A 57,671-nucleotide genomic window follows, 5' to 3' on the forward strand; every position below is an offset into this window, starting at 1 on the left:
ACTTATTTTTTTACTTGTCAATAGTTTTTTTATTTAAAACTTATATTTTCAAGTGATTAACTGTCGACTTATCTCAGCGACGTTTTATATAATATCATGATAAATTTTTATGTGCATATAAAAATTTTTTATTTATAACAAATATCTTTAAATTTCTCTTTATTTCTTTTTTTATCTCTTAATATCATTTATAGACACACCAGGAATAGTATTAATACCATATATTTATTATATCAAATTTTAAAGCAATTTTTGCAAAGATTTTAAATCTTTTATTATAATTTTTTTATTTCCAATAAGTTCTAGTATTCCTTCATCTTCCATTGCTGATAATTTTCTACTCATAGTTTCACGAGTTACTCCTATATAATTTGCCATTTCCTCTCTACTTAAAGGCATATCTATAATTATACCTTCTTCTTCTTCATGTCCAAATTCTCGTGCAAAAACTTTTAACAAATCTGCAATTCTAGCTTCTATATCTTTTGTACTTAAAATTTTAACTAAATTTTCTAATGATACAACTCTATCATGAAGATTTTCTAAAATTTTAAGACTTATTTCAGGATTTTTTTTAACTATATCATCAAATGCATCTTTAGTTAAAATACACATATTCACATCATCTAAAGCTTCTGCATTAAAATCAAATTTTCCTTTTTTTAAAAGACTTAAATAACCTATGAAATCTCCTTCTGAAAGTATATAAAGTATTTGTTCTTTCCCCTCTTTAGTATATTTAAATATTTTTACTTTACCTTTGTTTATAATATAAAATTTATCAGAAACATCTCCTTCAAAAAATAATATCTGACCTTTTTTATATTTTTTTCTTGTAATTTTCCCTATAACTTTTTTTAATTGTGTATCATCAAGTATAGATAAAATAGGTGCTTTCCTAGAGCAATAATTCCCAGTACATTTTTCACAAGCAAATGCTTCTAATTGATTCATCTCATTCTCCTTTTACGATATAATTGATAAATATTTTTTGCACATTTCAATATCATTCCGTTTTAAATATAATAAAGCTAAATTGCTATAAATTTTTATTATGTCATTTTTATACTCTTCTTTATTTTTTATTAAATTTGAAAGATTAATATAAGTATTTCTCACATTAATAAAATCATTAAGTAGACTATATATATCTATAAGCATATAATAACCTTTAATTACCAAAGGCATATAATTAATCTCTAATGATAATTTTATTCCTTCTTTAATAAAATATAAAGCATCTTCATATAACATTTGTTTAATATAAATCACAGATTTTTCTATAAAAGTTTCAGCTAATTTTTTAATATTTTTCCCCTTAACAATGTTTTCAGCTTTATTAAAAAATTCTTTACCTTTGTCAAAGTTATTTTCTTGTGTATAAATTATTCCAAGATTATTATATATAACCCATAAAATTTCCTCATCATTTGTTAAATTTTTTATTAATTCTTCATATAAAGATATAGCTTTTTCTTTATTCCCTTTTTTGCTATAACAACTTGCTTTTAAAATAGCAGCATCAATACATCCCTTTTTATCATTATTTTTAGAGCATAAAATAGAATACTTTTCAATAAACTCTAATGCTTTCTCCCATTCATTTAATATTTTGTATATTTTAGCTATATTATATAATGAGTATTTTTCAGATTCTAAATCATTTAAATTTTCAGCATAATAATTAGCTCTCTTAAATGAGAAAATAGCCTCTCTATATAATAAATCATTCATTGTATTTTCTAATAAATTAAGTTTACAAACACCAATTTTATTATACAAGTAAGGAAGTAAACTATAATCTCCTATATCTTTATATAAATCAATTGAAATCATATATTTAATAAGGGCTTTTTTATAATCATTTATTTCAAAAGCATAATCACCTAAAATTTTATAACTTTCTGCTTTAATTTTAATTAAATTATAATCATTAGCTATTTTTAATATTACATCGATTTCATCAATGGTAGGATTATTGTTTAATTTTTCACTACAGTAAAATTCTGCATCTTCTTTTGGAGTTCTTAAAAGATATTCTTCATTTATATTTAAATTAAAGCCTAATTTAGATGCTTTATTATTTAATTTTTCTGCTATGGATCTTGCATTTTCTTTTCCTAATCCTCTTTTCCCATTTTCGACCATACTTATAAAAGCTCTACTCATATTTTTATCTTCTAATTCTTGTTGTCTCATACCTAATTTTTTTCTTAAATTTTTAACTTTCTCTCCTGTAGTTAAAAAAAACATAGTAAATTGCCCCCTTAAAATTAAAAAGATATAATACTTTTTAAAATATTATATCTTTTTATGTTATTATATTTATATATTAATTTTCATATATTTAACATTTAATTGCAAGTATTATGGTATATTTTATTTATTAATTGTTAATAACTGTTTATAAAATATAATAAAGAGGAGTAAAATTTATGATACTTCATTTTATAAGTCTACCAGTATGGTTATTTATTTTAAATGCTGTGATTTCAGTTTTAATAATAATATTAGAAAGAAAGCGTCCAGAAAAAACTATTGCTTGGCTTTTAGTTTTTGTGCTTTTACCTCCTTTTGGTCTTATTTTTTACATTTTTCTGGGAAGAAATTGGAAAAGACATAAGCTTACAGAAGATTTTTCACCTTATGTCAAAGATCTTATATATAGAGTAATTAATAAAGTAGAAAATCCTGAATACATCCCTCTTATAGAGCTTTTAGGTAAAAATAGCTATTCACCACTTTTTATAGATAATGATATAACAATTTTTAAAGATGGAGAGGAAAAATTTAATGCATTAAAAAATGAAATTAAAAAAGCTAAACACCACATTCATCTTGAATATTATATTGTAAAAAGTGATAAAATAGGAACTGAAATAAAAAATCTATTAATTGAAAAAGCACATGAAGGCGTAAATATTAAATTTATTATAGATAGAGTTGGATCTATAAAAATGAAAAAGAATGATATAAAAGAACTTAGAGATGCTGGAGTAGACGTAATACAATACTCATATTTTCTTGCTCCTCTTTTAAGAGCTATAAATACTCAAATTAATTATAGAAATCATAGAAAAATTGTTGTAATAGATGGTCAGATTGGTTTTATAGGAGGCATAAACATTGGAGATGAATATTTAGGTAAAGGGAAACTTGGTTACTGGAGAGATACTCATATAATGGTAAAAGGAGATTTTGTTCTTGGTCTTCAAGGAGTTTTTCTTGATGATTATTTTACTATAAAACGTATATATGGCAATTATTTTGCAAGCAAAGAAGAGCTTTCGAAATATTTTCCTGAACCTTTAAAAGCTAAAAATCAAATAATGCAGCTTGTTAAAAGCGGACCAGATTCTGAATATCCTGCAATTTTACAAGGAATATTGAAAATGGTATCTATAGCTAAAAAAAATATATATATAATAACACCTTATTTTGTTCCTCCAGAAAGCCTTATGGAAGCATTAAAAATAGCAGCACTTGGAGGTATAGATATAAAAATACTGTTCCCTGGAAGATATGATCATATTTTAGTATATTATGCTTCAAGAACTTATCTTGCAGAACTTATTAAATGCGGAGCTAAAATATACTTTTATAGTAGTGATTCTTTTATACATTCAAAAGTAATGACTATCGACGGAAAAATATCAACTATTGGAACTGCAAATATGGATATTAGAAGTTATGAATTGAATTACGAAATAAACGCTGTCATATATGATGATTATAAAACATTAGAACTTGAAGAACAATTTTTTAAAGATCTTGAAAAAAGCAGAGAAGTAACTATAGAAGATTTTGATGGCACATCTAAATTAAATAAAATTTTTGAAGCCATTGCAAGAGTTTTCTCTTCTCTACTGTAAATAAATATATCAATAAATTTTATTAAACAATTTCAAAAAAATCTAATTTATCTATAAATTCATCATAACAATTATCTATAAAACATATGAATATTTAATAAAAAAATAAAGTACACTTAAATCCCCTTTAAACACTAATTTAGCAACATATGAATATTTAATAAAAAGGAACAAAGCTTTATATTTATTAATTAAATAATTAGCTTTATTCCTTTTATTATTTTATCTCTTTTCTCCAATAAAAAATACTGCTATAGTCCCTGGACCTGCATGACTTCCTATAATAGGTCCTATATTGTTAATTATTACATCTTTAACTTTATGTTTTTCTAATATAAGTTTTTCTAAAAATTTAGCATCTTCTATGCAGTCTCCATGACTTATAAATATAATTTGTTCTTCTGGATTTATTATTCTTTTGTTTAATTCTTCAGCTAAAGTTTTTATTGATTTTTTCCTTCCTTTTACTTTTGTAACAGGAATAAGTTTTCCTTCATCATCTACATGCATAATTGGCTTAATATCTAAAATAGTACCTATAGCAGCTGCAGTTCCTGAAACTCTCCCTCCTCTTTTAAGATGATTTAAATCATCTACCGTAAACCAGTGATTTACTTTAAGTTTATTTTCTTCAACCCAATTAACTATTTCTTCTTTAGAAGCACCATTTTTAAGCATTTCTATAGCATAATAATCTAATAATCCTTCTCCAAGGGAAGCACATCTACTGTCTATAATTGTTATATCTGCATCTTTATATTCTTCTAAAATATTTTCTTTTGCTATACAAGCACTATTATATGTACCACTTAAGGCTGATGAAAATGCAATATATATTATAGCTTTCCCTAAAGATACATGTTTTCTAAACTCTTTTTCAAAATCAAAAACATTAATTTGAGATGTAGAAGGCATAGCTCCATTTCTAACTGCTAAGTAGAAATCTTTATAAGAAAGGCTTTTCCCTAAATTATCTTTATATTCCTTTCCATTAATATTTACAGTCAGACTAAGAAGCTCTACATTATTTTTTTCAACATATTCTATAGGAAGATCGCAGCAGCAATCTATAATTAATACTGTTTCCATTTTTTATTCCCCTTTTTTAATTTTATTTTTAACATAATTATACTATATATTAGAAAAAATATTATAATATATGATAAAATAATAAAAAACTCTTTTATGGATGTGAATGAAATGGAAGATTTAAAAAGTATAGAAAATAAAATAAAAGAAATTTCTGAAAATTATAAAGAAGAACCTACAGGAGGATATATAACTGGTGATGGTCCTGTACCTTGTGATATTTTATTTGTTGGTGAAGCACCAGGTAAAACAGAAGTTGAACAAGGTAAACCTTTTGTAGGTTTAGCGGGAAAAACTTTCGAAAAATATTTAAATATTATAGGTTTAACAAGAAATAAAGTAAGAATAACAAATACATGCTTTTTCAGACCCATAACAATTAAAGAAGGTAAAAATGGTAAAGTAACTATAAGCAATAGAACTCCAAAGATTAAGGAAATATCTCTTTTTAAAGAAATTTTAGATGCTGAAATTTCTTTAGTAAATCCAAAAATTATAATAACTCTTGGAAATGTACCTTTAAAAAGGCTCACTTCTTTTAAAAGTATTGGAGAATGTCATGGAAATCTTTATTTTAATGAAGACTTAAAAAGATATATATTTCCTATGTATCATCCTTCTGCTTTAACATATAACAAAACAGAAGAATTTAATAAAGCCTACTATGAAGATTGGGTGAAATTAAAAAAAGTATTAGAAACACAAAAAAATAAAATATTTTAATATTTATTTTTTTAAATTATATGAACTATTTTTAATATGCTAGCATATAATACTATTGACAAAGGCGTCACATAAACGGTGATGCCTTTATTTTTTTGAAAACGGAGGTTTATTTATGTGCGGAATAGCAGGATGGATAGATTTTAATAAAAATTTAAAAGAAAGAAAAAATATAATAAACAATATGAGTAATACCTTAGTTAACCGAGGACCAGATGCAGGAGGTATTTATTTAAAAGAAAATATATGTCTTATTCATAGAAGACTAATTGTTATTGATCCTGAAAATGGAATTCAACCTATGATTATAAAAAATGGTAATATAGAATATACTCTTGTATACAATGGTGAACTTTACAATACTGAAGAGCTTAGGAAAGATCTATTAAATTGTGGATATAGTTTTAAAGGCCATTCCGATACAGAAGTTTTACTTACAGCATTTATAGAGTGGGGAGAACTATGCCTTGAAAGATTAAACGGTATTTATGCTTTTGCAATATGGAATAATAAAGAACAAAAACTTTTTATTGCTCGAGATAGAATGGGAGTTAAACCTTTATTTTTTTATCATTATAATGAAGGATTTATATTCGCATCTGAAATTAAAACATTACTTACAAATCCATTAATTAAACCAATAATTGATAAAGAAGGATTAAGTGAAATTTTTCTTTTAGGTCCTGGAAGAACATCAGGCAATGGAGTTATAAAAAACATTTATGAATTAAAACCGGCTGAATATGGATTTTTTGATAAAAATGGTCTTAAAATTCAAAAATATTGGTATATAAAAGCCAAAGAACATACTGATAATGTGAAAAATACTATAGAAAAAGTAAGGTTTTTAATAATAGATTCTGTAAAAAACCAATTAATTTCAGATGTTCCATTATGTTGCTTTTTATCAGGAGGCCTTGATTCCAGCATTATATCAAAATTAGCAGCAGATGAATATGCCAAAAATAACAAAGGACCCCTTAATACTTACTCAGTTGATTATAAAGATAATCAAAAATATTTTTCCAAAAATATTTTTCAGCCTAATTCAGATAAAGATTATATTAAAATAATGGTAGATGAAATTAAATCAAATCATCATGAAGTTTTACTTGAAAATGCAGAACTTGCAGAACATTTAGATGAAGCTTTAATAGCTAGAGACTTACCTGGAATGGCAGATATAGATTCTTCTTTGTTATTATTTTGCAGAGAAATAAAAAAAGATTTTACTGTAGCCGTTTCTGGTGAATGTGCAGACGAAATATTTGGTGGTTATCCATGGTATCACAATAAGGATATATTATTTGAAGATACTTTTCCATGGTCAAGATCTTTAGATATTAGACAAGGAATTTTAAAAAATGGTTTTTTACAAAATGGAGAATATTATGTTAAACAAAAATATATAGACACTATAAATGAAACTGATGTATTACCAAATGATAGTAATTTAAATAAAAGAATGCGACAAATGTTTATGCTTAATATTAACTGGTTTATGCAGACATTATTAGACAGAAAAGATCGTATGAGTATGTATAATGGACTTGAAGTGAGAGTACCATTTTGTGATCATCGCATTGTAGAATATGCATACAATATTCCTTGGGAAATAAAATCTTTTAAAGGAAGAGAAAAAGGTATTGTTAGAGAGGCAATGAGAGGATTACTTCCAGATGAAATTCTATGGCGAAAAAAAAGTCCTTATCCTAAAACTCATAATCCAGTTTATTTTAAGTTGGTTAGTGAAAGTGTAATAAATATACGTAATAATAAAAATTCAATAGTATCACAAATTTTAAATTGGGATACTATTGAAAATATTATAAACAATCCTGCAAAAATTACATCACCATGGTATGGACAGCTTATGACAGCTCCTCAAATTCTTGCTTATATTATACAAGTTGATAAATGGTTTAGTGAATTTCATATTGAAATTCTATAAAAATATTTAATTTTATAAATAAAGGACTGTTGCAGATAAATTTTAATTAGCTTTTGATAAACTAATTAAAATTTTGCTACAGCCCTTTTATAAATGTATTTAATATAAATAATTATTAAATCATATCAAAAAAACTTAATTGATTACTTTCTGGAAGATGTTTTAAACAGCCAAATTTTTTAAGTAGATCTATTGCAGAATTTCCTATTTTGGCACGTTTTTTCAAATCTTCTATTGAACTTATAGGTTTTTCTTCTTTAATTGATTGCTCAATTGTATTATATATACTTTCTGCTGCAACATTTCCCATACCAGATATACTATTTATAGGAGGTCTTAATCCCTCATCTTCAACTAAAAATTTTGTAGCATGGGATTTATATAAATCAATTGGCAAAAATTTAATACCTCTTTCATACATTTCTAAAACTAATTCTAAATCATCATACATATCTTTATCTTTAGGTGATGCTTGATTGCCCATCATTTCTATTTCTTTCATTTTTTCTTTAACTTTTTCTTTACCAAATATCATAAATTCTGCATCAAAAGCCTTTGCTCTTATAGAAAAATAAGCTGCATAATAAGCTTTTGGTATGTGCACCTTAAACCAAGCTATTCTAAACGCCATCATTACATAAGCTGCTGCATGAGCTTTAGGAAACATATATTTTATCTTTCTGCAAGAATCTATATACCATTGAGGTACATCATGTTCCTTCATTAAAGCTTCATATTCTGGCCATTTAGGATCCTTTAAAGCTTTACCCTTACGCACTGTTTCCATTATTTTAAAAGCAGTGTTTGGAGGCAATCCCTTTTTAATAAGATAAATCATAATATCATCTCTAGTACATACCGCTTCACTTAAAGTTACTGTTCCTGAATCTATTAAATCTTTAGCATTACCAAGCCATACATCAGTACCATGAGAAAGTCCTGATATACATATTAAATCCGAAAAAGTTTTTGGCATTGTATCTAAAAGCATTCCTCTTACAAATTTAGTACCAAATTCAGGAATACCAAAAGTACCTACTTTAGAATTTATTTGCTCAGGTGTTACTCCTAAAGCTTCTGTAGATGAAAATATAGACATTGTCTCTTTATCATCCATAGGTATATCTTTAGGATCAACTCCTGTTATATCTTGAAGCATTTTTATAACTGTAGGATCATCATGGCCTAATATATCAAGCTTTAATAAATTTTGGTCAATTGAGTGATAATCAAAATGCGTTGTTATAATATCAGAATTAGGATCATCAGCAGGATGCTGTACTGGACAAAACTCAAATATTTCACGTCCTTTAGGAACTACTATAATTCCACCTGGATGCTGTCCTGTGGTCCTTTTTATACCTGTGCATCCCTTTGCAATTCTTGTAATTTCTGCTTTATTAACATGTATATTCCTTTCTTCAAAATACTTTTTTACATATCCAAAAGCTGTTTTTTCTGCTATAGTTCCTATAGTTCCTGCTTTAAATGTTGTACCTTTCCCAAATATAACTTCTGTATACTTATGTGCTTTAGCTTGATATTCTCCAGAAAAATTTAAGTCTATATCTGGTTCCTTATCTCCATTAAAACCTAAAAATGTTTCAAAAGGAATATCTATACCGTCTTTAGTAAGCACCTCTCCACAAACAGGACAAGTCTTATCTGGTAGGTCAAATCCAATCTTAAAACCATAATCAGTAAAATCCGAATATTTACACTTAGGACACCTATAATGCGGCGGCAGAGCATTAACCTCAGTTATACCTGTCATATATGCTACAACAGAAGAACCGACAGAACCTCTAGAACCTACTAAATAGCCATCTTCATTTGATTTCCACACTAATTTTTGGGCTATTATATACATTACTGAAAAACCATTTTTTATAATAGAGTCAAGCTCTTTATCAAGTCTTTGCTGAACAATATCAGGCAGAGGATCTCCATAAAGTTCATGAGCTTTTTTATAAGCAATATCTTTAATTGTTTGTTCACAACCTTCAATATGAGGAGGGCATTTCTCTGGAGAAATAGGACTTATCTTCTCACACATATCAGCTATCTTATTTGTGTTTGTAACAACAACTTCATATGCCTTTTCTTCCCCTAAATAAGAAAACTCCTCAAGCATTTCCTCTGTAGTTCTTAAATATAAAGGAGCTTGATTATCTGCATCTTTAAATCCCTGTCCTGCTTCTAGTATACGCCTATATATCTCATCTTCAGGATCCATAAAATGAACATCACAAGTTGCAACTACAGGTTTATTTAATTTTTCTCCAAGTGCCACAATTTTTTTATTAATTTCTTTTAAATATTCTCTATCAGGTACCTGCTCTGTCCTTACTAAATAATCATTATTACCTATAGGTTGAATTTCTAAGTAATCATAATCATGTGCAATAGTTTCAATTTCTTCATCAGATTTCCCAAGAAGTATTGCCTGATACAATTCCCCTTCACTGCAGGCACTTCCAAGAATTAATCCTTCTGAATATTTTTTATACAAACTTTTTAATATACGAGGTTTTTTGTAAAAATAATCTAAATGAGAATAAGACACAAGCTTATATAAATTTTTTAAACCCACATAATTTTTTGCTAATATTATAGCATGATATGTTTTTAATTTTTTATATTCTTCTTTTTTAGCTTCATCGTCATAACCATATGTATCTATATCATCAAGAGTTTTTACTCCTTTTTCTTTGAGCTTTTTAATCATTATATCGAATACTTTAACTGTAGTATCTACATCATCTAATGCTCTGTGAGCAACTTCAACTTTTATACCAAGATTTTTAGCAATTTTACCTAATTTATAAGTTTTAAAGTCAGGAAAAATTTCCTTTGCTAAAGATAATGTATCTATATATGTAAAATCAAAATCATATCCTAACTCTTTTGCATTATGTTTTAAAAATCCAATATCAAATTCAGCATTATGAGCTACTAAAACACTTCCATTAATAAAATCCAATATTTTTGGAAATACCTTATCTATAGTTTCTGCATCTTTTACCATATCATAAGTTATATTGGTAACTTCTACAACCCTTTGAGGAATAGGTTTCTCAGGGTTTACAAAGCAGCTGAATTTATCTATTACTTTTCCATCTTTTAACTTCATAATTCCTATTTCAGTAATTTTTTCAGTTACAGGTGAAAATCCAGTAGTCTCTAAATCCAATACACAGTAAGTTGTGTCAATACTTTGACCTTTTGAGTTTGTTACAGATGGCTTTTTATCTGGCGCTAAATATGCTTCCACTCCATATATAACCTTCATATCAGGATTATCTCTTCCTAATAATTTATGTGCTTCTGGAAAAGCCTGCACAACTCCATGATCTGTTATAGCAATAGACTTCATACCCCAACTCATAGCTCTTTTAATTAAATCAGTTGCACTAGTCATAGCATCCATTTGGCTCATTTGGGTATGCATATGAAGCTCTACTCTCTTAACTTCTGCATTATCCATTCTTTTAATTCTTTTAATTCCTTCTGTTTCTACTATAGTATTAGCAATAAGTTCTATTTCTCCTGAAAACTTACTATACCCTGAATTCCCGCAAAGCCTAACACCTTTAGCTTTTTTAAGTCTTGATAGTACATCATCTTCTTCACCAGGCTTTAAAAAAGCCTTACATGTCATAGAACTTGAACCATCATATAAATCAAAAGAAACCAATGTCTTCCCGCTTTTTAATTCTTTTGTTTCTATATTTGATATTTCACCTTCTATAGCTATCCTTCCTTCATCTGGTGTAATATCTGTAATTTTTATTATAGGTTCTTTAATATTTGCACTTCTTCCTAATATTAAAGATGAATCTCCTTTTTTTATATTCTCTTCCATTTTTGATTCATTCTTTATCTCTGCAGTTTTTTCAGATAATTTAATAACATTATTGTTTGATGATTTAATTTCTTTTTGAATAATCATCATCTCATTTGCTCTTTTTATTTCTTCCATTTTTAATAATTCTTCGTTGCTTATTTTATCAATAAAATTTATTTTATACTCTGCTCCATACAAATTCTTTATAATTTCTTTAATTTTTTTATCATACTTCATAGATTTTAAAAAATTAGACACCGCAATTTTAAAGTTAAAATTTATAGTATTATTATTTATCTCATACTCACTATTAGTTAATACTGCTTTTAATGCAGGATATTTATTTGAAATAAATGATAAAATATTTTTAAGTTCTTCCTCTAGAGGTTTTTTATCAGTTCCATCGGTATATTTTACAGATATTTTAGAATCTTCTAGTGCAAATCTTTCTTTTATAAATTTATTAAAATATTCAAATTCTCTTACTCCAATATATTTATCTGAACTTATTTTTAGCTCTAAACATTTAGTTTTTTTCTTTAATACTACTGCTTCTACAAGAGCAGCAGATATATTTCCGCTCATATTATAATCACTAAAAATTTCATTTATTCTTTTCATTGTTATTCTTTAACCTTCTCCCAAAAATTTTTAGCATGTTATTATTATATAAGATAGGTTATACTTTGTCATGTAAAAAAATAAATATAATTTTATAAAATAAATACTTTAAATAATTATATTTTTAACATTAAAAAAGAGATTGAGTACTCAATCTCTTAATTTTTCACTGGAGCTTCCGATGGGACTTGAACCCACGACCTACTGATTACGAATCAGTTGCTCTACCATCTGAGCTACAGAAGCATATTAAATTTGCACATTACAATTTTACTACCTATTGTAAAAATAATCAACAATATTTAAATTGTTAAAAATAGCTTTAAATTAAAATTTATTAAATTTTAAATATATAGAAAGCATTTTAATATAAAGAGCTGCTTTTAAAAATAATATTTATAATTATTTAGATTCCTTTAATATATTTAAAGCAGCCCTTTATTAAAATTAATTTATATCTCATGAACTACATCAAGATTTCCAAATTTACTGTATTGACCAAGCCAAGCAAGCTTAACAGTTCCAGTTGGACCATTTCTCTGCTTTGCTATTATACATTCTGCTACATTTTTTTCCTCTGTTTCTTTATTATAATATTCATCTCTATAAAGAAACATAACAAGGTCAGCATCCTGCTCTATAGAACCTGATTCTCTAAGATCTGAAAGCATTGGTCTGTGATCTGCTCTTTGCTCTGGAGCACGAGAAAGCTGTGAAAGTGCTATTACTGGGCACTGCATTTCCTTTGCTAAAGCTTTTATAGATCTTGAAATTTCTGAAACTTCCTGCTGCCTGCTTTCTGAATTACTACCACTCATAAGCTGAAGATAATCTATAAGTATCATATCTATACCATGTTCAAGTTTTAATCTTCTGCATTTTGAACGCATTTCCATAACAGAAATGCCAGCAGTATCATCTATAAATATCTTAGCTGCTGCTAAAGGTCCTGAAGCTTTAGCTATATTTTCCCAATCTCTATCATCTAGATTACCTGTTCTAAGTTTTAGCATATCTACATTTGCTTCTGCACAAAGAAGCTTATATGCAAGCTGTTCTTTTGACATTTCAAGAGAAAATATTGCCACACTTTTTCCTGCTCTTAAAGCAGCATACTGAGCTAAATTAAGAGCAAAAGTTGTTTTACCCATAGAAGGTCTTGCAGCAATAAGAACCATATCACCCTTTTGAAATCCTGATGTTTTTGCATCAAGATCTTTAAATCCAGAAGGAATTCCTGTTATCTCTCCCTTATTATTATAAAGTCTCTCTATCTCTAAAAAGCCTCTTTCCAAAACAACATGCATAGGCTCAAAATCTGCTATATTTCTTTTATCTGCTATATTAAATATTTTCTGCTCTGCAGAATCTAAAACTCCTTCTACATTGTCCTGCTTGTTATAACTATTTTCAATTATTTCATTTGACGCTCTTATAAGCTTTCTAAGTATAGATTTATCATAAACTATTTTTATATATGAGGCTACATTAGCTGTTGATATAGCTGTAGAATAAACCTCCGTTATGTAGGTAATTCCTCCAACTGCCTCAAGCTTTTGTTTTGCAGTGAGCTCATTTGCTAAAGTTACCATATCTACTGGAATATCCTTTTGAAAAAGCTCAACCATTGTGTCAAACAATATCTTATGTGCGTCTCTATAAAAATCCTCACTTTTTAAAACTTCCACAGCTTGTGCTATGGAAGTTTTTTCTTTTAGCATAGAACCTAAAACCCACTGTTCAGCTTCAATATTGTGAGGAAGACTTCTAAGAGGTGTCTCCATATATTTACCTCCTTAGTTCCTATATATTTAAAACATTAAATCCATTAATTCTTCTATTGAATCTACAGCCTTTACTTCTATATCTGTAAGTCCAGATGGAACTTCTTTTAAATTATCCTTTGGTACAATAACAAGCTTAATTCCTTTTCTTCTTGCACCATAAATTTTCTCAAAAATTCCTCCAACAGGCTTAATTTTACCCCTTAAAGATATTTCTCCAGTAATTGCAACATCTTGTCTTAAAGGCTTATTTAAAAGAGCACTTATAATACAAATGGTTATAGCAGCTCCTGCAGAAGGGCCATCTATATTCCCTCCGCCTACTACATTTACATGTATATCATAATCTTTAATATCTTTATCTGTTAACTTTCTTATAACAGATGCAGCATTAAATACAGAATCTTTCGCCATGCTTCCTGCAGTATCATTAAAGCGAACCTGACCATTACCAATGTCTTTTGCTTTAAAAACAGCTGCTTCTATCTCTATGGTAGATCCTATATAACCACTTACCCCTAATCCGTATACATGACCTACTTCTTTTCCATCTAAAGAAGTTAATTCTTCATAAGGTGTAAGTCTAGATATAGATATAATTTCTTCTAAATCTTTTATACCTATTTTTATATTTTCATTTCCTTTATTGTATAAAACATAACCGTATGCATCAGCTAATATATTTACAGCTTTTCTCCCTTCTATAGTGTACATACTTATCATTTTAGATACACCATCTTCAAGCTCTATTGAAAGCTTTTTAGCTGCATTTTCTACTATTTTTTCAATATCTTTTGAAGATAAAGGTTCAAAATAAACTTCAGTACATCTTGAACGTAAAGCTGGATTAATCTCACTTGGATCTCTTGTGGTTGCCCCAATAAGTACAAAATCTGCTGGAGCACCATTTTCAAATAAGTATTTTACATATCTAGGAGTATTTTCATCATCTGGGTCATAGTAAGAAGATGAAAACTCAACCCTCTTATCTTCTAATACCTTTAAAAGCTTATTTTGAAGTATTTCATCAAGCTCTCCTATTTCATCTATAAATAAAACTCCTCCATGGGCTTCTGTAACAAGTCCTAATTTAGGCTCTGGTACACCTATTTCTGCTAAATCTCTTTTTGAACCTTGATAAATAGGATCATGCACAGAACCTAAAAGAGGATTTGTTATTTCTCTAGGATCCCACCTTAAAGTTGTTCCATCTACTTCTATAAATTTAGCATCTTCTTTAAAAGGAGTATGTTTAAGCTTTTTTACCTCTTCAAGAGCAAGTCTTGCTGCAGTAGTCTTTCCAACTCCTGGAGGTCCATATAAAATAATATGCTGTGGATAAGGGGAAGATATTTTTGATAAAAGAGATTTAATAGCCCTTTCTTGTCCTATAATTTCATCAAAAGAATCTGGTCTTAAAAGAGATTGAATATTCTTTGTAAGTTTTTTGCTATCTAAAACTTCAAGGTCTGCATATTTTTTTAATGTCTTTGCATTTTCAGGACCTTTTTGTTTTTTAATTATACTTAACCTAACCTCATCTATATACTTATCCTGCTTTTCTAATAAAGCTTTTTCTACTTCTTTTTCTATTTCGCTTTGGACATGTCTTTTTGCAACAGCCTCACCAATCCATTTATTTGTATCTTTAAGTGCTTCGTGTAAATTATTTTCATTTGGAACAGTGTCTATACCTTTTCCATCACTAATTATTTTATTTAAAGCATAAATTCTTTTGTATACATCTCCACTATGAATATATTTTTGAAGCTTATACTTAGTAATTCTAGCTTGTATTACTCCTTCATTTAGTATATTTTTTATAATTTGAAACAAAACATCAACTTGAGATTCAATAGTTATATTTTGTGTATTTTCATCATTGAAACTAGTATCAATTGTAAATTGTGATTTCACTGGATTTCCCCCTTAAAAATTAAGACATAAATAAAACTAGTTTCTTATACAATTTAGTTTTATTTTTGCTCAGATACAACAACCTTAATTTTAGTAGATATCTCCGGATAAAGCTTTATTTCAGCTTCATATACTCCAAGACTTCTTATAGTTTCTACAACTATCTTCTTTTTATCTATATCTAACTTATATTGAGAATTTAAAGCTTCTGCAATATCTTTACTTGTTATAGAACCAAATAATCTTCCATTTTCTCCTGATTTAGCTGTTATTTTAACTTCTTTTCCTTTAAGAGTATCAGCAAGTTTTTGTGCTGCCTCTGTTTCAGCAAGTTTTTTTCTTCTTTCTGCTTCCTTCTTTTGATTTAAAATATTCATATTAGCAGCTGTAGCTTCTTGTGCAAGTTTTCTAGGAAAAAGATAATTTCTTGCATACCCATCAGCAGCGTTTATAACATCACCTTTCTTTCCTACTCCTTTAACATCACTTAATAATATAACTTTCATTAAACATCACCTTCCCTTAAGTATTTATCAATTTCATCTTTAAGCTTTAAAATTGCATCATCTAAAGATACACCTTTAAGCTTAGCACCAGCTATATTCATATGTCCTCCTCCACCTAAAGCTTCTAGAATTACCTGTACATTGATATCACTTAAGGATCTGCCGCTTATAAATACTTCATCATCTATTTTAACAAAAACAAATGAGGCTTGAATACCTGTAATATTTAGCAATTCATCAGCTGCTTGTGCAGCAAGTACAGTATCTTCTATATCTGGAGGACATTTGGCTATAGCTATGCCATTTTTTACCTCTGCAGACTTAATAATTTCAGATTTTTTGATATAAGTATCCAAATTTTCCATAAACATTTTTTTAATATCTATAGTATCTGCTCCTAATTTTCTTAAAAATCCTGCAGCTTCAAAAGTTCTTACTCCCGTTTTAAAATAAAAATTCTTTGTATCTACACATATTCCTGCAAGTAAGGCTTCTGCTTCAATTGGTTTTATTTTAGAATTAGGAATCATATAAGGAAGCATTTCTGTAATAAGCTCAGAAGTTGAAGAAGCATAAGTTTCTATATAGGTAAGAATAGCCCCCTCAATAATATCTGCAAGTCTTCTATGATGATCTATAATAACTATTTTTTTAAATTCTTTTGGAAAATTATCATTTTCAACATATCCTTTATTATGAACATCTACAATTATAAGCAAACTATTTTCATCTAAATTTTGTTTAGCAGTTTCTACATTTATAAAAGTATTACTATAATCTGGATTTTTTTCAAACTTTTCAAACATTCCTTTAACTGCATTGCCTCTTCCTTCGAGTATTATAAAGCATTGTTTTCCTAAAAGTCTTACTACACTATTTATTCCTATAGCAGCTCCTAAACAATCTGTATCAGGATTTTTATGTCCCATAACAAAAACATTACTGCTGCCATTTATAAGATCTAATAAAGCATGGGCTATTACTCTCGCCCTAACTTTAGTTCTTTTTTCAACTTCTTTTGTTTTTCCTCCATAGAAAGAAAGCTTTTCTCCATTTTTAACTACAACTTGGTCTCCTCCTCTGCCAAGAGCAAGCTCTAGTGCAGATTGTGCAAAATTATAATTTTCAAGAGGTGTTTCTCCTCCTCTTCCTACTCCTATGCTTAAAGTTACAGTAAAACTATTACCTTTATTTATCTCTCTTATGTTATCTAGTATATCAAATTTTTTCTCCATTTCTTCTTTAACAAACTTATCTTGTGTTACAAATATATATTGACTATTAGAATATTTCTTAAATACAGAATTTAAACTCTGTCCATAATTATTTAAAGCCCTTTCAATTTCTGCTAAAAGAAGAGGTTTTTTATCTTCTTCTGTAGATTTAATAACTTCATCTAAATTATCAACTTCTATAATTAATACTGAAATTTTATTATCTTGTATATTTTTTTGCATATTTACTTTTTCTGTAACATCATAAAAATATAAAAGAACAATATTGTCTTCTTTGCTGTTATTTTCAGAAGTATTTATAATTGTTGAATACATATTATAATATTTGTTTTTTAAATTTATATTTTTAAATTCATTTTTTTCACCATCTAAAATCTGTTTAATATTAAAATCACTTACTAAATCTATTATATTCCTTCCAAGCATAGTTTCCCCTTCAAGCATAGAAGAGGCACTTTGATTATACCAAACAACTTTTCCATTTTTATCTGCCATTATAAGAGGAAAAGGCAATTTAATTAATGTACTTCTTGTAGCTATATCTAATTGAGAAGAAAAATCCTCAATAAATTTCTGCCATTCTCCCTTTTTAAGCCTTGACTTTTTTATATTATAAATTAAAAGTACCCCATATACACCCAAAGCAGCAATACCTATAAAAAAATGTTCATATGCAAACATTATTATAATAGATAAAGCTATTAAAATCATATAAATTCTATTATTAGAATTAAAATAATTATATTTATTATCCATTATTGCCTCCTAAATGATTTCTCTTAGGGGCTGCTACAAAATATATTAATTTAAAATTACTCTGCAATAAATAAAATTTATAGCATCCCATTTAACATCTATTTAATTATTTTTTTAGGATTTTTTCTGGATTTAAATGCCTAAAATCTACTAGCATATCAATAAAACCGAGGCCAATATATATTATTGAAAAGGCAGGATTTAATGCTGTAATAATAATTAAAAATATTATTATTCCTTTTTGTAGATTATATCTATTTCTCAGGAAATACATAGCTACAGAAATACCTATCATAAGAAAAACATAATAAAGTAAATATAAACCTGAAGTAAATATAGGTCTTCCAAAAGATATACCTGATTTTTGTAATATCATTCCTGCTATAACTGGAATAGTAAGTATAAGTCCTCCCCAGCTGTTAATATATATTTCAGTAAATGAAACCATTTTTTTAATTTTATATCCAAGCTTTTGTAAAACAAGTTTAGCGACAGAATAATTTAACATACCTGAAATAAAAGATAAAAATATAATTCCTCCGCCTAATGTATCCATTAAAAATTCTGGAGTTATATTATTAAATATCATCTCAACTTGATCAAGCTGCTCTTGAGTGATGCCCATACTTTCATAAGTTTTTTTAAGCATATTTATAGATAAATTAATAGTTTCTTTTAATTCATTAGCAGTTTTAATAAAAAATTCAGTAAAACTCATCTTTTGAATTAAAACTATAGTTAAAATTGTAGTTATAATAGTTACTAAAAGAGATGCTGCAGTCATATAAGCTATTATAGTAGTAGAATTTTTATCTTTTTTAAATAAATATCCTAAAGTAATTCCTATAATAGAAAATGAAACTGAAGAAATAAGTGCCTGTATTGGATTAAAAAACATAGCTGTAATTATAGTACTTACTACTATAGAAATTAAAACAGCTTTTATATTATGCCTCATATATAAAACTGCAACAGGTATAGGCAAAAGTATGGTACCTACAAAACTAACAAAAGGTACATAAGCTGTAATAAACATAAGTATTATAATTATACCTGAAATTAATCCTGATTCAACTAATGATTTAGTATTATATTTTTTGTTTTCCATATCTATCTCCTAATTTCTTTCTTTTATATGTGTATAAAGCCTGCTTAAATCCTTCCCCTGCTTTTCTATATTATCTTCTTCAACTATTCCTAATTTAAGTTTTTTCTTCATACTTTCATCTACAGCTGTAAAAGAATATCCTAATCTTTCTGCAAGTATATATAATACTATTATTGCTCCAGAAATACAATCTAATATAGCATCATGTGCTACGTTGCTTCCCTTTGTTAGAAGTTTAAAAAAATCTCCAATTATGCAAATAAGTTCTGCCTTAAGCTGCTCTATTATTTTTATATTAGACATTATATTAAAATCATCTTTTTTCATGTTTATACCCCCGGCTTCCTTTTATCTATATAAAAAAATGTTTACACATTATAAAAATTCCAATATAATAAAATTTATAAAATATTACGCCTATATATCTATTTTAGTTATTTTTAGACTTTTATGCAACCATTTAATTAAAAGCAAATATAATCCATATATTTTAATTTATTTAACAAACGGCAGGAAAAATTTCCTACCGTCTGTTAAACCTGATAAACATAAGCTTTTTTGTTATCTATTACACAAAAATATTTTATATCATTTATATTTATGAAATATTTGTAAAAAATAGGTTTATCTAAATCATCTGCTATTTTTATTAAACCATTCATATCTAAAACTTTTATAATAGTTTCATTTCCTTCCAAAGGTTCATCTTTAAGTGCTACTAACATATCTTCATAATTTTTAAGTATTTTATTTATTTTTCTTATAGATGTTTCTTTATTATTTTCTAATTCTTCTGTAAATAATAAAATATAGAAAAAGGCAAATATAGAAATTATAATAATAAAACTAGAAATAATAATACCTTTAATATATCTATCTGATATTACTTTCTTTATATTATCTATACTTCCATTCTTATCTTGAAGAAGATCTCCTTTAACCTCAAAATAACTTTCTCCAAGAGGTATTTCCATAGTTGGAGATAATTTTTCAAAAAATTCTCCTTTGCTGCTTTTCCCTTTAACATTAATATTCCATGTAACTATAAGTTTATTACTAAAATTAGTATTCACCTTTTTTACCATATCCCGAACTATAGAATTATAATTTTTTATATCAATTAATATATCCTTTTGAAATTCATTTTTATTTAGTACTAACTCTGTTTTAGGCTGCAAATTAAACTTTTTACTCCAAATCTCTTTACTATCTTTTTTATTTCCAATAAATCCTTCTATAACTGCATTTACTTCATAATCTACAAATATTTTTTCTATATTATCTTTGCAATTAAATTTATAATTAAGTAATGTATCTATACTATCTACATAATCTGTTATATATATTTTACCCTCTCCAAGACTTTTTTCTTCATATATAGAATTTGGAATAAGATTAACTTTATAATTTATTAAAGCTTTATTATTGTAAGATAACACTTCTTCTTTTTTATTTTCATATTTGTCATTAGTCAAAGTTTTTAATAAAAATAAGAATCCAAACATAAAAACAAAAACACAAATAAATAATAATATTTTTCTATTATTTTTATCTAAATTAACTTTATTCATAAATATAATACTTTAACTCCTAATAAACTAATATTTAAATACAAAAATTTAGTACATTTAATTTTGTCCTAAATTTATATTAATAGTAAATCTACATATACTTTTTTCTGATGTTTCATCGTTATTATTCAAAATAAAATGAAAATTAGAAAATTTTACAGTTTCTGGTTCATTTCCTTTTGATGGCTCTAACACCATAGAATTGGCTTTAATATTTTCGTTTAAAAATTTTTCAAGTTCATTAAGACTTTTATCTTTTAAGTCAATATATAAATCATTTTCAGTTCCATATTTATCAACTATAAATTCACCACTTTTTACTGTAAATTTTGATAAATCATTAAGATTAGTATATCCACTTGGCACAGCTTCATTTCCATCACTTTGAATAGTTATAGATGTAATCTTTGATGGAATAGTACCATCATTTTTAAAAACTGTATTTAAAGTAGCTCCCCCACCTGGATAAAAATTAGAAACTTCACACAAAATAGAATTTACATTTGAATTTTCATATAGATCTGGCTGAGTAACTTCTATATAATCATCTGGTATAATAGAAGCCTCTGTAAATGTTCCTGAGAGTTCACCTACTTTTACTGTATTATTTACTGCAATATTTTCTGTCCATTGAGCATAACCTGCTTCCATTAAAAAAAGACTAATAATTAAAATTAATATTAATATTCTTGTTTTTCTCATATAATTTCTCCTCAATTTTTATATTAAATATTTTCTTTACTGTTTTTAATAATCAAAACAGGCCATCCAGCATTAGGTATTATTTTTATAACTTTTCCTTTTATCATATCACTTGATACTAATTTACTATCTGGTGATTGATTGTTATCTCCTTTAGTTTCATATTTTATTTCATTTTCTTCTTCTACAATTTCAATAACTCTATGAAATACATAAACATTATCATTTTTATACTGTATAATATCTCCAGCATTAATATCATTATCTTTTATTTTTTTAACTAATACTATATCTCCAGGCTTTATTAATGGTTTCATACTTCCAGTAGCTATAGCCGCTGGATAAACTGGGAAAATACCTATAAAAAACCATATTATAAATACCGAAGTAAATGTAATAAAAATAAAATTCAAAGGTTTTTCCTTATATACATATACTTCTCTTTTTTTTATTTCTTTTGATTTTTTTAAATATATATTTTGAATAAAAAACATACTAAATATAGGCATAAATATACCTATAAAAGATGAAGCTAAAAAATTTAAATTTGGAAGAATAGGTAATACATATTTAATTCCCTCTATTATTCCTATATATAAAATAGAAAATGTTTCTCCTCCTAAATATACAAGATAAACTGACATTATATTTAAACAAAACTTTGGAAGAAATATATAACCCATAAATTGTATAATTTCTAAATCATTTTTAATATTTAGTATTTTATCTAAAGGTATATTGATTAAAGTAAATAATAATGATACAAATAACATTTTTAAAAATAAATATCTATGTCCACTATTAACTAAATAGCTTCTTACATTCTCCTGTCCAATTAATATTGGTAAAAATACCATATAGTTTTGTAAAATTCTAACTAAACTTAAGTTATAAGGATTTTTAGCAAACCCACAAACAAATCCCATAAATATTTCAACTGTAACATAAAATAAAGCGAATAATATAATCCATTCTATTATAAATTTTTTATATCTTACTTTTACTTTATACCTTACCTTTGGGAATCTATGTACTATAATTGCAGCTATAAGCCACATTAAAGGCTTTATTATGTATATAAAATAAGCTTTTTTAGTAAAATAAAACATAAAAATATTATCTAATACATATATAAAAGTTACCCAAATTAATATAAAATATATTAAAATATTTCTATTCATAAAAACTCCATAAATAAAATTAAATATTTATTTAACTAATTATGTATAAAATCTATTTTCACGTTTACAACAACATATTGTACCCATCCTTCATCACCAACACTTGCATTTTTAGCATATGTCCATTGTCTATAAGGCATTTTAACTTTAAATTCATATTCATCTAAATCTCCAATTACATCCCAATTAGGTATAAATTTTAAAGTAGTTTTACTTATTTCACCTGTTTCATATGTCTTATTTATTGGTCTTGATACTATTATACTAATTCCATTTTCATTAGCATCTTTTGGTATTTCAACAGTTTTCCATCTAATTGGTATACTTCCTCCATTTATAACTTTAAAATCAAATTCTTTATAACTATCACCCTTATTCATTTTAAAATTTAAATTTGCTACATTGCTTTCTTTAGAAGTGCTTACTTTGTTATCTTTAGTATAAGTAATATTAGGATTACTTATAGTTTCATCAAAATATACATTCATATATGCCGTTTTTACGGAGGCAGAAATTTTTAAGTTTTCATTCCAATAAGCGTATCCAATGCCTATAAAACTTAACAGCATTATTATAAAAATTAAAAATAAAAAATATGTAATTTTATATTTTTTATTGCCTCTCACCTTCTATCACTCCCATAGAGCAAACCTCTAACATAATATATAATTTATTCTTATCTCAATTCTTGCCACCAAATAAATTTATAATCATATATTCCGTAATTTTTAAGTAAAAAAAAGAAATTTCTACACTAAAAATAGAAATTTCTTTTTTTGTTTATTTGATAGTATTTAAATAATCTGATATTGTTTTTATTAATTTTTTAGAGCCTGAATTATTAAGGTGCAATCCATCAACTGTATATTTTTTTATATTACTTTCATCAATACCACTATCTTTAAATAAATCTAAAACCAATATATTATAAGAACTACATACATCTTTAATAGCTTGTGCATAATCTTCCAGTTTTACACCTGCTTCATTAGCATTAGGATAAACTGCATAATTTTTATACTTTCCTCTTTTTAAAGGAGTAAAAAATACTATAGTAGCATCATTTTTTAATTCTAAAATTTTTTTAATAGTTTTATGTAAATCTCCATAAAAAGTATTTGAATTTTCATCATCATTTATAGTTCCTAAAGGTGTATTAAGAGAGTAATCACTAGTACCTGAAAATACAGTTATAATATCTGCATCTTTTAATTTATTAGAATCAATATCTTTTATCGTATCCTTCATAAGATTTCCCATACTTGCATAAGTGTAAACATTCCCCATACTACATGAAAGCTTTACGCCGGATTGATAACTATTTTTAGCTGTAATATTATCTCCAAGAGCAACCCAATTTTTATTTTTCCATCTATTATTATCTAAAGCACCTACACTGTTTGATCCTTTATATTTAATATCACTGCTTACTTCTTTATTTAAGTTATTTTTTTCAATTTTACTAATTTCTGATTTAATTAAAGATGCTTGTGTTTCTAATTTTTTCTGTCCAAATACTATTACTAAAATTAAAGCAGCAAAAAGTATTAAAGTCAGAAAAAGCTTAAACGTTGTATTCTTAAAAAAACTCACTATTATCCCCCCTAAGCACATTGGAAAAATGAACACATTAAACCATATTTACTCATTTTTTTATAATGTAAAAAAATACCCTTTAAGTCATGCATATTCTAACTTACAAGGGGTAAAAATTTTTATTTAAATAATTTAGAAAATATGCTTCTTTTCTTTTTCTGCTTTATAGGTAAAATATCTACATCTAATCCTTGAATAATATTTTTTTCATTATCCATAATCCAATTATAAAGCTCAGAATTTCTATCTTTTATTATTTGATAAGCATCATTTATTTTTGTAGTTCTTCTTTTATTATCATGTGCATCACTGCCTACTACATGAATTAAATTCATATCCACAAGCTTTTCTGCACAGCTTTTTATATCCTTACCATATATTCCTCTTAAACTTCCTGCATTAACTTGAGATAAAATACCCTGTTGTACCAAATTAGCTAAAAGCGAAATATCTTCTAATATTCTAAAATTTCTTTCAGGGTGAGCTATTATAGGTTTTGCTCCTTGAAGTTTAAGTTCATATAAAACATCTTCCGTATAAACAGGAAATTGATGCATAGGGAGCTCAATAAGAACATATGCGTTATTATTTATACTCCAAATTTTTTTCTCACTATAAAGCTTTGGAAGATCTGGGTGCATATAAAGTTCTAATGCAGGAATTATATTTATATCAATATTTTCTTCTTTACAAAGTTTATTTAAACTATTTAATTGTTGAAAATATAATTCTTTATCAGTAAATAATTCATTAGGAATATAATGTGAAGTTGCACAAATATATCTTATACCTTCACTTAAAGATAATTTAAGCATTTCTAAAGACATATCAAAACTTTTTGAACCATCATCTATATTAGGAATAATATGGCTATGAAAATCTATCATTAATTTTCTCTCCTAATTTTATTTATAATCATAGTTATAATAATAATAGTTACTTGATTTAGTTGGAACTTTATTAAGTACAACTCCAAGTATTTTTCCTCCAACTTTTTCAATAAGTTCTTTACCCATTACAATAGCATTTTTTTCGGCTTGTCCATATTCTGCCACAAAAATAACTCCATTACAAATTGTTGATAAAATTTGAGCATCTGTAACTGCTAAAACAGGAGGAGCATCTAAAAGTACTATATCAAATGTTTCTTTAAGCTCTTTAATTAACATTTTAAACCTTTTGCTTCCTAAAAGCTCTGCAGGATTTGGTGGTATAGGCCCACTAGTTAAAATATAAAAATTATTAATATTGGAAGCTTTAATAACTTCATTTATGTTTCTTTCTTTTGCTAAAATATTTGTAAGTCCTTCCTGATTTGAAATTCCAAACTTTTTATGGATAGTAGGTTTTCTTAAATCACAATCTATTAAAAGAACCTTTTTACCTGCTTGTGCCATTGTAATTGCTAAATTTGAAATAACAGTACTTTTACCTTCACTAGGCTTAGTGGAAGTAACAACAACAGTTTTTATTTCTTCATCAAGTAAAGAAAACTGTATATTAGTTCTTAAAGTTCTAAAAGCCTCTGCTACAACAGATTTAGGATTTTTTATAGAAATCATATCATTAAGCATGCCTTCACCTCATTATCTATCAGTTTCTGTAATAACAGGAATTATACCTATAACTGGTATATCTAGAATTTTCTCTACATCACTTGCACTTTTAACAGTATTATCTAAATATTCAAGTAAAAATACTACTCCAACTGAAACCATAAGTCCTAGAAAAAATGCTACAGCTATATTAAGTAATGGTTTAGGACTGTCTGGACTTACAGGCAGCTCTGCTGGATCTAATATCTGAACATTATCCACTTTTTTTACATCTAAACTTACTTCCTTAAGTGATTTTGCTATCTGATTAGCTAAATCCATAGCTTGTTTAGGTTCTTTTGATTTTACTGTAATAGTTAAAAACTCTGTATCTCCCTTAGGTGCAACAGATAACATTTCTTGAATGTCAGAAACCTTCATATCAAGTCCTAAAGATTTAATTGCATGTTCTGCAACTGTTCTTGATTTAGCAAGCTCACTATAAGTTTTTACAAGCTTTTGATACATCATAACATCATTGTAACTCATAGCTGGTGTTTGTGAATTAGCATTTTCCTGTTTACCTATTATTACAGAAATATCTGCTTTATATGTAGGCTTAATAATAAAATAACTAACTATACCACTAAGAAGTGACGCAGTTAATGTTATAACTACTATTAAAAGCCATCGTTTCTTCAAAATATCTAAATATTCTTTCAGTTCCATCAATTTTCCTCCTAAAGTTACATTATAAATTACCATTATATTATACATTATAAATTTATATGATTAAAGTATTGGGGAATTTTTTTATTATATATTTATTTTGTATAAAAAATTTTTTTGTATAATCAATAGACAATCTATCTATCTCTCTTTTTTAATTTTTCTTCTGCTATTATTTCTTCAATTGTTAATGAATACTCTAAAAAATCTTTTAAAAAACAATAGAATATCTCACATTGTTTCTCCTCATTGTATAGATACTCTTTATTAAATTTCGATACAATTAACCAATTAAGATTTTTATAAGAAATAACTTGTCCGTTAATTCTTTTTATAAGTTCATTTCTTCTCTGAAGCTTTTTATCTTTATCTTTTAAACCACTATTTAATCTTGAAATAGATCCATCACCTGCCAAATTGGAAATATTTTTAACAATATAAATATTATTTTTATCTTCCAATGCTTGAGAAAGTTCCAATTGTGAAAAAAAATTGTGTCCTCTCCCAAATCCATAATAATTTGTTCCTAATGTAATATGAGCATTTTTTATTCTATATGTATCTCTCCACCAACCAACTTTTATTGAAACCCAATAAGATTTATTATTTACAGTTAACACTTCTTTATTAGATTCATTTTCTAAAAAAAATTCATTATTACCCCAATTTTCTTCTATTTGATTATCACTTACTCTATCAGTTCTTAAAGAAATATTTACTTTATTTTTATCAATAACTATCTCTTTCTCAAGCTGAGTAGACAAAATAATTTGCTTTATTTTATTAGCATTTTCTACTGTTAGTGCTTCATACATATATTCTTCTTCCTCCACAACAAATATATTTTTAATAGAATAAATTGTACACACTTTAATTCCTTTTAAGTTTTGAATTTCCGACTTACTAACATTGCTTAAACTTACTTCATTTGTTTTAATATCTATAGTTACCCCAGCAATCTTATCAACGATATCTTTTATACAAAAAAATCAACTATAACGTAATTTATTATATGTAGTACAAAAAAGTAATATTAACAATATCATCCTTTTTTCAGTTTACTCAAAATTTACCTTAGTCTTGTCATCTGTCTTCGAAATTATTCCAAGTTCCTCATCTGTCTTTGGTAGCTCCGTTCTTTATACCTTGTTAAACATTAATTGTGTATAAAAACAACTTCCTCAAATTACAAGTATTATAAAAGTTACAAGAATAACAATAATTTTTTTCTTCATGTAGCATCTACTAAATGCACTAATCGATTAATGTTAACTTTATAAAGAAAAAATATAGCAAAAATTATAAGTTTCTATAAATATCACCTATGCTCTCCAAAAACCTTAGTTTCTATTATATAAACTCTTTTAATTTCTGTTTCTTTAAAAATAAATTGTCCCATTTATGCTCAACTTGTATTTACCTTCATACATTTTTTCTTGGATATATTTTAGATCTTCTATCGTGACCTTTTCTATCTTCTAGATATTTTATTAAATCTTCTTCACTTGTATTCTCTATATTTTAATTAATATATTTAATTATTGTTTTTACAATATGAATATTTGTCCTTTCATTATGTCTAGCTACATTGTACACTTCACCAAGTCTACCATTATTTATAACCAATATCTATTACTTTGCAATGAGCTTCAACATAAAACCAATCTCTTATATTTAAACCGTCGCCATAAACATGCCAGTGGTCTTTTATTTAAACAATTATTTATTATAAGAGGATTAACTTTTCTAAAAACTGATATGAATCATAATTATTTGAACATATTGTTATATTTACTAGCACTTTATATATGTAAAAATACGCTTTAACAACTAAATCTGCCCCTGATTTACTTGAAGAATATTAATTGTGTGAATTTATTGGTGTAGTTTCAATAAAATAACCTGTTTCGCCAAATGATCCATATACTTCATCTGTAGAAATTTGAAGATATTTTTTCCATTCTTTAAATCCATTTTTAGTTTCCCAAACATTTTTTGTAGTATTTAAAAGTATTGCTGTCCCTAATAGATTTGTATTAACAAACACTTCTGGTTCTCTTATACTTCTATCAACGTGAGATTCTGTTCCAAAGTTTACTACATAATCTATATCATATTATTTAAATAACTTTTCAATTAATTCTTTACCTTATATATCTCCTTGCACAAATTTATATCTTAGATCATTTTCTACCAATTTTAAATTTTCAAGATTTACTACATATGTTAATTTATCTAAATTTATAAGCTTTCTATCATTATATTTATTAAGCATATAATGCACAAAGGTTGAACCCATAAATCCTGCCCCACATGTAAATAGAGTATGTTTTCATTTATTTCCTATAATATAGTAGCAGCTGCTTCTTCATAAGTCTACTTGTTTTCATTAACTATATTAATAAAATATTTTCCGTACTCAATCCTTAAAATAAGTTCTGATAATTTTATGAATTGCTCTATATCTATAAATCCTTTTCTATATGCTATTTCTTCAATACACGCTACAGTCCTTACCTTGTTTGTATAACTTCAACAAAATTAGCTTCATCTAAAAACTCTCTATGTGTTCCTGTATCAAGCTATCCTTCTACCAAAAGCTCTATTTTAAGCTTTTCTATTTTTAAATATTAGTTATTAATTGCTGTTATTTCTAATTCTCCTCTAGAAGAAGGTTTTAAATTTTTTTCCAACTATAAATGCATCTGCAAGTTCTCTTGGTTTATATTGAATTGCATATTCTAGAGTCAATCCTAATTGACTTCCATCATCAAAAAGCTCCTTAAACATATCTAAGTCTCTTTGAGTTAATATGATCTGTTTTTTTAACTTATTTTTTTAATTTCACATTTTTGCTAATACATATCTCATAATATTCCATTATTATTTTACTCAGCTCCATTCCAAAGTAGAAAATTTTTCTCTTTCCCACATGTACTAATAAACGGATGAAAACCAAATCTTTTACAATAACTCATCTAACTCAATTTACTTATTTGTAATTTACCAATAACATTTGCAATCTTTACGGAAAAATCTGTCTTCTGTTCTTATATTTTTTAACAGTAACTAATGCTTCATTAAAATAATATTTTATTATATCAAAATAAAGAACTGTTATAAGTATAATATTAAATAAACTTAGAAATAAAATAACTATGTTAAAGGTAAAAAAGCTACTATAAAGTGCTAGTATGCTCATACTAACCGTACAAACAAAAAATTTAACTAATCCATAATTAAAATTGTATAATTTTTTTGATATTAATGTTCTCATTGTAAAAAATACAATATAAGCAATTCCTGTTGAAATAGCAGCTCCTTTAGCACCTAAGTTAGGTACTAAAATAAAATTACCTATAATATTAACTAAACAACTAGCTCCTGCTATAAATATATGATATTTGGGTTTCTTTTTAAAATTTATACCTAATACTGTTGTTTCTGATATAGTATACATCAATGGCATAAATATCATAAAAGGCATTATATAGCTAGCATCTCTATACTTACTTCCCAATAAAAGAACTATTATATCCTTAAATAATATAAGAAATACTCCTAGATAGAACATACTCACAGTTACTATTCTATTTACTTTAACAAAAAAATCTTTATTGTTTGAATTATTCTCATATTCTTCATAAGCTACCGGAACCCAAAATGTGGTAAATGTTGTTTGTACAGCATTCAACAAAGAAATAATTGTAAAAGCTGCACTGTATACTCCAAGTTCTTCAAATCCTGAATATTTTTGTATTGCTATTCTATCTATAGATTGAAATAACCATGTTATTAAAAAAGTAAATACTAATGGTAATCCATATTTAATTATTTCTAATTTCGTATTCTTAGTTTTAATGTCTTTCAAAAACATATTTGTCCAAAAATTTTTTTCTAAGATTATTGCATAAAAAGTTACTATAAGATTTGAAAATGTCGTTGCATAAACTAGAGTTCTAAAATCTTTATTAAAAGGTACAACCAAAAGTAAAACAAAAATAATATATGCTATTTTTTGATATATCTGCAATAAAGAGTATAGCTTACTTTTTTGTTGCATTCTTATAACTAATATGGCAAATCTATTAATTAATAATATTGTATTATTTATAACTAACAGTACTATCATCTCAAAACTTTCCGCTTGAAAAAGCAAAAAAGATATTTTTGAGCTAAATAATAATACAATAATCGAAAAAATAATATTAATCAAAATCGGTATTTCTAAGCTATATAGCAATAACTTTGATCTTGACTCTTCTTTTTCTTCATAGAAAAATCTAACAAAAGATTGATCTAATCCACAAACAACTACTATTGAAACAACACTTGTGAACATTGTAAACATGGAAAATTTTCCAAACTCATTAGGATTTATTAATCTAGTAATTATCGGAGAGGTAAAAAAACCAATTAATAATGTTACTATACTTCCAACTCCATATGAAATAAATTTTTTAACCAAAGATTTGTCTTCCATTTAAAATCTCCAAAATTTTAATAAAATATTTATTTGTTAAATATGTTGCATACTAACTCAACTATTTTATAAGCATCCTCTTCAGATAATTCACCATATATAGGCAAAGTAAGAACTCTTTCTGCTACATACTTTGCGTTATGTAAATGATTATCTTTATATTTTCCCTTATAGCAGGCAAATTCAGTTGTTAATGGATAAAAATATTTTCTAGTCATAACATTTACTTCTCTTAAACTATCAAATAACTGATCTCTTGTTATTCCACACTTTCCCTCGTCTATTACTATAGGAAAATATGCGTAGTTATGCTCTACATTCTTTTTATCAGCTACCATCTTTATTCCATTTAAATTTTTTAATCCATTTCTATATATATTAGCTATATTTTTTCTTTTGCTTATTTGGTCATCTATATATTTTAAATTTAAAATTCCCATGGCAGCCTGAAATTCATTCATCTTAGCATTTAATCCAATCTCATCTACCTCTTCATAACCAGAGATACCAAAATTCTTTAATAGATTTAACTTTGTTTTCAAATCACTATTATTATACGTTAATAAACCACCTTCAATGGTATTATATACTTTTGTTGCATGTAGCGAAAACATAGATATATCTCCATAGCTACCAATTCCTTTTCCATTTATTTCAACACCAAAAGCATGTGCCGCATCATATATTACTTTTAGATTATGCTTTCTTGCTATTTCTTCTATAGCATTTATATCACAAGGGCTTCCAAATACATGTACTGGAATTATTGCGCTAGTCTTATCTGTTATTAACTCTTCTATTTTATGTACATCTATTGTATAATCACTCATATTTATATCACAAAAAACAGGAATTAAATTATTCATTACTATAGCATGCGTCGTTGATGCAAATGTAAATGGAGTTGTAATAACCTCTCCTTCTAATTTTAATGCCTTTATTGCAATATCTAATGCTAAATGACCATTTGTAAATAAAGTACAATCAGATACCTTTAAATAATTAGTTAATTCCTCTTGCAATCTATTGTGTAAAGGTCCATTGTTAGTAACCCAACTATTTTCCCATATTTCTCTCAACATATTTACATACTCTTCCAATGGAGGTAAAAATGCTTTTGTAACTTGAATTGGTTTTTCTAATTTATTCATTTAGAATACACTCCTTTATAAATCATATTATTCTCATACTTTAATAAATCCCTTTTTCTTGGTCTAAGTTCTTTTACTGGTATACCAGTATAAATTGTCCACTCTTTGCAATCCCTAATTACTAATGAACTTGCTCCAAATGCACATCCATCTCCAATATTTACGCCTGGTAATATTGTTGAATTTGTACCTATAACTACATGTTTGCCAATTGTCACAGGACTTTGTTTTACATTTGTATATTCACTACTAACCATAGGATTAGTCATATATTCTCCAGAATAATCATCTGTTAATGCATAGATAGATCCCCTTGAAGATATGGTACTAAAATCATTCATAGTTATTCCAGCCTCTCCTCCAAAAAATCCACAAAAAGCAGCTATATGAACATAATTACCTATAGTTATTTTGCCACTTAAAATACAAAAGTCATCTATTCTTACATTATTTCCAATGCTTATATGCTTCGGAGAGTAAATACTGGTTTTTCTACTTATTAATACATTTTGTCCAACGCTTTTAAAACCTATATCTTCAAGTTCTTCCTTCGAATAAAAACTATTCATATAATTCACTCCTCTTAATTCTGAAAAATATTATTCCATACCTTAGCTGCATATTTTTCGTCAAATCTATTTTTGCTTAATGCTTTATTACATACAATAAAATCATAATTTATTTCTATAAACTTTTCAAAAGTCATATATTCTATTTCATCTATGGATGAAAATTTATATCCCTCATCATCTACTAGATCTTTCCACATGGTTGTATCATTCCTCATAAATATTTTCTTTCCTAGGTATGCTAATGCAAATATATTTCCTAATGCCTGTTGTCTATTGTTATTAAATATAGCTATATCAATACTACCAAGGAACTTTCCATATTCATCTGCCTTCATATAATCTGTCACAGCCACAAACTTATCTCCAAAAATAGATTTCCCATATTCCTCAACCTTTTTACCATAATCCTTATCCCCATAAGATAGTGGACAATATATCTTTATATTTTCATCTTTAAACTTAGAAAGTTTGTCTATAACATCTAAGTGTAAATTAGATATATCTGCTGAGTTACCTATTTGAATATTACAACATTCTTTAGATTCTGGTATAATACTATCTAAAAACTCCAACTTTATTGGAGTTAGATACATAGCCTTTTTATATATTCCAGTAATCTTATACTTATTTTTTGCAACATCGTAATCTGTTTTTACCAAAGTAGATACATAACCAAATCTTTTTACTAAAAACTTTTTTAATATATCGTTAATTTTATGTTTAATACTCATAGAACTATTTGAATAATACAGATCCCCGCCCCATATTATCCAGTTTACTTTTTTTAGATTTTTATAATTTAATAGCAATAATAACTTAAACCTAAAATTCTGAAAAAAACCATGAATAAGTATTTGTTGACTTTCATTCATTAGTTTTGTAAGATACAATATATTGAAATTATCATCATTTAAAAAATATATATTTTTTTTATTTATACTGTTTCTATCTATATACTTGTTATTTCCTGTTATTAAAAAAAAATGTTCATCAATCTCATAATTCTTGCTTACAAATTCTATGAAAGGTATTGTAAATTTTTCTTCATTCATTATGTGTAAATACTTCAATAATCACACCTCTTTAGGCTTTTTAAATTCAAATAAATTCTAAAGTTTAATTTTAAAACTTTTTTAAGCATAATGTATGCTTATTAATGTAAACTTTAAACCATCTATATGTTCATATACTATAGTTATTTATATAAAAAATGCTACTTTATAAAAAAGTATATTTATAATTGTTAATTAGGTTCTATATTAAAATGGATGCTTTACTTTTACTCGGAAAATAAAGCTTATCTAATAAACTTTCAACTATTTTTATAAAAATGTGATTTTAAAGAAAATTATTTATCAAAAACATATGCCTTAATTTCTTAATTATGAATATATAACATTACTTTTGTATCTTAATTACTAAATTAAATATCTTTATTTTAGACATTACAGTTATATTTTTTTGTATTAAAAAAATTTTTTTATTATAAATTATAAGGTTTTAATTATATTTATATTTTTTTAACCATAATTTTCTTCACTTTTGTTTATTAATTTCAAAATTTAAATTAAATATATAAAAAATGTATGAAAAAAATATTGCATACATTACAATAGTATAATAATTAGATAGGGGATTGGAATCAGAATAAGCTATTACTAAGAAATATATAATAAATTCAATAATTTTAGATTTATTTAATTTTATTAGCTTTAACATAATAATTATCCAAAAGGATATTCCTACAATACCAATTTCACATATAACTGTATAAAAAATATCTGAAGTTGATAAATAAAATGGAATACTTGCTAAACTAGTTAATACTATGGGATCACTTGATCTAATTGCTAAGTATAATGATGAAAAACGGTTCAAACCAATTCCAAAAATAAAGTTTTGTTTGAAAATTATAATAGCTTGATTCATAATATAACTTCTATAATTATCTTTATTCATGCCTAATTCATTATTTACACTTGCAACTAAGTTTACTATATAATCTTTATTAATAAAAATCACTAATATTATAACAAAAATGATTATATTTATTTCCCTAATTCTGTATCGTCTTGAATTTATTACATTTTCAACAATTTCAATAAAAAATATTGCTAAAAGTACACTTCTATTACCACTCAATATAATCAAGGGAATTAATAAAAATCTCATTTTGTTAATTTCTTTAAAATTCATTATAACAAAGTAAATTGCACCAGTAACATATGCAAAAGCATTAGGCCAACAAAACATTCCTGAAAATCTTATTTGTCCAAATCTAATACCTTTATTTACAAAATAATATTGGCCTAGTATGTACTTTATATAATATTCATTACTAACCAATTCACAATAAACACCTATAAAATTTATCAAAATATATATTATAATAAAAAAATAATATATCTTAACATTTATTTGACTAGAATTAATGAACATTTTATCGTAACTGAAAAAAAACATGCATATACTTATAGGAAATACATATTGTTTTAAATATAATATAAAATGTAAATTTTCTGCAGTATAAATTGTAATAATATTTTGTATTATTACAAATATTATTATTATTGCTATTATTTTAATTCCTATAGAAATTTTCTCATGTGTTCTGCTTGTTAACAAATTTTTAGCTGATACTCCCATTAATAAAAAACTAATAGAAAGATAAAATAAATTATATCCTTTACTAAAATTAATAAATATAATATTATGCATAAAAGGATAAATAAGCATCATAAAAAATATACTTGGTTTTATTATAATATTTTTTTCACTTATTTTTTTCACTGCATCTTCTCCTTAAGCTATTATTTAATTTTAATACTATAAAATATTATAAAAATTAATTGGCCACTAAATTATAGCGTTTCTATGATTACTATAGTTAACTATAATTTTTAATATTAATACTATACTTAATAAGTCAACAACATATTTACATTCCATTGGAATATTTATAATTGTTTTTCTCCAAATTATATCATATGTACTAGTTAACATAATACTTAATATAACTTGATTATACAATATATTTTCAATATCTAAAAATATAATATAAATTATATACATGGCAAAAATACTGTATGTCAATATTTTATATGAGGTTGAATAACTTATTAGGCATAAAATAATAAACATCATATTCATAAATATATTTAAAGTTCTAATCCTACCTTTATAAATATTATTCTTCACTTAAATTCTCCTATATCATTTTAATATCATCTTTTAGTTATTACCTTATCTCTATTGTCATATATCTTACTGTACTTAGGAACATCTTCAGTTACTAATGTTCTTGCTGCTATAACGGAACCTTCTCCTATTGTAACTCCATATAATATTATAACTCCACTACCAACATAACATGTAAAAATTTCAATACACTCAACCCTTACCTCATTAATTTGAATAATTGTAACTTTCATTATTAGTATTACTATTTAACCTTTTTTGTAATAAAATAATACTGCTTAAAACCGCTAATGAACTTACAGGAGAAGAATAAATTAATTGTGCAGTTATAAAACCTGATATAAGTAAATATAATATTAAAATACTAAGTATACCTATTCTATTTGATACCCTATACGAACTATATTTAATTACATTAATAATACAAATAACTATGGCTATTGCAACAAAAAACATTGTTACTATCCCCATTTTTATAAGGAGTGTTAAAAAACCATTATCAATAAATAAGCTAATAGAAGATGCTAAATAATCGGTATTATATAATTCTAGTAATATTCCTAGCCCTACCCCCATATATTTACTTGACTCAATAAAAACTCTATTTAGAGAATTTGTAACTACTCTTACCTGACCAGATGCCGCACCACCATTAAATATTTCTCCAAATCTACTTATTATTTGATTATTAGAGCTAATTACAGCATTTAATATATCACTTTTAAATGCTACAAAAACCATTATGCACATTATGGTTGTAAAGAAAAGCATCACTAATGTTAGTTTTCTCTTTTTATTAAAATTGTTTAATATAATGCAGATAATTAAAACAGCTATATATGTTGCTATTATACCTCTATTTTGAGAAATAAGTGCTGTTATAATAGAACTAATAATTATAAGTATCTTAATATTTTTATTACCAATTATATTGTCTAATATCAGTATTATAGGTGCTATTATCATATTAGTTGCATTTGAAAATCCAACCCTGGAATACCCCCACCAACCTATAAGTTTTTCATCATAAATTATTGATATTAGTTTTTCCCTAAATAAATATATATATAACAACTAATGAATGTATTAAAAATGTAATTATATATATTATCATTGAATGGAACACTTAATATTAATAATAAATATCCTTTATACAAATATTCTCTCTTGTAAATTAGCAATAATATTATTGTTAATAACCAAATTAAACTTATCCATACTTACCTGCCTTTATGTTTATTATATTTATATAACCTAAGCAATGTATTAATATTTATTTTCTAATATAATCCACCTTTATATAATTCTATTACTCTTCCTACATGCTCACCAAAATCTAAAGGTAACTCAATACTTAAAAGATTTCTAGCCACATCTTGTAATAATTGTTTACTATCCATTAAACTTATTATTATTTCTTTAATGCTATTTTCGTTAGATTCAACAATAAATCCACTTATGTTATCTTCAATCAAATCTTTTGCCCCCACACAATTAGTAACAATTACAGGAATTCCGTAACTCATAGCTTCTAATACTATAAATCCATAAGTTTCTTTACAGATACTGGGAGCTATTAATACATCTATATTATTAAAAATATTCCTTAGTTCACTGTAATTATATTTACCATGAAAAAACGTATTATTCACATCTACATTAAGCTTATATTTATTTCCATATACATCTAATCTAAAATTTTCAATCCCCTCTTTATTAAGCGCCTTTAATGCATTGGTTAATAGATTAAATCCTTTATATTTTTCAGTAGGTCCTAAGTATCCTATTCTCAATTGCTTTTCATTAGAAAAACTCTTTTCTTGCCTATTATCTTTTATATCTTTATGAGTTATATTAATAATTTCTCCCTTACATTTCACATATTTCTCATACTCAGATTTTGCAACTGAACTATTAAAATGAAAATAGTCTACCTTTTGTAAAATATTCAAATAATAATTTCTAAGTTTTACATATTGATAAGAAAAATCAGTAATTTCGTACGTTTCAACATACCCAATATTTTCAATATTTTGATTAACATTCAAAGTTCTTTGTCTTTTAAGTTTTAAAGCAAAATTTTTCAAACTATTGATATTTTTCAGTATTTTATATATTCGTGACTGCATTAAATATATTTTACCTATACTGTATGCTTTCTTATTACATACCACACACTTTGCCCCATTACAATAATCATTACATATTTGTCCTTTATCTGTAATTAAATTTACCTTTGGACAAATACCAAAATAATCATGAGTAGTAAATATAATTTTTATACCAATGTCTTTTGCTGCCTCTAAAAACTCAATTGGCAATCCCATTAACGTATGTATATGAATTACATCTGGAGATATTTTATTTATAAAACCTTTAAATACTTCTATATCTTTACTTTCAATAAATTTTTCTACATCTTTAATTCCGTTTAATAACGGTACTGGCAATGGATTAATCATTTCATATACATAGATACCTTTATACATTTTATTGTATTTTATTTTAGTTTTGTTACATAGATTAAAATGCCCCGGGTAAAGCAAATAAACTACCTCTCCTTTATTAGCCTGTTCAATCATTAAATCACAAGAATATTTAGTTAATCCTCCACTTCTATATGGTGGTAACCCTAATGTATAGTGAAGTATTTTCATCTTAAATCACTGTCCATTCTATTTTTTATTATTTTTACTGGATTCCCTACAGCTACACTATATGGTGGTATATCTTTATTTACTACTGTATTTGCCCCGATACGCTACCTTTACCAACAGTTACACCATCCAAAAAGACTACACCTGCACCTATCCAACAATCTTCTTCAATATTTATTCCTTTATTTGTAACTCCTTGCATTCTAATAGGAATATCTAATCTAGAATAATTGTGATTCTCTGAGTGAAACCTAACATTTTGCTCCATGATAACATTATCTCCTATTTGTATACCCCCAACTACACCAAAGAAACAATAGTCTCCGAAGCCACAATTGTCACCAATTTAACACCTTTGCCAAGTTTTTTGAAACTTACAGTACATCTAATTACTGAAAAGCTTCCTAAATTGAAATTGTTACCAATTACTACTCCATTAACAAACAATGTATTTATCTCCACGTTATTACCTAGTGTAACACCATTCCCTAACCTAATTCTGTTCTTATGAAATAGCATAACTTTTTCCCCACAAAAACTAATTTCCCACAACTTTTAAATCCAAATCTTCTAAATATTCCTCTTACCATAAATGATATTCTATTAAGTAATATAATTAATAAATCATTTGTTTTTATATTCTCGTTTAATTTATATTCTTCTTTTTTTATTCGTGAAACAATAGAACTTAATAATTTAATCATTTTTCCTCCAACAAGCAGTTAGTTAATTAATTAATTTATTTTGAAGATCTAATACAACCTTGGACCATTCAAATTCTGAACATCTTCTATTCCATTTATTAGCTTTATCTTTAGTATTAATAAGATTTATTATCTCACTACTAATAATTTCGCTATCATTTAAAATAATTGGACCTTTATCAATATTCTGCATTATTTCTTTAAGCTCATCTTTTTCACAGCCTAATATTGTTAAAATTATAGATTTACTTCCTATATATTCATATAATTTACCAGGGACTTGCGTGCTATTTTTATTACCATATAACAACAGAATATCCGCATTAACTACGTATTGCATTGCCTCCTCAAATGGTAGATAATTTACTATTTTTACGCATTCTAACCTGCTAAGAAGCACTTCATCTTCTTTGTCAGTAAACTGCCCAACAAAAATTATATTTAACTTATTAAATATCTCAAAATTATTTTCCTTTAATAACTTCAAAGCCTTATATAATGGCTTAACATCTCTTAATTCTTTATATATAGTTCCTGTGTGAACTATATTTAATTTGTCATTTTCAAATCCATTTGGTATCTTATTATTTTTTTCTAATTTTTCATATAACTCTTTCTCATAACCTCTATAAATTATATCTGCTTTAGATTCGCTTAACTTATATTTATTAATGTACATTTCCCTTGTAGATTTAGTAGTAAACAATAGTTTATCTACGCTTTTTACAACTTTTAATTCAAGGTATTCATCGATAGTTTTCTTAATAAAAGAATTTTTATTTCTTAGTACACTATCACCATTCCAAGGATCACTCCAATAGCCCACCCATTTTAAATCCTTGAATTTCTTTTTTAGTTTATATCCTACAATGTGGCTTGATGGGGTTTCATGAATTGTAAAAATCAAATCATATTTGTTCTTAGATATTAATTCGGAAGAAACTTTATAAGCTGGTTTTATCCATCCAACAAAGGCATCCGGAATTAAAAATGTTGTTTTTATAAAATGATTTATCTTAGACTTAAATCTATTTAACGATTCTGTTGCAGTGTTTTTTTCTTCATTTGCTTGTACTACTTTTTTTCTATTGAATAAATTATAGAAAAATCCTGGCTTAACCCTATAAATATCTACTTCATTATCAAATACATCTTCTAATGTTTCATCATAAGCAATAGAATTTTTGGGATATTCAACACCAACTACATCTACTTTGTTACCCAATCTACTTAAATAATTTATATAATTTAATAACCTTATATTTCCCGATCCACTATATGGTGGAAGATAGGTTGCTATTAGTAATATTCTCAAAACTTTCACCTCAAAAAAATAATATACACATTAACATTTATCAATTAACATATCTTAATCTACTATAAATAACTTTTCATATTTCTCAACAATACTTTCCCACGAATATTCATTAACTATCCTATTTTTAGCTTTTTTACCTAATTGATTTATTTCTTCTTCCGTTAATCTATCAGCTTTATCAATCACTTCCGCTAGGTTGCCTTTGTCTTTATTAAAATATAAAGCACCATCTTTTCCTACTTCTTCATTAAATACTACATTTAATAACAAATTAAGTTTAGTAGTTGCTAGTGCTTCTAATAATGATGGATTTGTACCACCAACTTCGTGTCCATGCAGATATCCATAAGCATTTTCTCTAATATTAGTTAATAGTTCTTGATCATACACAGTTCCCACAAATTTTATTCTGTTATCATCTTTAAAATTAGTAGTTGCTTGTAATTTTTCATAGAACTTATTTTGTTCTACATTTGTTATTATAACTAAGTCTTTTTTACTACTACTTGCCATAAATTCTCTAATCATTAATTCATAATTATTTTCAGGTACAAATCTACCAACTATCAAATAATATTCATTATTTTTAAGATTAAATTTATTATACCATGCATTAAGTTTTTCTATATTAGTTTCTCTGTTTTCTTTTACATCCGCACCATAGGCTATAAAAATTGTTTTAGGGTTATACTTTTTATATTCTTCTTTTATATAACTCTCTATTCCTATTGAATCACAAACCACTAAATCAGCTTTTTTTATCATTAATCTTTCACTTATTTTCCAATACTGTCTTATGAAATAATTCCATTTACTTCTCTTCCACTCATGACCATCTGGATTAACAAAAACCTTAATACCAAGCTTTTGTAATTGTTTCTTGTAAAATAATAAAAATGGTCCTATTCTACACGCTAAAACATAAATAATACAATTCTTAAGATTATTTTCTTCTATATACTTTTTGCACATTCTTAATGCTTGTATATCATAGATTATAGCATTTGCATTGCCTACATCTTTTATCTTAACATTAAAGCATCTTGCATTATTATACTCAAATTCATCAGAAGTATCATGTGACATACACGACACATGATACTTTATTTCATCTGATACCTTTTTCTCAGTTAATTTATCAACAAAAGTTTCAAATCCACCATATTTTGCTGGTATCCCCTTTGAACCTATTATAAAAACATTCTTCATTAATCCGCTCTCCTAAATTAATTAACTAAATTCTCCAATAAACTAATCCATTGTTCTTAGCATCTTTTTTATCAACAACAGCCTTTGTATCTATACATATTGCATTCTTAGTCATTAACTCTGCTATATAATTACAATCTAAATTAATACCATGTTGTTTAGCTAATATCATAACAACATCAGCACCTTCTAAAACTTCTTCTTGTGTATCATACTTATAATCATATTTAGTAGGTACCACAGGATCGAAAGCCTTAACTTCTGCTCCTTTTTCAATAAGTATATTACAAATATCTATTGGAGGACTTATCCTATCATCATTAGAGAAATCTTTCATAGCTAGTCCCAATACTGCTACCTTAGCTCCTTTAAGACCTTTTCCTTGCTGCACTAATAAATTCTCTGCTGTATTTACTATAAATTCAGGCAATACTGCATTTTTTTCTCTAGCTAATTTAAGTATATCCATATTTACATTCATCTCTTTAGCTTTTGGAGCTATATAGTGATATGCATTTGGTATACAATATCCACCAACTCCTGGTCCTGGTATCAATAAATTAACTCTTTTATGAGTATTAGCTAATTTAACTACTTCAAATATATCTATTCCTAAAGCTTCTGTAAATCTAGCAAATTCTTGTGACATTGCTATATTTACATCTCTTTGAACATTTTCAAAAACCTTTGATGTTTCCACTACCTTTATATTAGTTGCAGCTATAACTTCTGCTTTACAAACTATACTTAATAAATCTATTGCTCTTTTTAAGCTTTCTTCATTTACTGCACCAACAATAGTAGGCATATTGGCAAACTCATCAAAAGCTAACCCTTCTGCTATTCTTTCTGAAGCATATGCTAAATAGAAATCCTCTCCTGCCTTTAATCCAGATTCTTCTTCAAGTATAGGCATACACAAGCCTTCTGTAGTTCCTGGTATTACTGTACTTCTTATTATAACTAGATCACCTTTTTTTAGATTTCTTCCAATAGTTCTACATGCATCTTCAAGATAGTCGGTTATATACTCACCATTTTTTATAGGAATACCTACTGTCACTATTATATTATTGCTCTCTTTAACAGCTTTATCCCCATTTGTAGTAGCTATATATCTTCCTTCTTGTAATTCCATATTTAAAACTTCTTTAATTGTTATACCATGAAATTCTTCTGTATGATGTGTAATTCCATCATTTGTTTGTTGGACTAAATTTTCATCTACATCAACGCCTATAGTTTTACATCCTCTAAATGCAAAACTTAAAGTTAAAGGTAAACCTACAAACCCTTGTCCAAATACACATACTCTTTTATTTACTGAATCATCAGCTATATTTTCGTTAAACTGTTCCATAAATATTTTTTTATCTTCAATACCCTTTGCTTTAATCATTTCCATATTCATATCCTCCTATTTTACAATAAATTCATCTGGTTTGTTCTCTACTTTCTGAAAGCCATAAAGTATAGCTTGCACTATTCTTCGTGATGCTTTACCATCTCCATATGGATTTATAGCATTACTCATTTCTTTATAAACTTCTGCTGCTTCTAAAATTTCTTCAGCAGTTTTTACAATAATCTCTCTATCCGTTCCTACAAGCTTAACAGTACCCGCCTCAACAGCTTCCGGTCTTTCAGTAACATCTCTTAAAACTAATACAGGCTTTCCAAGGTGTGGCGCCTCTTCTTGAAGTCCACCAGAATCAGTCATAACCATAAAACACTTATTCATTAAGTTATGTGTCTCTTTTGTATCTTGAGGTGGTAATAAATGAACTCTATGTAAGCCACTTAAATGTTTTTCTACTACATCTTTCACCACTGGATTTAGATGAACTAGATATACAATTTCCACATCTTCATTCTTAGTAACTATATCCTTAAGAGCTAAACAAATATTCTCTATTCCTTCGCCCCAGTTTTCTCTTCTATGGGCTGTAACCATAATTACCTTTTTACTATTAAAATCAATATCATTTAATTCCTCTGAATTAAACAAATAATTTTCCTCAACAGTTGTATCCATTGCATCTATAACTGTATTTCCTGTTACAAATATATCCAATTCATTTATACCCTCTTTTAAAAGGTTATTTTTTGAACCAGATGTAGGTGCAAAATGCATATCAGCTATAGCACCTGTTAACTTTCTGTTCATTTCCTCAGGAAACGGAAAGTACTTATCACCTGTTCTTAATCCAGCCTCTACATGACCTACCTTGATTTGCTTATAAAATGCAGCTAAAGAAGCTGCAAAGGTTGTTGTTGTATCTCCATGAACTAAAACCATATCTGGAGTATATTCATTAAATAGTTCTTCTAAGCTTTCTATTACTCTGCAAGTTATCCCTGTTAATGTTTGTTTTGTTTTCATTATATTTAAATCATAATTTGGCTTTATATTAAATAGTTCTAAAACTTGATCAAGCATTTCCCTATGTTGACCTGTAACGCAAACCTTTGATTCTATTTCTTTATGTTTTTCTAGCTCTTTTACCAAAGGTGCCATTTTAATAGCCTCAGGTCTTGTCCCAAATATAGTCATTATTTTTATTTTTTCCATATTCTATCTCCTATCTTGCATTTTCATCTCCAAATAATACAAAAAATGTCTTAAATATAAGCTTTATATCAATCCAAGTATTTCTTTCTTTTATGTACTTTAAATCTAATTCCATCCATTCGTCAAAACCTATGTTGTTTCTTCCCATAACCTGCCAATAACAAGTTAACCCTGGTTTAGCTATTAATCTTTGCTTATGATAATCTGAAAATTGGTCTACTTCTCTAGGAAGGCTTGGTCTTGGCCCAACCAAAGACATGTCCCCTTTTAATACATTAAATAACTGAGGAAGTTCGTCTATGCTTGTCTTTCTTATAAATTTACCTATTTTTGTTATTCTTGGATCATCCTTTATTTTAAACATTGGTCCAGACATTTCATTTTTATCTTTAAGTTTATTTAAAAGTTCTTCAGCATTTTGAACCATAGATCTGAATTTATACATTTTAAATGTCTTGCCATTTTGCCCTATTCTATCCTGCGAAAAAATAACAGGACCTGGAGATCCTATTTTTATTAAAACAGCTATAATTATCATTAAAGGGCTTAAAATTACAATTCCAAAAAAAGATCCCAAAATATCAAGTGTTCTTTTTATTACATAATATATTTGAGATTTTTCAAAGTTTTCTTTTATTTTTACATCATACTGCACATCACTTTGACTTTCTATTTTTTGCAATTAAATCCCCCCATAAATTCTTTATAAACCCATATTTAATCTATTAAAATTATTTTTTATAAAAGTTTTTGTAATTTTATATCTGTAAAAACTTTTATATAACTCTTATATAATTTATTTTACAATAAATTATATATTTCATCAAATGTATAATTTGACATAATTAAAATATAACGCCCTTTTCTCGGGCTATTTATATATTAAAAATTTATATTTTGTAATTAAAATGTCGAATTATGTCTATAAAAAATATATAAAAAACTGCCAAGTACTTGGCAGCTTTTTATAAAAATAATTTAAATATTATAAGAAATATAACTCCCGGAACACCTAAAAATCCTGCTATTAAAGCTGTTACTAAGTTTATACCTATGTAAAATTTAAAATAGGCTCCTATGAAATTTACAGCAAAAAGCATTATAACTCCTAAAATTGTATTGGCTAAAAGTTTAAAAAACAACTTTATTGGCCAAGAAAATATTTTAATTATAAGAAAAATTGCTATAACTGCAATTATAAAATACCCCATGTATTCCATTATATCACCCCTTAAGCTTATAATATATTATACAATATTTATATTCAAGGGGTTAAATTATAATACTATATTTAGGTATCATATTGCTTTAAATTCATCAATCATAAAACTTGCATCTACTTGAATTTCTTTATCTTTTGCCTGTTTTAAAAGATACGAAAGCCTTACCTTTGCTGCATTTTCTTTATATATTGCATAGTCTATAAGCTGAGGATCAAAAGCTATGTCAAAGTTCTGTCTTGCTATTTCCAGTTCATATTTAGCATCTTCTATAGATTTTATAAGTTCTTTTTCATCTTCAGTATAAGTATTTTTTTTAAATAAATATTCTATTATAGCCAGCCTATTCATAATATCCTCCATTTTTATCAACTTTATTATATTTAAATTGTTGACATAAAATAGAAATTGTATTCAAAATTTAAACTTTACAATATATTTATATTAAGTTAGTATTAATGTGTATATATCCATATCTTCAAAATTTAATGTAGCCATAGTTTAAAATAGCAATTTTCTTTGCAAAAATAAAATATATTTTATTTTTTTTTGAATATTTATATTAATTAGCATATTTAATACATCACTAAATTTATAGGTAAAAAGGTGATAATATGAAAATAATTACTGATTCAGCAATTGTAATTAAAACTTATAATAATAATATAATTTCTGTAAAAATGAATGGATTAGAAAGAATATTATTTAGCAAAGGTATTGGATTTGGTAAAAAAGCTGGAGATAAAATTGAAAAAGGTACTAAAGTAGAAAAAGTATTTGTTATTGAAGATGAAGATAATTTAAGAAACTTTGAAGAAGTAGTGGAAAATGTTGATGAAGAATTTATTTCTTTATGTGAAAAAATAATATCTTATATTGCAAGTGAATTAAATGAGGAATTAAATGAAAGAATTCATATTGCATTAGTAGATCATTTAAATTTTGCAATAATGAGACTTTCAAATAAAGATGAAATAGAAAATCCATTTCTTGTGGAAATAAAGGCACTTTATCCAAAAGAATATGAATTAGCAAAGAAAGCTATAAAGATTTTAGAAACAGAAAAAAATATAACTATACCAGAAAGTGAAATTGGATTTATAGCATTACATATTCATTCTGCTAGAAATTCTGGTAAGGTATCCAATACAATAAAGAACACCTATTTAATAAATTCAATAGTTAAACATATAGAAGAAAAACTAGCTATAGAAATAGATAAAAATTCTTTAGATTATGCTAGATTTTTAACTCATCTAAAATTTGCAATAAAAAGAGTACTTTTAGATATACCTATTAAAAATGATTTTATAAAAGAAATAAAATCTAAATATAAATTATCTTATAAAATATCTAAAGATGTTTCAAAAATATTATCTAAAGGTCTAGAAAAAAATATTAGTGAAGGTGAAATAGCTTATTTAGCAATGCATATAGAAAGACTTAGAGTAGCTGAAACTGAAAAGAAAAATAGTTAATTATTTTAATATAAAATTTTAAAAATGTATTGATTATTTATAAAATATATTATATTATGAGTGTGTAAATATTTATAGGTTTTTACAGCGTGTAACCGATTAATTTCGGGCAAAAGCTGAAAAAGATAATTTAATTTGTCTTTTTCAGCTTTTTTGTTTTTATAAATTTCTTTTAAAACATTTATTTTTAGTATTTAAGGATGAAAAATCCTTAAAATAAAATTATAAATAAAGGAGGAGCTTTTTTATGATGAAATTTTTACAAAAATTAGGTAAATCATTAATGCTTCCAGTAGCAGCTTTACCTGTAGCAGGTATTTTAATGGGTATTGGTTACTGGATAGATCCTTCTGGTTGGGGATCAAACAGCGTAGTATCAGCTTTTTTATTAAAAGGCGGTGGTGCAATAATTGATAACATGGCTCTTTTATTTGCAATAGGTGTAAGTGTTGGAATGTCTGATGATAATGATGGTACAGCAGGTCTTGCTGGTCTTGTTTCTTGGCTTGTTATTACAACTTTACTTTCTCCATCTGCAGTAGCAATGTTTAAAGGAGTTGATGTATCTGCAGTACCTACAGCTTTTAGTAAAATTCAAACTCAATTTATAGGTATTTTGGCAGGTTTAATTGGTGCTTATTGCTATAATAAATTTAAAAATACTAAACTTCCTGATGCTTTAGGTTTTTTTAGTGGTAAAAGAAGTGTTGCTATAGTAACATCTGGATTATCAATTATTGCAGCAATTATATTATTTTTTATTTGGCCTGTTGTTTATAGTGCATTAGTTGCTTTTGGTAAAGGAATTATATCTACAGGAGCTATTGGTGCTGGAATTTATGCATTTTTTAATAGACTTTTAATACCTACTGGTCTTCATCATGCACTTAACTCTGTATTTTGGTTTGATGTAGCCGGAATTAATGATATAGGGAAATTTTGGGGAACTAAATCAGGTGGAGTTTTCGGACAAACTGGTATGTATATGACTGGGTTTTTCCCTGTAATGATGTTTGGTCTTCCAGCAGCTGCATTAGCTATGTACCATACAGCCAAAGAAAAAAAGAAAAAAGTAGTATATGGTTTATTATTAGGATCTGCATTATCTTCTTTCTTTACTGGTATTACAGAACCATTAGAATTTTCTTTTATGTTCTTAGCTCCTGGACTTTATGTTGTTCATGCCGCTTTAACAGGAATTTCAGTAGCTGTATGTGCAATTCTTCCAGTTAGAGCTGGATTTAACTTCAGTGCAGGTTTTGTAGACTGGTTTTTAAGTTTTAAAGCTCCTATGGCTAAAAATCCTCTTTTGATTATACCAATTGGTTTAGTAGTGGGAATTATTTATTATATAGTATTTCGCTTAGTAATTACAATGTGGGATTTAAAAACACCTGGTAGAGAAAATGATGATATAAATGAAGAAATGAATATAAGTCTTGAAAATAACGATTATACTAAAGTTGCATCAACTATATTAAAAGGGGTTGGCGGAAAAGAAAATATAGTATCTATTGATAATTGCGTAACTAGACTTCGTTTACAAGTTAAAGATCCATCTAAAGTAAATGAAAAAATTATTAAATCTTCAGGCGCATCTGGTGTAATTAGACCAGGTAAAACAAGCGTACAAATTATTATAGGAACACAAGTACAATTTGTAGCTGACGAATTTAGAAAGTTATGCAAATAATTAAATATAAACTATAAATACTAAAACTTATATAATTTCAAAGATATAGCCATTCATAATTTTTTATGAATGGCTTTTTAATTTATTTATAGCTTATTGATTTTTTAGGGCATGCTATTGCACACTTTGCACATTGAATACAATCATAATGACTTAGTGCATCTCCTTTATATTTATAAGGTTCTATTCCCATAGGACATTTTTGGGAACAAATTTTACAATTAACACAAGTATTAGATACCTGTAATATATTATTTTTATCTCTTTTAATGTAAGAAATGAATGCAGCTATACTTCCCATAGGACAGAAATTGCACCAAGTTCTGTTATTGTAAAAAAGGGATAATACTATTCCAATTAAAGTTGTAATTACAATAATTCTATAAAAAACCATACCAATTCCTTCAAGATTTCCCCAATTTTCTTTAATACCTATTCCAAACATTGTAAACATAAACAAAATTACAAATATTCTAAAATATACTGATTTCAAAAATTTAGGTACTTGATTTTTTTTACTAAATTTTGATACTACATTATCGTAAAAACTTCCTCTTGGACATAAATTTCCACACCAAAATCTTCCTTTGAATAATGATACTATTATAGGTGCAACCATACATATAATTGCTGCTACTGCTATTTTAAAATCAAATAAACTTGCAACAATAAATATTAATAAAATTACATATGAATACTTCTTCCATAGTTCAATAAATTTTTTCATGTTGATCCCTCCCAATTGAATTATACCCATACGGGGTATACATAAGATATTATATTAGTTTTTTTAATATGTCAACCTATAATGAATTTTTCATATTTAATTTATGATAATATCCTAATATACCATAATTGATTATGCCATAAATACAATATTGTTAGTATAACAACCTCATTAGATCGAAGCGAGGTTAACATAATTAGAAAGGTAGATTTAAAAATAGGATAAAATGAAAAATAGATAATAATAAAAAACATGGTACAGGGAGATTTTTACGCTTCATGAAACCATGTTTATGATAGAACTTTAGTGTTGAATTTGCAAAATGATATAAGTTTATTTGGGTAATACACAAACATGTGTTCATCAAACAAACTCCTCCCCAAAATCAAATAAAGTCCTTTCACCTATGTCCCTCAAACCCTTGAAAACACTTGCTTGTTATTCCATTCCAATTTATCATTTTGTTCCCATTTCTTTAATCCTCACTTCCTAAAGTCCTTTCATTCCTAAATTTTTGGGGCAAAAAATGAAAATAAAGTGCTTGTAGGATTGAGGGTTTAGGGGGAAGGTTTAAGGAGTGTTTTTATCAATTTCTCCTCTCCATTTTCTTTTCTATTCAATCTTCTAATCCATTGATTTATCTGGCTTTTAGCCTTATTCCTTGTTCCTTATCCCTTAAAACTTCTAAACAAAAACATAGCCTACAGGGCTTTTCTTCTCCCTAATAAACCATGTTTCCTAAAAGAACTTTATTTGCATTTTAAAAAGAATTTGCAAAATGATAGGAGTTTATTTGGGTTATACATAGATACAAGTATAAGGGATAAGGGATAAGGGCTTAAGGAGCAATAGTCAATTTTGTAACTACATACATTAATAAGATAATTACTTTTTAATAAGTAGGCTTACCAATTAGACTTTTTGCACTATCACATAAATTATCATAATGCAATAAAAGAATTTTTTGCTTATCTGAATATCTTCGTCTTTCCTTATATGTTCTTTCATTGAACTCATCTCTTCTTCCAGCAATAACCACATAGTGTATTCTTGTTTTATCAAGGCTAATAAATTCATTAGGTAACTGTTCATTTGGATGCTTATATTTTTGAAAAGTTTCCCTGAGTGATATATAATTTGCCTCAAGCCATTCGTCCCAATCATTTATCTGTTTAATACCCTTTCTAAAGACATCGCCTATGCTTCCATCCTTTAAAGTAATCTTTCCATATGGGTTTTCTAATTCAACAAAAACAAACTCATATCCACCTGAATTTTTGCCTATAAGTAAATAATCTACTTTATATGAATTACCTAACATAAACTCTGGTATAATAAATGCATCATGATGTCCAAAATTATAATTTGATTTTAAAATTGAAGCAATTATAAAATAGGCTTTATTATCTTTAATAAATTTTGCAATATCTCTTTCGATAATATTATCATTATCCAAAAAATCACAGAAATTAGAAATAAGGGCTTTAAGCATATCCTCATCTTTTAAATCTTCTATATCCAAATAATTATTAGGAAATAAACTCAAATAATGTCTGACTGCTTTTGGATATTTTCTAAACATTGACTTTCTAAAATTCAACTTCCCACTAGATTTTACTACTTCTTTTTGCCTCAATACTTCCCATTCGTTTACTTCATCTTCGGTTAATTTAGTATAATCTCTATTGTAAATTCTCATAGTTATTCTCCTAATATAATTTTATATTATTTAATCATATGAAGTACTAATCTATTGTTATTTAAGTTTTTAACTTACTTAATTTCTAGATTAACATTATTTCTATCAACTTGAGTCTCTAAAACGTTATACATAAAAACAAGTGAAAACTTTACCCCATCTTTTTCAGTTAAAATATCTTTAAGAAAGATTTTTTTATTCATACTATATTCTGTAGGGGAATTAATACTTATGTATGTCATTCTTTTATATTTTTGTTCCCAAAACCTATATTTAAATTCTTCTCTAAATTCATATTTCGTTAGAAATCGGTCTATAAACTGTGGTTTATTAGAATACAAAGTAATTAGCGATTTCTTAACCCAAATATCATCCCATTTATCAAAGTATGGAAAATGCAATAATACGTTTCTAATAAATTTAAACAAGTCTTTACCTACATCACTAAAATTTGGTCTTTTTTGATTTTTGATAACCCATTGTATAGGTGGATATTTCAAAAGTTCAAAATACGTTGCAAAGATTTCTTTTATTTTAAAAAGTCGGTATTCATCTTCTTTAAACCAAAACTCATCATTCATCATTTCTTCAAATAAGTCATAAAACCTATTATATCCTATAGTTAAAAATTCTTTTTCATCTTCATTTGGATGTATTTTTACTTCCATTCATCTCCCTCCATATATAAAATGGATATTATAATTTTCTATCTTTCATCATCTGTTTAAACATCTTGCTATTTATAAACTCCTCTTTATTTTCTATTATATTTTTAGCAATTTTTTCTTTCTGATGTAAATTTAACTTCAACTGTGATTCATTCATTTCTTTTATCCATTCAAAGAACTCTTGTCCAACTATACTTTTGATATACTGATTTTTCGCTCTAATTATTCCTCTGCAATTAAATATTTCTGTATTTTCCCAATATTCTTCTCGGTGCATTCTGTAAATTGTAATTAGAATTATTCCCATAAGGTTTGATATACTCATATATGTTTTTCTTTTAGAATTATAAAATGTATAGCCCCCTTCACTTCTGCTAAAAGCAACATGGGGATTCTGTTCTTTGAACTCCTTATATGCCTCTTTAATATCACCAAAGAAAAATATATGATTTTTAATATTACCTATATCATTTCTTTTTTTCATAAGATAATCTCTCATAATCTTTTCACTATCTATAAGAACTTGCAAATCATCAATTTGAATATCTCCGGCTTTTACAAAATCAATTATATCTAAATATAAATTTCTCCAATTCACTGACGTAATAAAATAATGAAGTCATTCATCATATTCAAATTCTTCTTTATTTTCTTTTAAGTATGGATAAAAAACTTTACTTGCAAAAAGTGTTTCTGCACTATTAAATCTCTCTTCACACTCTTTACATAATAAATAGTGTTTCTCTCCATCTTGCACAACCTTATTAGGATTATCAGTTCTTCTAATATTTCCAACAGATGTTTTCTTTAAATATCTGATTACAAATTTAGGAATAATATGGCTTAACTGGAGTTCTCTTTCTCTATAACATAATGCACATTTACCTATCATCTCTCTCATTCCCTTAAAACTTTTTACATTTAAAATAAAAGTTTTATTTAATTCATAACTATTTTATAGTAATACCTTCAGCGAGAACCCCAAGCAAAGTTCAGTCTTATTATACCAAGGTTTATAGAGAGTCCTACATATCTATGGAATTTAATAATATTAAATATACTATTTAATTTCATAAGACATCCCTCCTTTAATCCTATACTAGAATTAACATGGTTCTCGCAAGGGCTATTAGAATCCTCGCTCAAGGTATTAGTTCTGTGTATTTACAAGTAGATTGTAACATATCTATGTAAAAATATTCGTCACTTATTCCTAATTTCCTTTATTTGCTATCAAATAAATCTATTATTTAATCCTATAAAAATAGTCACATTAAGGAATTTTATCCTTACAATGACTCTTTTCCTACCATTTAAAATTACAATCATATCCCTTCTTATTTAATACCTGTTCAATTTCTTTATAAATTTCTTTCATATACTTCGGTTTAATCCCTGCTGTTTCTGCTAAATTCCATAACGTAATCTCTTTTCCCTGCATCTGTAATTCTTCTACAGCCCATTTAATTTTTCTTATATGGTATTCCTCCAGACTTTCCAAATCAGACTCTATATATGCTTTAGTCATGGGGAGTTTTTCTTTCTTTTTTGATAGCCATTCACTAACTCCCAACTTACCTCCTATGGTTGACCATGTTATTCTTTCAGGCTTGCCTTTTTTCATTTCTTTTACTATTTCTTATACTTGTGACAGTAATTCAGCATCTCTTTTAGCCCAATCAACAGCCTTCACTGCTTTTTTTATCCTGCGATAGTTTTGTTTCAGCCATTAACTATCATATCTTTTCAGCCATGTATATAGTCCATCATTTTTTCTTCTTATCTGGTTGCTGCTTATATCGGCATATTGAACATGAAGTTTAAGCCATTTAGTTATATATCATCATTGTACTTATTGTTCTGTTCCTTATCCCACCTTGCTTCCCATTCTTAGAACTAACTTTATTATTACAGAATCGACTTTATTATCATAGAACCAACTTTATTATCACAGAACCGACTTTATTATTTTATTGATTTCCTCTTGTTCCTTATCCCTAAAAACCTTACCCCTAACTATGTATATTTAAAATAAACTCCACTCCACCCACACCCCTCAAACCCTTGATTTTTCTACACCCTAATTTTTAACATATAATAAAGTCCGCTCTAAAATCTCATATTTTTATCCCATTTATTAACACTTTTTCCTTAATCCTTGTAATGATTTTTAAAATAAAGTCGGTTCCAAATAGGGATGTTTTGAAAGGAAAATAGGGATAAGTTTCATAGGGTAAGATTTAAGGTTTTATTCCACCCTTTCAGTTACTATATCAACATTATCTTCAATACAGCAGTCAATACTTCTCTCAATCCCTTTAAAATCAATAGTTTGAAGGCTTTAATCAGCACAATTTTCTAATCAAATTTCTAATGAAAAATCTAATCGCCTTAATCCTTACACCTTAACCCTAACTCAACAAAAAAACAAACCCCGCAGCCGTTCAGGATTTTTCCTACTTCGACTACGGGATTTTGGAACGAACTTTATTTTTATAGAGCAAACTTTATTATCATGGAGTGAACTTTATTTGAATTATACAGTTATTGTCAAATGCCATTTATTCATGAATTTTATATGGATAATGTAAAATAGAAAACCTTACAGCAAATGAGGCATATATCCACATTTACTGTAAGGTTAAATAACTAAACGCAATTTAACATCTAAATTTAGTTCCCAGAATATCATTTAAAGTCTATGGCCTTAACAGGACATTTATCGATTATCGCTTTCAATTCATTTATTTGTGTATCATTAAGTGTAGACTCTTTCCATTTTGCTTTCTTATCCACTACCTTAAAATGCTGAGGCATTAATTTTTCACACATTCCGCATCCAATACAATACTGCTCCTTAATATCAATGCCAGTTGCTTTGCTTAAACTTTGCTCTTCCTGAATAGGAATATCTTCTTTTTTTACAAATACAGTCATTAGATATGACATTATCAGTATGGATATTACTGTCAATATCCACCTTATCCCCATAAACTGTGCCCCTAAGAATTTTGCTTCATTGGCAAGCATGGGTACTTTTATTACTGCCCATGCACTTAATATAATAACTACATTTGCGATGCTGGCACCTTTCTTTAAAAGCATTTTGCAGATTGGGAATGCTGCATAAATAGGCCCTGCTGAAAAACTGCCCAATAAGAATGAGAATATACTCCCCTTTATTCCTGCTTTCTCCCCAAATCCATTCATGATTACTTCTTTAGGAACCCATGCTTCAATAATTGATGTAAGTATAAAAATCACAGGCATAATTTCAAACATTTCTATAATATAATACATGCTGTTTTTGACAGATAAGTAAGCCTTATCGGGCATTGCGATAAATAGAAAAATATATGCCAAAGATACTGCTGCCAGCAGTTTGTTCTTTTTAATTATTTCAATCATTTCACATAATCACTCCCATCGTCAGCGCTATTATAAGTGCAAATACAAAACTAAGAACATTACGGGTAGTAGCAAATTTCAAACCAAACTCTTGTTTTTCTAATGGGAATGTCACTATTCCAACCATCGTTAAAGTAGTTAAGAATGCAACGGCAGGGACAATACTTGCACCTGCATCTACAAAAGAACCTACCAGAGGAAATGCTACAAAGGCTGGAATCAATGTAATACTACCTACTAAGGCAGAAATAACGGTTGAAATAAACAGATTGGATTCTCCCAAAACATTCTTTATAACTTCAGGCGGTATGAAGGTCAGAATCAATCCTATAAGAAACAAGATGCCTACAATCTCTCCAATCATATTTTTCATCATACCTCTTGCCATTTTCATAGAATTAAATGTCTTTTGCTTGTTTTTAACAAGAGATGCGACAAACGCAGCCCCTGTTATCCCCCATAATGATGCTGTAAAAATATCCACCTTTCATCACTCCTTCTCCTTGTAGTTTTTAGGATTAGGTGATTTTACCACAAAGAATTCCAATACTTCTTCGTCTTGATTATGGACATTCATTTTTGTTTTGTATGGGATATTAATAATATCTCCCTTGGTGTAATGATGTGGTTCTTGTTCATTTAACTGCAAAGTCATTTTCCCTCGTACAATTATCATATAAACGTTGGAATTGGAATAGTGTTCAGGAAGATTTGTTCCTTTTGTAAGGACCATATGATTCAGGTGAATATTCTTATCATCCACAATCTTTTCAATTGTTTTGTCATCTGTAAGACTATATACATATTTTTTCTCCAGCATAAAAACTCTCCTTTCATTATGTTTAAATCTATATTATAATAAATCACAGCGATATACAGTTACCATGGTAACTATTTTTATAAAAAGGTGATATTTATGAACATAAAAGATTATCTGGACATTTTAAAACTAACAGGGTTATTTGACGGATTTTCTGTTGAAGAACTGCTTACTTTGTTTAAAACATACAATTATGTTATCTCTAAATATAATAAAGGCAGCATTATCCATTTTGAAAGTGAGAAATGCAATTACTGGGATATTATTTTAAAAGGCCAGGTATTTGTTCAAAAGATTGATGAAAAGGGAAATGTATTAACTATTACTGAATTTAAAGTTGGAGACAATATTGGGGGCAATCTATTGTTTTCAAGGTATCCTTATTATCCCATGAGTGTGGTGGCAAAATCAGATACTAAAATTTTACATATTGATAAAGATTTTGTACTGCAACTTTGTCAGACTAGCCAGGATTTCTTAATACAGTTCTTAACTTGCATATCGGACAAAACTGCTATCTTGACAAGCAAAATTAAATCAATCTCCATGAAATCTATAAGGGAATCTATCATTGAATTCTTAAACTATGAGTACTACTCTCAAAAAAATAAAGAAATAAAACTTAATATGACAAAAAAGGAATTAGCCGAAAGGTTAGGTATTCAAAGAACTTCTCTTTCCCGTGAACTCAATAAGATGAAAAAAGATGGGCTCATTGACTACAACACCCATTCTATTACTATCTGTGATTTTGATATTATTCGCAAATCTTGAGCAATAAACAGGGAACCCGTATTGAGTTCCCTTTAATCTGTTATTATCAACAATTAAACGCCTTTCATAATTATTGCAGGTCCGTAATAATTATTCTCTCTATCTTCTTTTCAAATGCTGTCAGGCTATCATCTATCAAAACATGCCCATAATAGTGGTCAATTTCTTTAGTTTCCCCATCTGAATATTTTATTGTGGTAATACAAGAAGGCTGGTCGGTAATGAACTCATTCTCTGGTTCATATATAAAAGACTTAAACCCAAATTCTTCAATCAAATCATTTAACTGTTTTACTTTTTTCTTTGATATTTTCCAGTGATGCTCACCAATTTTATATACAAACATTTCTCCATAATAATTTACATTCCCTTTGTTATCTACTGCTACACTATAGACAGGGCAAGTTCCAAAACACATTGTTCTCTGCAATTTTATGTATTCAAACATGATACACTTCCAATTAATGTGCATAATAAGAAAAGCATGAACCTATTTATCGGCTTTGTCTTGCTTTTTATTATTCCTAAACATATAAATCCCAACTAATTCAAGTCCAATTGCAAGTCCAATTCCTAAACCAGAAACGAAATCAGGCA

At 26.7% G+C, this 57,671-nt stretch carries 54 protein-coding genes, 1 tRNA gene and 1 pseudogene (1 of these 56 running past the window's edge); 6 read left to right on the forward strand and 50 right to left on the reverse strand.

Going from position 1 to position 57,671, the window contains the following annotated elements:
* Positions 1-240: 240 nt before the first annotated feature.
* Together EGD97_RS08720 and EGD97_RS08725 are read right to left on the reverse strand one after the other, a co-directional pair.
* Positions 241-954, reverse strand: coding sequence for a Crp/Fnr family transcriptional regulator (locus EGD97_RS08720; protein WP_127837062.1), 714 nt, complete (start codon positions 952-954; stop codon positions 241-243).
* 12 nt (positions 955-966) lie between these two features.
* On the reverse strand, positions 967-2,253 hold the full coding sequence (locus EGD97_RS08725) for a helix-turn-helix domain-containing protein (RefSeq protein ID WP_127837063.1): 1,287 nt from the start codon (positions 2,251-2,253) through the stop codon (positions 967-969).
* Positions 2,254-2,435: 182 nt separating this feature from the next.
* On the opposite strand from EGD97_RS08725, the gene cls reads away from it, so the two are divergent.
* Complete coding sequence (cls, locus tag EGD97_RS08730; protein ID WP_078683102.1) at positions 2,436-3,872, forward strand: cardiolipin synthase; 1,437 nt, start codon at positions 2,436-2,438, stop codon at positions 3,870-3,872.
* A gap of 222 nt (positions 3,873-4,094) precedes the next feature.
* Here cls and EGD97_RS08735 read toward each other — a convergent pair whose 3' ends face one another.
* Positions 4,095-4,961 carry a DegV family protein gene (locus EGD97_RS08735; RefSeq protein WP_127837064.1) on the reverse strand — a complete coding sequence of 289 codons (867 nt, stop codon included), beginning with the start codon at positions 4,959-4,961 and terminating at the stop codon, positions 4,095-4,097.
* Between the two features lie 111 nt (positions 4,962-5,072).
* On the opposite strand from EGD97_RS08735, the gene EGD97_RS08740 reads away from it, so the two are divergent.
* Positions 5,073-5,684: a uracil-DNA glycosylase gene (locus tag EGD97_RS08740; RefSeq protein ID WP_078683104.1), complete on the forward strand. Its 612-nt coding sequence runs from the start codon at positions 5,073-5,075 to the stop codon at positions 5,682-5,684.
* A 115-nt stretch (positions 5,685-5,799) separates the two neighbouring features.
* Positions 5,800-7,635 carry an asparagine synthase (glutamine-hydrolyzing) gene (gene asnB / locus EGD97_RS08745; RefSeq protein WP_078683105.1) on the forward strand — a complete coding sequence of 612 codons (1,836 nt, stop codon included), beginning with the start codon at positions 5,800-5,802 and terminating at the stop codon, positions 7,633-7,635.
* A gap of 115 nt (positions 7,636-7,750) precedes the next feature.
* Here asnB and polC read toward each other — a convergent pair whose 3' ends face one another.
* The 36 genes and pseudogenes from polC to EGD97_RS08920 form a co-directional block, all read right to left on the reverse strand.
* Positions 7,751-12,103 (reverse strand): DNA polymerase III subunit alpha, encoded by a 4,353-nt coding sequence (gene polC / locus EGD97_RS08750; RefSeq protein WP_127837066.1) that lies wholly within the window; start codon positions 12,101-12,103, stop codon positions 7,751-7,753.
* 170 nt (positions 12,104-12,273) lie between these two features.
* Positions 12,274-12,349, reverse strand: a tRNA-Thr gene (locus EGD97_RS08755).
* 206 nt (positions 12,350-12,555) lie between these two features.
* On the reverse strand, positions 12,556-13,887 hold the full coding sequence (locus EGD97_RS08760; RefSeq protein ID WP_127837067.1) for a replicative DNA helicase: 1,332 nt from the start codon (positions 13,885-13,887) through the stop codon (positions 12,556-12,558).
* Positions 13,888-13,914: 27 nt separating this feature from the next.
* On the reverse strand, positions 13,915-15,804 hold the full coding sequence (gene lonC / locus EGD97_RS08765) for a Lon family ATP-dependent protease (RefSeq protein ID WP_127837068.1): 1,890 nt from the start codon (positions 15,802-15,804) through the stop codon (positions 13,915-13,917).
* A 59-nt stretch (positions 15,805-15,863) separates the two neighbouring features.
* Positions 15,864-16,310, reverse strand: a complete 447-nt coding sequence (rplI, locus tag EGD97_RS08770; protein ID WP_127837069.1) for a 50S ribosomal protein L9 — start codon at positions 16,308-16,310, stop codon at positions 15,864-15,866.
* Positions 16,310-18,301, reverse strand: coding sequence for a DHH family phosphoesterase (locus tag EGD97_RS08775; RefSeq protein WP_127837070.1), 1,992 nt, complete (start codon positions 18,299-18,301; stop codon positions 16,310-16,312). The genes rplI and EGD97_RS08775 overlap by 1 nt, the downstream gene beginning before the upstream one ends.
* Positions 18,302-18,407: 106 nt before the next feature.
* Positions 18,408-19,409: a DUF2232 domain-containing protein gene (locus tag EGD97_RS08780; protein WP_127837071.1), complete on the reverse strand. Its 1,002-nt coding sequence runs from the start codon at positions 19,407-19,409 to the stop codon at positions 18,408-18,410.
* A 9-nt stretch (positions 19,410-19,418) separates the two neighbouring features.
* Positions 19,419-19,736, reverse strand: a complete 318-nt coding sequence (locus EGD97_RS08785) for a MazG-like family protein (protein ID WP_078683112.1) — start codon at positions 19,734-19,736, stop codon at positions 19,419-19,421.
* Positions 19,737-19,942: 206 nt separating this feature from the next.
* Positions 19,943-20,980 (reverse strand): DUF5305 family protein, encoded by a 1,038-nt coding sequence (locus EGD97_RS08790; RefSeq protein ID WP_127837072.1) that lies wholly within the window; start codon positions 20,978-20,980, stop codon positions 19,943-19,945.
* 57 nt (positions 20,981-21,037) lie between these two features.
* Positions 21,038-21,682 (reverse strand): hypothetical protein, encoded by a 645-nt coding sequence (locus EGD97_RS08795; RefSeq protein WP_127837073.1) that lies wholly within the window; start codon positions 21,680-21,682, stop codon positions 21,038-21,040.
* A gap of 23 nt (positions 21,683-21,705) precedes the next feature.
* Positions 21,706-22,863 (reverse strand): signal peptidase I, encoded by a 1,158-nt coding sequence (locus tag EGD97_RS08800; protein WP_127837074.1) that lies wholly within the window; start codon positions 22,861-22,863, stop codon positions 21,706-21,708.
* A gap of 35 nt (positions 22,864-22,898) precedes the next feature.
* Complete coding sequence (locus EGD97_RS08805; protein WP_127837075.1) at positions 22,899-23,489, reverse strand: hypothetical protein; 591 nt, start codon at positions 23,487-23,489, stop codon at positions 22,899-22,901.
* A 154-nt stretch (positions 23,490-23,643) separates the two neighbouring features.
* Positions 23,644-24,456 (reverse strand): SGNH/GDSL hydrolase family protein, encoded by an 813-nt coding sequence (locus tag EGD97_RS08810; protein WP_164850189.1) that lies wholly within the window; start codon positions 24,454-24,456, stop codon positions 23,644-23,646.
* A 122-nt stretch (positions 24,457-24,578) separates the two neighbouring features.
* A complete protein-coding gene (locus tag EGD97_RS08815; RefSeq protein ID WP_127837077.1) occupies positions 24,579-25,346 on the reverse strand; it encodes a tyrosine-protein phosphatase in 768 nt (255 codons plus the stop codon).
* An 18-nt stretch (positions 25,347-25,364) separates the two neighbouring features.
* Positions 25,365-26,033, reverse strand: a complete 669-nt coding sequence (locus EGD97_RS08820; RefSeq protein ID WP_127837078.1) for a CpsD/CapB family tyrosine-protein kinase — start codon at positions 26,031-26,033, stop codon at positions 25,365-25,367.
* Positions 26,034-26,045: 12 nt separating this feature from the next.
* On the reverse strand, positions 26,046-26,723 hold the full coding sequence (locus tag EGD97_RS08825; RefSeq protein ID WP_127837079.1) for a YveK family protein: 678 nt from the start codon (positions 26,721-26,723) through the stop codon (positions 26,046-26,048).
* A 137-nt stretch (positions 26,724-26,860) separates the two neighbouring features.
* Positions 26,861-27,538, reverse strand: coding sequence for a hypothetical protein (locus tag EGD97_RS08830; protein ID WP_127837080.1), 678 nt, complete (start codon positions 27,536-27,538; stop codon positions 26,861-26,863).
* A gap of 616 nt (positions 27,539-28,154) precedes the next feature.
* Positions 28,155-29,059 (reverse strand): annotated as a pseudogene (locus EGD97_RS08835) (dTDP-glucose 4,6-dehydratase); the annotation flags it as partial.
* 328 nt (positions 29,060-29,387) lie between these two features.
* A complete protein-coding gene (locus EGD97_RS12605; RefSeq protein ID WP_228202004.1) occupies positions 29,388-29,540 on the reverse strand; it encodes a sugar phosphate nucleotidyltransferase in 153 nt (50 codons plus the stop codon).
* 208 nt (positions 29,541-29,748) lie between these two features.
* The gene (locus EGD97_RS08845; protein WP_127837081.1) at positions 29,749-31,206 is read right to left on the reverse strand and encodes a lipopolysaccharide biosynthesis protein; all 1,458 of its coding nucleotides are present in this window, start codon (positions 31,204-31,206) and stop codon (positions 29,749-29,751) included.
* A gap of 29 nt (positions 31,207-31,235) precedes the next feature.
* Positions 31,236-32,357 carry a DegT/DnrJ/EryC1/StrS family aminotransferase gene (locus tag EGD97_RS08850; RefSeq protein ID WP_127837082.1) on the reverse strand — a complete coding sequence of 374 codons (1,122 nt, stop codon included), beginning with the start codon at positions 32,355-32,357 and terminating at the stop codon, positions 31,236-31,238.
* Complete coding sequence (locus EGD97_RS08855) at positions 32,354-32,926, reverse strand: acyltransferase (protein WP_127837083.1); 573 nt, start codon at positions 32,924-32,926, stop codon at positions 32,354-32,356. The genes EGD97_RS08850 and EGD97_RS08855 overlap by 4 nt, the downstream gene beginning before the upstream one ends.
* Positions 32,927-32,940: 14 nt before the next feature.
* Positions 32,941-33,999, reverse strand: coding sequence for a TDP-N-acetylfucosamine:lipid II N-acetylfucosaminyltransferase (locus EGD97_RS08860; protein WP_164850190.1), 1,059 nt, complete (start codon positions 33,997-33,999; stop codon positions 32,941-32,943).
* Positions 34,000-34,465: 466 nt separating this feature from the next.
* The gene (locus EGD97_RS08865) at positions 34,466-35,719 is read right to left on the reverse strand and encodes an O-antigen ligase family protein (RefSeq protein ID WP_127837085.1); all 1,254 of its coding nucleotides are present in this window, start codon (positions 35,717-35,719) and stop codon (positions 34,466-34,468) included.
* 434 nt (positions 35,720-36,153) lie between these two features.
* On the reverse strand, positions 36,154-36,360 hold the full coding sequence (locus tag EGD97_RS08870; RefSeq protein WP_127837086.1) for an LbetaH domain-containing protein: 207 nt from the start codon (positions 36,358-36,360) through the stop codon (positions 36,154-36,156).
* The gene (locus EGD97_RS08875; RefSeq protein WP_127837087.1) at positions 36,335-37,201 is read right to left on the reverse strand and encodes a hypothetical protein; all 867 of its coding nucleotides are present in this window, start codon (positions 37,199-37,201) and stop codon (positions 36,335-36,337) included. The genes EGD97_RS08870 and EGD97_RS08875 overlap by 26 nt, the downstream gene beginning before the upstream one ends.
* A 206-nt stretch (positions 37,202-37,407) precedes the next feature.
* On the reverse strand, positions 37,408-38,784 hold the full coding sequence (locus tag EGD97_RS08880) for a glycosyltransferase (protein WP_127837088.1): 1,377 nt from the start codon (positions 38,782-38,784) through the stop codon (positions 37,408-37,410).
* A gap of 82 nt (positions 38,785-38,866) precedes the next feature.
* Positions 38,867-39,052 (reverse strand): LbetaH domain-containing protein, encoded by a 186-nt coding sequence (locus EGD97_RS12505; protein ID WP_205693975.1) that lies wholly within the window; start codon positions 39,050-39,052, stop codon positions 38,867-38,869.
* Positions 39,053-39,272: 220 nt separating this feature from the next.
* Positions 39,273-39,488, reverse strand: coding sequence for a hypothetical protein (locus EGD97_RS12510; RefSeq protein ID WP_205693977.1), 216 nt, complete (start codon positions 39,486-39,488; stop codon positions 39,273-39,275).
* Between the two features lie 22 nt (positions 39,489-39,510).
* Positions 39,511-40,803, reverse strand: a complete 1,293-nt coding sequence (locus EGD97_RS08890; protein ID WP_127837089.1) for a glycosyltransferase family protein — start codon at positions 40,801-40,803, stop codon at positions 39,511-39,513.
* Positions 40,804-40,857: 54 nt separating this feature from the next.
* On the reverse strand, positions 40,858-42,015 hold the full coding sequence (gene cps2T / locus EGD97_RS08895; protein ID WP_127837090.1) for a beta 1-4 rhamnosyltransferase Cps2T: 1,158 nt from the start codon (positions 42,013-42,015) through the stop codon (positions 40,858-40,860).
* A gap of 25 nt (positions 42,016-42,040) precedes the next feature.
* Complete coding sequence (locus tag EGD97_RS08900; protein ID WP_127837091.1) at positions 42,041-43,420, reverse strand: nucleotide sugar dehydrogenase; 1,380 nt, start codon at positions 43,418-43,420, stop codon at positions 42,041-42,043.
* 12 nt (positions 43,421-43,432) lie between these two features.
* Positions 43,433-44,587, reverse strand: a complete 1,155-nt coding sequence (gene wecB / locus EGD97_RS08905) for a non-hydrolyzing UDP-N-acetylglucosamine 2-epimerase (RefSeq protein ID WP_127837092.1) — start codon at positions 44,585-44,587, stop codon at positions 43,433-43,435.
* Between the two features lie 10 nt (positions 44,588-44,597).
* Positions 44,598-45,242: a sugar transferase gene (locus tag EGD97_RS08910; protein ID WP_265936969.1), complete on the reverse strand. Its 645-nt coding sequence runs from the start codon at positions 45,240-45,242 to the stop codon at positions 44,598-44,600.
* Between the two features lie 310 nt (positions 45,243-45,552).
* A complete protein-coding gene (locus EGD97_RS08915; protein WP_127837094.1) occupies positions 45,553-45,807 on the reverse strand; it encodes a pro-sigmaK processing inhibitor BofA family protein in 255 nt (84 codons plus the stop codon).
* Positions 45,808-45,885: 78 nt separating this feature from the next.
* Positions 45,886-46,158, reverse strand: coding sequence for a YaaL family protein (locus EGD97_RS08920; RefSeq protein WP_127837095.1), 273 nt, complete (start codon positions 46,156-46,158; stop codon positions 45,886-45,888).
* A gap of 263 nt (positions 46,159-46,421) precedes the next feature.
* On the opposite strand from EGD97_RS08920, the gene glcT reads away from it, so the two are divergent.
* A complete protein-coding gene (gene glcT, locus EGD97_RS08925) occupies positions 46,422-47,285 on the forward strand; it encodes a glucose PTS transporter transcription antiterminator GlcT (protein ID WP_127837096.1) in 864 nt (287 codons plus the stop codon).
* 247 nt (positions 47,286-47,532) lie between these two features.
* A complete protein-coding gene (nagE, locus tag EGD97_RS08930; RefSeq protein WP_127837097.1) occupies positions 47,533-48,978 on the forward strand; it encodes an N-acetylglucosamine-specific PTS transporter subunit IIBC in 1,446 nt (481 codons plus the stop codon).
* Positions 48,979-49,060: 82 nt separating this feature from the next.
* On the opposite strand, the gene EGD97_RS08935 is transcribed toward nagE, so the two are convergent.
* The 9 genes from EGD97_RS08935 to EGD97_RS08975 form a co-directional block, all read right to left on the reverse strand.
* Positions 49,061-49,705, reverse strand: coding sequence for a 4Fe-4S binding protein (locus tag EGD97_RS08935; RefSeq protein WP_127837098.1), 645 nt, complete (start codon positions 49,703-49,705; stop codon positions 49,061-49,063).
* Between the two features lie 892 nt (positions 49,706-50,597).
* A complete protein-coding gene (locus EGD97_RS08940) occupies positions 50,598-51,404 on the reverse strand; it encodes a Shedu anti-phage system protein SduA domain-containing protein (RefSeq protein ID WP_069195164.1) in 807 nt (268 codons plus the stop codon).
* Between the two features lie 74 nt (positions 51,405-51,478).
* Positions 51,479-52,072, reverse strand: a complete 594-nt coding sequence (locus EGD97_RS08945; RefSeq protein ID WP_127837099.1) for a hypothetical protein — start codon at positions 52,070-52,072, stop codon at positions 51,479-51,481.
* 28 nt (positions 52,073-52,100) lie between these two features.
* The gene (locus tag EGD97_RS08950; protein WP_164850191.1) at positions 52,101-52,556 is read right to left on the reverse strand and encodes a hypothetical protein; all 456 of its coding nucleotides are present in this window, start codon (positions 52,554-52,556) and stop codon (positions 52,101-52,103) included.
* Positions 52,557-52,691: 135 nt separating this feature from the next.
* Positions 52,692-52,964 (reverse strand): hypothetical protein, encoded by a 273-nt coding sequence (locus tag EGD97_RS08955; RefSeq protein ID WP_127837101.1) that lies wholly within the window; start codon positions 52,962-52,964, stop codon positions 52,692-52,694.
* A 414-nt stretch (positions 52,965-53,378) separates the two neighbouring features.
* A complete protein-coding gene (locus EGD97_RS12515) occupies positions 53,379-53,645 on the reverse strand; it encodes a hypothetical protein (protein WP_205693978.1) in 267 nt (88 codons plus the stop codon).
* A 1,115-nt stretch (positions 53,646-54,760) separates the two neighbouring features.
* The gene (locus EGD97_RS08965; RefSeq protein ID WP_127837102.1) at positions 54,761-55,480 is read right to left on the reverse strand and encodes a permease; all 720 of its coding nucleotides are present in this window, start codon (positions 55,478-55,480) and stop codon (positions 54,761-54,763) included.
* 1 nt (position 55,481) lies between these two features.
* Positions 55,482-55,964, reverse strand: a complete 483-nt coding sequence (locus EGD97_RS08970; RefSeq protein WP_127837103.1) for a permease — start codon at positions 55,962-55,964, stop codon at positions 55,482-55,484.
* Between the two features lie 6 nt (positions 55,965-55,970).
* Positions 55,971-56,300: a cupin domain-containing protein gene (locus tag EGD97_RS08975; protein WP_127837104.1), complete on the reverse strand. Its 330-nt coding sequence runs from the start codon at positions 56,298-56,300 to the stop codon at positions 55,971-55,973.
* A 96-nt stretch (positions 56,301-56,396) separates the two neighbouring features.
* Here EGD97_RS08975 and EGD97_RS08980 point away from each other — a divergent pair, with 96 nt between their 5' ends.
* Positions 56,397-57,074 (forward strand): Crp/Fnr family transcriptional regulator, encoded by a 678-nt coding sequence (locus tag EGD97_RS08980; protein ID WP_127837105.1) that lies wholly within the window; start codon positions 56,397-56,399, stop codon positions 57,072-57,074.
* Between the two features lie 70 nt (positions 57,075-57,144).
* Here the strand turns inward: EGD97_RS08980 and EGD97_RS08985 are convergent, their stop codons facing one another.
* Positions 57,145-57,522, reverse strand: a complete 378-nt coding sequence (locus EGD97_RS08985; RefSeq protein ID WP_228201998.1) for a DUF6438 domain-containing protein — start codon at positions 57,520-57,522, stop codon at positions 57,145-57,147.
* A 42-nt stretch (positions 57,523-57,564) separates the two neighbouring features.
* Positions 57,565-57,671, reverse strand: partial view of a hypothetical protein gene (locus tag EGD97_RS08990; protein WP_127837106.1) — the 3' portion only. Its footprint extends 79 nt past the window's final position; only the last 107 of its 186 coding nucleotides appear in the window; its start codon lies off the right edge, out of view; the stop codon is at positions 57,565-57,567.

It is taken from the genome of Clostridium prolinivorans (assembly GCF_004011155.1).
GTDB classification, from domain to species: domain Bacteria; phylum Bacillota; class Clostridia; order Clostridiales; family Clostridiaceae; genus Clostridium_AT; species Clostridium_AT prolinivorans.

Excerpts from the sequence above, each read along its gene's own strand:
- EGD97_RS08880 (WP_127837088.1), bottom strand. The coding sequence starts at position 38,784 with ATGAAAATACTTCACTATACATTAGGGTTACCACCATATAGAAGTGGA.
- EGD97_RS08725 (WP_127837063.1), bottom strand. The coding sequence starts at position 2,253 with ATGTTTTTTTTAACTACAGGAGAGAAAGTTAAAAATTTAAGAAAAAAA.
- EGD97_RS08980 (WP_127837105.1), top strand. The coding sequence starts at position 56,397 with ATGAACATAAAAGATTATCTGGACATTTTAAAACTAACAGGGTTATTT.
- EGD97_RS08945 (WP_127837099.1), bottom strand. The coding sequence starts at position 52,072 with ATGGAAGTAAAAATACATCCAAATGAAGATGAAAAAGAATTTTTAACT.
- rplI (WP_127837069.1), bottom strand. The coding sequence starts at position 16,310 with ATGAAAGTTATATTATTAAGTGATGTTAAAGGAGTAGGAAAGAAAGGT.
- glcT (WP_127837096.1), top strand. The coding sequence starts at position 46,422 with ATGAAAATAATTACTGATTCAGCAATTGTAATTAAAACTTATAATAAT.
- asnB (WP_078683105.1), top strand. The coding sequence starts at position 5,800 with ATGTGCGGAATAGCAGGATGGATAGATTTTAATAAAAATTTAAAAGAA.
- EGD97_RS08795 (WP_127837073.1), bottom strand. The coding sequence starts at position 21,682 with ATGAGAAAAACAAGAATATTAATATTAATTTTAATTATTAGTCTTTTT.
- EGD97_RS08800 (WP_127837074.1), bottom strand. The coding sequence starts at position 22,863 with ATGAATAGAAATATTTTAATATATTTTATATTAATTTGGGTAACTTTT.
- EGD97_RS08820 (WP_127837078.1), bottom strand. The coding sequence starts at position 26,033 with ATGCTTAATGATATGATTTCTATAAAAAATCCTAAATCTGTTGTAGCA.
- polC (WP_127837066.1), bottom strand. The coding sequence starts at position 12,103 with ATGAAAAGAATAAATGAAATTTTTAGTGATTATAATATGAGCGGAAAT.
- EGD97_RS08720 (WP_127837062.1), bottom strand. The coding sequence starts at position 954 with ATGAATCAATTAGAAGCATTTGCTTGTGAAAAATGTACTGGGAATTAT.
- EGD97_RS08780 (WP_127837071.1), bottom strand. The coding sequence starts at position 19,409 with ATGGAAAACAAAAAATATAATACTAAATCATTAGTTGAATCAGGATTA.
- EGD97_RS08830 (WP_127837080.1), bottom strand. The coding sequence starts at position 27,538 with ATGTATGAAGCACTAACAGTAGAAAATGCTAATAAAATAAAGCAAATT.
- EGD97_RS12505 (WP_205693975.1), bottom strand. The coding sequence starts at position 39,052 with ATGGAGCAAAATGTTAGGTTTCACTCAGAGAATCACAATTATTCTAGA.
- EGD97_RS08940 (WP_069195164.1), bottom strand. The coding sequence starts at position 51,404 with ATGAGAATTTACAATAGAGATTATACTAAATTAACCGAAGATGAAGTA.
- EGD97_RS08775 (WP_127837070.1), bottom strand. The coding sequence starts at position 18,301 with ATGGATAATAAATATAATTATTTTAATTCTAATAATAGAATTTATATG.
- EGD97_RS08785 (WP_078683112.1), bottom strand. The coding sequence starts at position 19,736 with ATGAAAAAAGATGATTTTAATATAATGTCTAATATAAAAATAATAGAG.
- nagE (WP_127837097.1), top strand. The coding sequence starts at position 47,533 with ATGATGAAATTTTTACAAAAATTAGGTAAATCATTAATGCTTCCAGTA.
- EGD97_RS08760 (WP_127837067.1), bottom strand. The coding sequence starts at position 13,887 with ATGGAGACACCTCTTAGAAGTCTTCCTCACAATATTGAAGCTGAACAG.
- cps2T (WP_127837090.1), bottom strand. The coding sequence starts at position 42,015 with ATGAAGAATGTTTTTATAATAGGTTCAAAGGGGATACCAGCAAAATAT.
- EGD97_RS08790 (WP_127837072.1), bottom strand. The coding sequence starts at position 20,980 with ATGAATAAAGTTAATTTAGATAAAAATAATAGAAAAATATTATTATTT.
- EGD97_RS08825 (WP_127837079.1), bottom strand. The coding sequence starts at position 26,723 with ATGGAACTGAAAGAATATTTAGATATTTTGAAGAAACGATGGCTTTTA.
- EGD97_RS08870 (WP_127837086.1), bottom strand. The coding sequence starts at position 36,360 with ATGAAAGTTACAATTATTCAAATTAATGAGGTAAGGGTTGAGTGTATT.
- EGD97_RS08900 (WP_127837091.1), bottom strand. The coding sequence starts at position 43,420 with ATGGAAATGATTAAAGCAAAGGGTATTGAAGATAAAAAAATATTTATG.
- EGD97_RS08740 (WP_078683104.1), top strand. The coding sequence starts at position 5,073 with ATGGAAGATTTAAAAAGTATAGAAAATAAAATAAAAGAAATTTCTGAA.
- cls (WP_078683102.1), top strand. The coding sequence starts at position 2,436 with ATGATACTTCATTTTATAAGTCTACCAGTATGGTTATTTATTTTAAAT.
- EGD97_RS08985 (WP_228201998.1), bottom strand. The coding sequence starts at position 57,522 with ATGTTTGAATACATAAAATTGCAGAGAACAATGTGTTTTGGAACTTGC.
- EGD97_RS08950 (WP_164850191.1), bottom strand. The coding sequence starts at position 52,556 with ATGAAAAAAAGAAATGATATAGGTAATATTAAAAATCATATATTTTTC.
- EGD97_RS08855 (WP_127837083.1), bottom strand. The coding sequence starts at position 32,926 with ATGAATAGTTTTTATTCGAAGGAAGAACTTGAAGATATAGGTTTTAAA.
- EGD97_RS08735 (WP_127837064.1), bottom strand. The coding sequence starts at position 4,961 with ATGGAAACAGTATTAATTATAGATTGCTGCTGCGATCTTCCTATAGAA.
- EGD97_RS08920 (WP_127837095.1), bottom strand. The coding sequence starts at position 46,158 with ATGAATAGGCTGGCTATAATAGAATATTTATTTAAAAAAAATACTTAT.
- EGD97_RS08915 (WP_127837094.1), bottom strand. The coding sequence starts at position 45,807 with ATGGAATACATGGGGTATTTTATAATTGCAGTTATAGCAATTTTTCTT.
- EGD97_RS08815 (WP_127837077.1), bottom strand. The coding sequence starts at position 25,346 with ATGATAGATTTTCATAGCCATATTATTCCTAATATAGATGATGGTTCA.
- wecB (WP_127837092.1), bottom strand. The coding sequence starts at position 44,587 with ATGGAAAAAATAAAAATAATGACTATATTTGGGACAAGACCTGAGGCT.
- EGD97_RS08975 (WP_127837104.1), bottom strand. The coding sequence starts at position 56,300 with ATGCTGGAGAAAAAATATGTATATAGTCTTACAGATGACAAAACAATT.
- EGD97_RS08955 (WP_127837101.1), bottom strand. The coding sequence starts at position 52,964 with ATGATAGGTAAATGTGCATTATGTTATAGAGAAAGAGAACTCCAGTTA.
- EGD97_RS12510 (WP_205693977.1), bottom strand. The coding sequence starts at position 39,488 with ATGATTAAATTATTAAGTTCTATTGTTTCACGAATAAAAAAAGAAGAA.
- EGD97_RS08845 (WP_127837081.1), bottom strand. The coding sequence starts at position 31,206 with ATGGAAGACAAATCTTTGGTTAAAAAATTTATTTCATATGGAGTTGGA.
- EGD97_RS08965 (WP_127837102.1), bottom strand. The coding sequence starts at position 55,480 with ATGATTGAAATAATTAAAAAGAACAAACTGCTGGCAGCAGTATCTTTG.
- EGD97_RS08935 (WP_127837098.1), bottom strand. The coding sequence starts at position 49,705 with ATGAAAAAATTTATTGAACTATGGAAGAAGTATTCATATGTAATTTTA.
- EGD97_RS08850 (WP_127837082.1), bottom strand. The coding sequence starts at position 32,357 with ATGAATAAATTAGAAAAACCAATTCAAGTTACAAAAGCATTTTTACCT.